Raw genomic sequence first — 53,336 nt, 5'->3', positions numbered from 1 at the left:
ATCCCACTTCATGCTGCTGTCCTGTGCAATGACGGCAGGGCCGTCGGAGCTGGGCAGTGTGGAAGGACGGGGCGTAACCGATCGATGGCGCCGGCCCCGGTTGCGCGCAAAGACGACGTAAAGTCCGCGCGCGCTATCATGGCCCACTGTTCAACGGAGCACCTGCGTGGACGCGATCCTGACCCCTGTATCGATCGGCGAGCTGATCGACAAGATCACCATCCTGGAAATCAAGGCCGAACGCATCTCGGATGCGGACAAACTGGCCAACATACGCACCGAACTGGACGGCTTGCTGCCGTTGTTCGCCGCGCAACGCAGCAGTCAGCCGGCGCTGGATGCCCTGAAGCAGCAGCTGAAGGCCATCAACGAGCGCATGTGGGATATCCAGGACCAGCTACGCGACAAAGAAGCGGCGCAGGTGTTCGACGACGCCTTCGTGCAGCTCGCGCGCGGTGTCTATGGCACCAACGGCGAACGTGTGCAGGTGAAGAACGAGATCAACCGGGTCGCCGGTTCGGCGCTGGTGGAAGAAAAACAGTACCAGGGCGAGTAACGCGCAGGCCGTGTGCTGGAACGGAAAAGGCCCGGCAATTGCCGGGCCTTTTCGTCATACGCGGGGCGTGCACGTGGCACGCGCGCAGGGTCTTACCAGCTGAAGCGCGGGCCGACCGACCATTCCTTGTCGCCATCACGGTTCATCTTGATGTCGCCGTTGATGCCCCAGTTCTGGTTGAGCTTGACCTGGGCACCCAGGCGACCGTACCACTGGCCTTCCGGATTGACGCCCTTCTTCTTGTCGTAATCTTCGTAGCCGCCCATCGCGTAGACCTCGGCATGCTCACCGAACGCGGTACGGATACCGGCTTCAGTGCTCCAGCCATTGAAGTCCAGGTTCGAACCCTTCAGGTTGCGGTTGTTGTAAGCCGCACGTGCCACGAAGTCGGTCGACGGCGCGATTTCGACGTTGTAGCCGACGCCCAGGCGCCACTGGTCCAGGTCGGTCTTGGTTGCGTCCAGTTCCTGCTGGCTGTACTCACCGAACACATGCATGTTCGGCAGCACGCCGTAGGAACCCTTCACGCCCCAACCATCGGCCTTCAGCGCATCGGCCTGGGTCTTCACGTAATCAGCTTCGGCGTAGTTGTACGACAGGTTCTCAGCGGCCGAAGCAGCGAACGGCAGGGCAGTGGCCAGAGCCAGGGCAATCAGCGAAGTCTTCATGGGGGTACAACCTCTTGTCTTTCTGGTTTTGTTGCAGCAGCGCCAGAGCGCCGTCGCATCGGGTATGTAAAGTTTCCGTTTTTTGACCTAACCCCATCCTGAAAGCAGAAATGTGATTTTGGGGCTGTATTCAGCTGTTTTCAGGCATACGCGCGCGCCTTTCATTTCCAAGCGTGCAGAGGGCGTTCACGGCAGACGCCCGCCGCGCGGCGTAAACAGACGGGAAAGCGCATCCATCGCGGCTGCAGCGTGTCGATTTCCGTCGCCTGGGTTCGTCATACCCATGAAGGCACTGCGTCCGCAGGCCAGCAGGAGCAACGCCATGAGCTACATCGACGGGTTCGTTCTCGCCGTACCTACGGCGAACAAGCAGGCTTTCATCGACCACGCGCGTACGGGCGACTCGGTGGTCATGGAGTTCGGTGCGACACGGGTGGTCGAATGCTGGGGCGATGACGTCCAGCGCGGCAAGCTGACCGATTTCTTCGGTGCCGTACAGGCCAAGGACGACGAAACCGTCGTGTTTTCCTGGATCGAGTGGCCGGACAAGGCCACGCGCGATGCCGGCATGAAGAAGATGATGGACGACCCGCGCATGGATCCGGCAACCAACCCCATGCCCTTCGACGGCAAGCGGATGATCTATGGCGGCTTCGTGCCGGTGGTCGAGTTGCCGTAAGAGAGGGTGGCCGTTTTCAGGGTGCGCGTGGATCCGGCTCGTCGCTGGCGGGCGCACCCATCGCCATGCCTGCCCCCATGCCCCCCATGGCGCCCATGCCGGCGCCCCCCGCGCCACCGCCGCCCTTGCCGGCACCACCGCGTTCGCCGCCATCGCCGCGGCCCTTGCCTGCCCCACCGCCACTGCTGGCGGGGCGGGTCGGGCCCTGCAGTGGAATGGCCAGGCCGGCCGGGATGGGCGCAAGATCCAGCGCCTCACGGACGAAGTCGCGCAGTGACAGCACCAGCTCGTGGGTATGCACCGGTCGCCCCTGCGCAAGTTCGGTCGCCGCGTGGGCCGCCAGCCGCACCTGCTCGTCGGTGCCCAGCAGCAGGATGTCCGACAGGGCGGCTTCGACGGCATCGCGGATGCGACGCGCCCGATCCGATCCGGGTTCCATCACACCGTCCACATGCGCGCGCTCGCGCAGTTGCCGCAGGTGGGCAGGGCTGACGTCCAGGTCGCCGGTGAACGATCCGCCCAACGTCTTGTAGGCGGCCATCAGCGTGCGCAGGCGTTCGTTGATCTGCCGGTTCTCGCGCTCGCGGCGTGCCTGCAGGGTCTGCATCACCAACAGGCGGATGCCTACGCCGAGCAGGGTGATGATTGCCAGCCCACCCAGGGTGGACAGCACGGCTTGCCAGGAACTGAAATCGAGACCGCGCATCGGGCCATGCCTCGCAAAGGGAGGTGCCCATGATGCCCTGCACGCTGTGTGCAACGGCATCATCGTCCGCTCCCCTGCCCACCGACGGGCGGCAGGGGATACGGCCACGCGCTTACTTGGCGCGCTTGGTCGCGCCCTTGCGTGCGGCAACCTTCTTCGCCGGCGCCTTGCGCGCTACGGCTTTCTTCGCCGGTGCGGCCTTGCGGGCAACGGTCTTCTTGGCGACAGCCGTCTTCTTGCCCACTGCCTTCTTCACCGGTGCGGCTTTGCGCGCGACGGTCTTCTTGGCAACAGCGCTCTTCTTGGCGACGGTCTTGCGGGCAACGGCGGACTTCTTGCCGACAGCCTTCTTGGCAGCAACGGTCTTCTTGCCAACGGTCTTGCGGGCAACCGCTACCTTCCTGGTCGCCGTCTTCTTGGCGACAGCGGTCTTCTTGCCGACAGCCTTCTTGGCAACAGCCGTCTTCTTGCCCACTGCCTTCTTGGCGACAGACTTCTTGGCGACAGCCTTCTTGGCCACGGCGACCTTCTTGCCGATGGTCTTCTTGGCAACAGCGGCCTTCCTGGTTGCGGTCTTCTTGGCCACGGCAACCTTCTTGCCGACGGTCTTCTTGGCAACAGCGGCCTTCCTGGTCGCGGTCTTCTTGGCCACGGCGACCTTCTTGCCGACGGTCTTCTTGGCAACAGCGGCCTTCTTGGTCGCGGTCTTCTTGGCTACGGCCACCTTCTTGGTCGCGGTCTTCTTCACTGCAGCTGCTTTCTTGGTCACGGCCTTGGTGGCGGCGGCCTTCTTCTTGGCGACCGTCTTGGTCAGCGCAGCGGCTTCAGCCTGGGCGTTCTTCTTGGCCGTTTCCAGCTTCTGGCGCGCCTTGGAGAGTGACTTGCCGACCGACTTGGCTGCATCGTCTGCCTTCTTTGCCACGGCCTTTTCGACCTTGGCGACCGACTTCTTCGCCGCGGCGACGCGGGTGGTTGCCGCCTTGCGAACACGCTTGGCCGTCGTCTTGACCGCAGCCACGGCGTCCTCGGCAGTGTGGGCGATGGTCTCGCCAACGTTGCTTGCAGCTTCTTTCACGTTCTCGACGGTTTCGCTCAGCGTCGTCGTCACACCATTACCGTTGCTCATGATTTGCCCTCCTGGGGGGCTGGAATGTCAAAACGGAGGCGATGCTATACCGGCAGCCTGCATCGTGGAACGGGAAACTGCGCACGTGCAAGCAACCGTTGGGGCCCTACGTGCCGCAGATGCACCGCATGCGCGATCACCAACATCGATAAAACAGCGCTTTTATGCTGGTTTCCAGCAAATACCGTGGTACCGGAGGCAACAGAGCGGACCTGCCTGCAGCGCACCCGGCGTGACATGCGAAGCGCGCATCGACATCGGTGTTTGCGCGGAATTGCGCAACTTTGCCAGCAGCAAGCGACCACTTTCATGGCATGTTTAGTCCTTGCGGGAGACACTGCGGCAGCCCCTCCCGGGCAACGCAGCCACCCAACTGCATGGTGTGCATCGCCAGGTCTCGACGCTGCCGCCGCGATCACGCAAGCTCGCTCCATCCACTACCTGTTCCTGCACGGACCACGATTCCCATGCGACCGATTCCGACCCTGCTTACGCTCGCGCTGGCCGCTGCCTTCGGCGGCTTCGTTGCCACCGGCATCAACGCACACCTGGATAACCGCGCCGAAGCCGCGCCTGCGCCGGTGAGCATCCCGACGACGACCGCGCTGCCGGCTTCGGTCGCAGGCCAGCCCGTACCCTCGCTGGCGCCGATGCTGGAGAAAGTCACCCCTGCCGTGGTCAGCGTCAACACCAAGCAGGTCGTGCGGGTGCGCAATCCCTTCTTCGACGATCCGTTCTTCCGCCGCCTGTTCCCCGACGTCCCGCAGGAGCGGATCAACGAGTCGCTGGGCTCGGGCGTGATCATCGACGCGGCCGAGGGATTGGTGCTGACCAACCACCATGTCATCGACAACGCCGACGATGTGCAGGTCACGCTGTCCGATGGGCGCACCGTAAAGGCCGAGTTCCTGGGCTCCGACGCCGACACCGACATCGCGCTGATCCGGATTCCCGCCGATGGGCTCACCGCCATCAGCCTCGGCAACAGTGACCAGCTGCGCGTGGGCGACTTCGTGGTGGCGATCGGCAATCCCTTCGGCTTCACCCAGACGGTGACCTCGGGCATCGTGTCGGCCGTCGGCCGCAGCGGCATCCGTGGGCTCGGTTACCAGAATTTCATCCAGACCGATGCATCGATCAACCCGGGCAACTCCGGTGGTGCACTGGTCAACCTGCAGGGGCAGTTGGTGGGCATCAACACCGCCAGCTTCAATCCGCAGGGCAGCATGGCTGGCAACATCGGCCTCGGCCTGGCCATCCCCTCCAACCTGGCACGCAACGTCGTCGACCAGCTGGTCAAACATGGCGTGGTGGTGCGTGGCACGCTGGGTATCGAAAGCCAGAATCTGACGCCTCAGTTGGCGCAGGGGCTGGGCTTGTCCGAGTCGCGTGGTGCGCTGGTCAGCCGCGTGCTGGCTGGATCGGCCGCCGCGGCGGCAGGGGTGCGCGCCGGTGATGTCGTGCTCAGCGCCAACGGACAGCGGGTGGACAGCGCACAGGCGCTTCACAACATCGAAGGGCTGGCGGCGGTGGGCAGCACCATGGCCCTTGAACTGCGCCGCGATGGCAAACCCCTGCAGTTGAAGGCGACGTTGAAGGAACAGGCGCGCGCCATCGCCGGCGACACCCTCGATCCGCGCCTGGGCGGCGCCACGTTCATCGACCTGCCCGAGTCACTGCGGCAGTCGGGCATCAGCGGGGTGCTGGTCAACGAGGTCACGCGTGGCAGCCGGGCTGCCGCTTCCGGCTTGGCCAAGGGCGACATCGTCACCGAGGCCAGCGCCGGTGAGTTCGCCGACCTGGCGAGCTGGAAAGCCAACTTCCAGCAGCGCCCGCCGCAGCTGGTGCTGCGCATCGTGCGCGGCAATGCCCGTGGGCAGTTGGTCATGCGCTGACGGCATGCCCTACCGTAACGCCCCCTATACCCGGGCGGTGGTATCCATGTCGTCCGTGGCCATTCCGCTTCCCGGATGGCGGCTGCCAATCCCACAGAACAGGAGTTTTTCATGAGCCCCACCAATACCGAAAACCTGAAAGACCAGCTGGGCGAAGCGTCCACCCACCTGAAGTCGGCTGCCAATGCGGCAGGCGGCGCGATCAAGGGTGCCGCTGGCGCGGCAGGTGACGAACTGCGTATCGGCAAGGCCAACGTCAAGGCCGAGCTGTCCGACACCGCCCTGTCCGGTCTTGCTGCTGCCGAGTTCGGCGGTGCCGCCGCCAAGGAACAGGTCGATGCGCTGATGGACAAGGGCAAGGACCTGGTCGACAGCGCTGCCGAGCTGATCCGTGAGCGTCCGCTGGCTTCGTTCGGCGTGGCCTTCGCGGCTGGCTGGCTGATCGCCAAGTTCGCCAACAGCGGTAGCGACAAGTAAGCCGCGGCGTGAGCGAAAGCGAAGACAGCGCACGCGGTCCAGATCCAGCGGCCACCCCGCCGCTGGATGAAAGCATCCGCGAGGTCACCCGTGCCAGCCGCGCAACGGCCGACGCAGCGAAGCATTCGCTGCGTTCGCTGCGGCGCCTGGCATCGGCGGACTTCGCGCTTGCGCGCAGCGCATTCGGTCGGGCGCTGGCCTGGGCCGGCGTGGCCATCGTGTTCGGTGCGTCGGCTTGGCTGTTCCTGGCGGCCACCTTCATTGCCCTGCTGCAGAGCTGGGGCATGTCATGGCTGCATGCACTGCTGATGACGTCGGTGCTCAGCCTGGTCATCACTGGGCTCGCCGCATGGCGGGTGTCTTACTTCTTCCACCATACCGGCATGCATTCCACGCGTCGGCAGCTGTCCAAGCTGGGTCTGTTCGACGAACCCAGCGAAGAAGATCCGGATGCGGGCGTCAAGATTCCGGAGGGCAAGCCATGAAGTTCAGCACCCTGCGCAGCCGCGTGAAGCGCTGCGAACAGGTCGTCGCCGTGCGGTTGGTGGACACCCAGGACAACTGGGGCGTGCTCAGCCAGGTGTGGCGCAGTGGCTGGTCGCCGTTGCGCATCATCGTGGCCGGCGTGGCCAGTGGTTTCGTCGCCGGCAAGCTGGAGATACCCGGCAAGGTGAGCGGCGCACGCTGGCTGCAGATGGTCGGCTCGGTCTCCAATCTCGTGGCCAGCGGCCAGGCCGCCTTCGCTTCGGCGATGGCCGCCCATGCCGCCGGCACCGCTGACGATGCCGCCGAACAGGCCGATGCGGCCGCGGAGAAAGTAGACGATGCCGTCAACCCGACGGCAACGGCGGCGGCGGCCGGTGCGGCAGCGGGTGCTGCAGCCGCCGCACGGAACGCGCCACGAACGGGAACTACCGGCGTCTCGCAGGAGCGTGATGCGGGCACCGGTCCGCGTCCCGCAGAGGCCGCCACGGAATTGTCCGAACGTTGACATGGTCACCCCGCCGCGTTGATCGCGGCGGGCGGATAATGACGTACTTTCCCCTGCCGGTGCGTCGATGAGCGAGTCCCTTACCACCGGTCCGGCGCAGACAGCGCCCACCCCTCCTTCCCCCCGTCCGCGTGCCCCGGTCGCCCTCGTGGTGCTGGCGACGCTGGCGGTGGCGTTCACCCTGTGGGCGGCGCAGGCGATCGTGCTGCCGATCCTGCTGGCGATGTTCTTTGCCCTGGTCGGCAATCCGATCCTGCGGCTGCTGCAGCGCATCTGGGTGCCGCGTCCACTGGGCGCGATCCTGGTGATCGTGCTCGGCCTGGGCGCCACCACGGCGCTGGCCGTGCAGTTGGTGGTACCGACGATGGAATGGGCCCAAGAGGCGCCGCAGCAGCTGCGCAAGATCGGACGCCAGGTGCAGAACCTGACCAAGCCGGTGCAGCAGGCCAACCAGGCGGCGGAGAATTTCGCCCGCGTTGCTGCCGGCGAAGGCACCCGACGCGTACAGGTGGTGCGCACCCAGCTCGATGACCCGTATAAAGCCATCACCCAGGCACCGCGCCTGCTCGCCTCGGTGCTGGCGGTGGTGCTGCTGACCCTGTTTTTCATGATCTACGGGCAGAACCTGCAGCGCCACGCGATCGCCCTGTTCCCCAGCCGCCAGCAACAGCGCTTCACCACCGATATCCTGCGCGCCATCGAACGCGAGGTCTCCCGCTACGTGCTCACCATCTCGGTGATCAACAGCCTGGTCGGCCTGCTGTTCGCCGGCGTGCTGATGCTGTTGGGCCTGGACATGCAGGATGCCCTGCTGTGGGGCACCGCGGCGGCGCTGCTCAACTTCGCCCCTTACGTGGGGCCGCTGATCGGTGTCGCGCTGATGCTGCTGGTCGGCTTTGTCGAGTTCCCCGACCCGCTGGAGGCCGTACTGCCGGCGGCGGCGTATCTGGCCCTGCATACCCTGGAAGGGCAGATGGTCACGCCGATCGTGCTGGGCCGGCGGATGAAGATTTCCCCGCTGGTGCTGATCCTTGCGCTGATGATCTTCGGCTGGTTGTGGGGCTTCGTCGGCCTGTTGCTGGCGGTTCCGCTGCTGGTGTGCGTGAAGCTGGTGCTGGCGCGGCTGGATGGCATGCAGGGGTGGTCACGGCTGCTGGAATGAAAGCCAGTTGCGACGGGCGTAGAATGGTCGGGTGAACTTTCCCATCCAAGCCATCACCCTCGATCTCGACGACACCCTGTGGCCCTTTGCTCCTATCGGCGCACGCATCGACACCGTGCTGCACGACTGGATGCAGGAACACAGCCCGGCCACCGCGGCGATGTTCCCGCTGGCGGCCATGCGTGAGCTGCGCGAGCGTGCGTACGTCGACAACCCCCACCTGCACCATGACCTCAGCGCGCTGCGGCGCCTGACGCTGCAGCAGGCGCTGCAGGCCAGCGGCGCCGACCTCGCGCTGGTCGAGCCGGCGTACGAAGCGTTCCATGCCGCGCGCAACCAGGTGGAGTACTACCCGGATGCGCTGGAGGCGCTGCAGCGGATCGCCGCGAAAGTGCCCGTGGCCGCGCTGAGCAATGGCAATGCGGACCTGGAGCGCATCGGCGTATCGCACCTGTTCGCCTTCCAGCTGGGCGCGCGCGAGCACGGCGCCGCCAAGCCGGTGGCCAGCATCTTCCACGCCGCCTGCGCGCGGCTGGGCGTGGCGCCGGAGCACGTGCTGCATGTCGGCGACCACATCGACATGGACGTAGCCGGTGCCATCTCCGCGGGCCTGCGTGGCTGCTGGATCAACCGCGAGGCCGCTTCCTGGAACCACCCTTCGCTGCAGCCTGACCTGCAGTTCGACACCCTTACCGGGCTGGCCGACTGGCTTGATGCCAACGTCGCCGCCACCGCCACCAGGAGTTCCTGACCCATGAGCGATATCGTCGGTTTCGTTGCCGCGTCCGAGCACGCGCTGCCCCTGCATGTGCTGGACCGCGCCGGTTTCAAGGACTGGAACGCTGGCCAACCGCCGGCCATGCAGGCATGGCTGCAGGCGCAGGGCTTCAACGGCAGCGCGCACAGCGTCGCCCTGCTGCCTGGTGAGCAGGGCATCGCCGGCGCGGTGATCGGCATCGGTGACGCCGCCGATGCATACAGCTACGCCCATGCGCCGCACGCGTTGCCAGAGGGCAGCGTGTGGCAGCTGGCCAGCTCACTGGATGCCGCACAGCACGAGCTGCTGCAGCTGGGCTGGGGCCTGGGCAGCTACCGGTTCGATCGCTACCGCAAGCGCAACCGCGCACCGGCCCAGCTGCTGGCCAGTCCGTCGGCGGAAGTCGTTGCCCTGGTGCACGCCAGCCTGCGGGTCCGCGATTGGGTCAACACCCCTACCGAAGACATGGGACCGCAGCAGCTGGAAGACGCGGCGCGCACCATGGCGCAGGCGCACGGCGCGCAGGTCGAAGCGATCACCGGCGATGCGCTGCTGCAGCAGAACTTCCCGGCCATCCATGCGGTGGGCCGTGCATCGCATCGCGCCCCGCGGCTGATCGTGCTGCGCTGGGGCAAGGAAAGCGATCCGTCGCTGGTGCTGGTCGGCAAGGGCGTGTGCTTCGATACCGGCGGGCTGGACATCAAGCCGGCCGATGGCATGCGCAACATGAAGAAGGACATGGGCGGGGCCGCGCACGCGTTGGCGCTGGCCGGGCTGGTGATGGCGCAGGCGCTTCCTGTCCGCTTGACCCTGCTGGTGCCAGCGGTGGAGAACGCGATCGGGCCCGATGCCTTCCGTCCTGGGGAAGTGATCGCCACCCGCAAGGGGCTGAGCGTGGAAATCGACAACACCGACGCAGAAGGCCGGGTGATCCTGGGCGACGCGCTGACGTACGCGAGCGAGCAGCAGCCGGACCTGGTGCTGGACTTCGCCACCCTGACCGGCGCGGCGCGCATCGCGCTGGGCCCGGACCTGCCCGCACTCTTCAGCAATGACGATGCCGTGGCCCAGCAGTGGCTGCAGGCGGGCGAACAGACGCGCGATCCGGTCTGGCGCATGCCGTTGTGGCGGCCGTACCTGCGTTACCTGCACAGCGGCATTGCGGACCTGGCGAACGCCGGCTCGCGGATGGGCGGCGCCGTCACCGCCGCGCTGTACCTCGAGCGCTTCCTGGCCGAGGGCCAGCGCTGGGCCCATCTGGACGTGTACGCCTGGAACGACGGCGAACGCCCCGGCCGCCCGGCCGGCGGCGAAGCCCTCGCCCTGCGCTCGGCGTGGGCCATGCTGAAGACCCGCTACGCCTGAACCCCGAAAAGGGGACGGAGGGAATTAAGTCGCGATTGGCCCGTTCAGACCGATTGCGACTTAATCCCCTCCGTCCCTTTTCTGTTTACGATGGCGCTACCCCCGCAAGTCTCTTGCCAGGCAGGAACCGCCAATGCCCTTGTTCCGCTTTACCCGCCATGGCGGGACACCGCGTGGCCCGCGAGCGCATTCGCCGCTGCCCTGGATCGCGTTGATCGCGATGATCCTGGGCATCGTGGCGCTGGCCTTCGCCTGGCTGGCCGGCTGGATCGGTCGCGATCGGCCTACCGCGCAGAAGCTCACCGACACCATCGAGGCCACCGGCGCCGCGCACCCCGGCTTCCGCCGCGCGCACAGCAAAGGCGTCTGCGTCAGCGGCTGGTTTACCGGTTCGCCCGAGGGGGCCGCCTTGTCCAAGGCCGAGGTTTTCGCGCAGCCGCGCGTCCCGGTGCTGGGCCGGCTGTCGATCGGCGGCGGTGACCCGCATGGCGCCGATGCGCAGGCCCGCGTGCGCAGCATCGCGCTGCAACTCATCAGCCAGAATGGCCAGGAGTGGCGGATGGCGATGAACAGCTTCCCGTTCTTCGCGGTACCTACGCCGGAGGCCTTCCTCGAACAGACCCGCGCACAGCTACCCGACCCGGCAACGGGCAAGCCCGACCCGGCAAAGATGGCCGCCGTGCTGGCGAAGTACCCCAGCGCACGCGCGTTCCAGCAATGGGCAAAGACCGCACCCTGGTCGAACAGTTGGGCCAACACCACGTTCAACAGCGTCAACAGCTTCTGGTTCACTGCTGCGGACGGCACACGACAGGCCGTGCGCTGGAGCTGGCAGCCGCAAGCGCCGGTCGTCGAACTGGACGAGCAGGCCCGGCGCACGGCGGGACTGGACTATCTGGCGGACGAGTTCCAGCAGCGTCTCGCGCAGGGGCCTGTGCGTTGGAACCTGATCGTCACGCTGGCCGATGCCGGTGACGCGATCGAGGATCCGTCCACGCCGTGGCCGAGCGAGCGCCGCCACGTGCAGGCGGGCGTACTGACCCTGGACCACCTGCAGCCGCAGGCCGGCGGCGCCTGCAACGACCTCAACTTCGATCCGTTGATCCTGCCTGCAGGTATCGAGGGCAGCGATGACGCCATTCTGGCGACACGCTCCGCGGTGTACTCCCATTCGTTCAACCGCCGCGAGCGCGAGAGTGCGCGGGGCCAGGCCGGCAATGATGCAGGGGTCGCACGATGAACACGCCTGACAAGAGCACCGGTCATTTCAATCTGCTGGCACGGGTGCTGCACTGGACGATGGCGCTGATGATCCTCGCGATGCTGTTCATCGGCGTGACCATGGTGGCCTCGCTGCACCTGCGTCCAATGCTGGTCGATATCCATCGTCCACTGGGCATCGCGATCGGCCTGCTGGTGCTGCTGCGTCTGTACAACCGCCTGCGTCACCGTCCACCGCCGCTACCGGCAGACCTGCCATGGTGGCAGGCCCTGGCCGCCAAGACCTCGCACTGGCTGCTGTACACGCTGATGCTGGCGATGCCCTTGATCGGCTGGTCGATGCTGTCTGCCGGTGGCTATCCCGTCGTGCTGTGGAGCGGGATGAACCTGCCCGCGATCGCGCCCCACTCCCCGGCGGTCTACACCGCACTACGCAGCGCACACAGCCTGCTCGCCTACGTATTGTTCGCCACGGTGCTGCTGCACATCGGCGCCGCGCTGTACCACGCCTGGATCCGCCGCGACGGCGTGTTCCCGTCCATGGCCCGCGGCCCCAGGAAGTAAAAAAAGGGGACGGAGGGGATTAAGTCGCATCTGGCACTGTTGGGCCAGATGCGACTTAATCCCCTCCGTCCCCTTTTTTCAGAGCCAGCCTTTCTGGCGGGCGAGGCGGTAGGCTTCGATGCGGTTGGCGACGCCCAGCTTGCCGATGCACTCGGACAGGTAGTTGCGTACGGTGCCGTGTGAAAGGCCGAGGTCGGTGGCGATTTCGCCGGCGGTCTTACCCTCGCCGGCCAGGCGCAGCACGCGGCGCTCGCGGTCGGTCAATGGGTCGGCCTGCGACCAGGCGTCCAGGGCGAGCTGCGGGTCGATCGCACGGGCGCCCTGCTGTACGCGCCGCAGCGCGTCGGCGAGATGGTCAGCCGGTGCGTCCTTCAGCAGGTAGCCGAGCACGCCGGCATCCAACGCACGGCGCAGGAAACCCGTACGCGCGAAGGTGGTGACGATCACAACCTTGATCGGCAGCTGTTGCCGTGCGATGCGCTGGGCAAGCTCCAGTCCGGTCAGTCCGGGCATTTCGATGTCGGTGACCAGGATGTCCGGCTGCACCTGCTGCAGCATGCGCCATGCAGCTTCGCCGTCCGCTGCACTGCCCAGCACCTCGATATCCGGCTCAAGGCCGAGCAGCGCCGACAAGGCACCGCGCACCATGGCCTGGTCTTCGGCCAATACGATCCGGATCATGATGCTTCCCTGGATGACGTGGGATGAAAGGGGGCAGGCACACGGTCCGTTCCCTTGGGCGTTACCGGCATCGGCACGCTGGCCGCGATGCAGGTGCCGCCCTGCGGCGTTGTACTGATCTGCATCGTGCCCTGCAGTGCCACGATGCGTTCACGCATTCCGGCGAGACCATTGCCTTCGCGCGTCACTCCACCGCGGCCATTGTCACAGACCTGCATACGCAGGGTGTTGCCCACACGCTCGAAGTCGACCTGCGCCGTGCCGGCACGCGCGTGGCGGGCGATGTTGGTGACCGCTTCGCGCAACACCAGGGCCAGCGCCCGCTCGGTTTCCAGCGGCATGGGCGGCGGCGGCTGGTACGCCAGGTGCACCTGCTGGCATTCCAGCAGCAGACGTGCCGATGCCAGCTCACCGGCAAGGTCGCTGGAGCGGAATCCGGTGACGGCGCTGCGCACCTCTGCAAGCGCCTGCCGCGCAATATCTTCCGCTTCGCCCATCTCCAGCCTGGCACGTGCGTCGCCACGATCGTACAGCTTGCGCGACAGCTCCAGCTTCAATGTGATCAGCGACAGGGTGTGGCCGAGCAGATCGTGCAGGTCGCGCCCGATGCGCTCACGTTCGGCGGTGGCGGCAAGGCGCCGTACTTCGTCCTGCGAAAGCTGCAGTTGCGCGTCGCGGTCCCTGTTGAGCGACTCGGTGTTGGAGATGAGCCCGATCACCACCGACATGAAGGGAATCCAGACCAGGTTCTGCCATGCCCACCCCGAGAGATACGCCGTGCTGACATACACCGCATTGAGCAGCAGCAACTGCAGAACATAGCGCCAGGTACTGCCGCTGCGGCAGACGCGCAGCATCACGCAACCGAACACGAAGTAGCTGATGCCCGAGGGATACCACGGCACCAGCACCAGGCTCAACGCCACCATCGCCAAGGCGTAGCGGGGCGCGTGGTGGCGCGGCGACAGCATCGTGCGCGCATAGAGGAACAGGAACGTCGGGTAGCTGATCAGCGTCAGCACCCCCCAGCGCGCGGTGTAGCCGCCACCGAACAGCGGCGTCAGGAACACCCACGACGTCCATAACAGGTGGATGTAATCACTCCAGGCGGACTGTCCCCGCCGGCGATGATCGGCTGCAGCGGAATCCGGCGCAGGGCGCACGAGGGGGGAAAGCCACTTCAATGGCACGGGGGATTCCAGCAGGGGACGGTCGCGGCCGATCATGCCATGTCAGCCGATGCGGCGCAGGCGGCGAGAGGCAAGCAGTGCACAGCACACCGTCACCGCGACCAGCACCAGTACGTGCACGGTCGCGCTGCCGCTGGTCGGCTCGCCCATCACCGGTAACGCAAGCTGCGCCGCATGCCACGTCGGCCATAACGGCGCAAAGGTGCTGAACACCGTGGGCAGCGCGGACAACGGCACCCACAGACCTGACAGCAGGGCCATCGGCAGGTAGACCAGGTTGACCACGGCAGGGGCGGCATCGGCACCGACCCAGGTCCCGATCAACAGGCCGATCGCACCCAGTGGCAAGGCAACCAGCGCCGCCACGCCCAGCAGTCCGCAGACCTGCCCTGGGGCCAGCTGCACCCCTCCCAGCAGGCGCGCGGCAAGAATCAGCAATACCGCAACCATCAGCGCGAAGATCACCGCCATCAGCAGGCGCGCCAGCAGCGGCGCCAACGGCGGCACCGGCAAGGCGCGTTTCAGGGTCAACAGGCCACCGGCGCGATCAAGAGCAAACTGCACGCCGAAACCGAACAGCGCCGGTCCCATCGCACCGAACACACAGTAGGTCGCCAGCAGGTAACGCGCCGCGTGGCCGCGGCCCAGCAACACCCCGAACATCAGATAGAACAGCACCGGGAACAGCAGGCACGGCAACACGAAGGCCGGCGTGCGCCACGTACGGCGCAGCTCTGCCTTGAGCTCGGCGACATAGGGCGCCAACGCGCGCGTGGCAGGACGACGCGCCGCAGCGGTGGACGTCCGGGACGTGGCGTTCATGCGGCCTCCTGGGTCATTTCGACGAAGGCTTCGGCAAGCCCGCCGCCACGGACCTCCAGTTCCTGCAACTGCGGGTCGTCGGCCAGCAGACGCGCGACCACCGCTTCGGCCGGTTCGGCCAGCAGCTGCAGGTACGCACCGTCGCGCTGCACCTCGCGCACGCCAGGCCAGTGCCGCACGACGTCTACCTGCAGGGCGCTGCGGCAACGGATGCGGCGCGGTGCCAACTGTGGACGAAACGAGGCGATCGGCCCATCGGCAAGGACCCGTCCCTGCTCCAGCACGATCACCCGATCCGCCAGGGCTTCGGCTTCCTCCAGATAGTGGGTGGTCAAGACGACGCCACAGCCGTCACTGACCAGGCGGCGGATCGCTTTCCACATCACCTGTCGGGAATCGACGTCCAGCCCGGTCGTCGGCTCGTCCAGGAACAGCAGGTGCGGCCGGCCGCAGACCGCGATGGCGAACTGCACGCGCCGCTGTTGACCGCCGGACAGCTGGCCGTAGCGGCGATGCTGCAGGGATTCGATACCGGCCGTTGCCAGCGCCTCCTGCAGCGGCAGGGGATCCGGATAGCTGGCACGGAACTGATCGACCAGTTCGCCGACCTGCAGTTTCTCCGGCAGCGCCGTGCTCTGCAGCATCACCCCCACCTGCGCGCGCTGGCGCCGCGACTGTGGGTCTCCGCCCATCAGCACCGCGGTGCCGGCGTCGGCATGGCGCAGGCCGAGCAGCACGGCAATGGCGGTGCTTTTTCCCGCCCCGTTGCGACCCAGCAGCGCAAGCACCTCGCCGCCGTGCACCTGCAGGCTGATGCCACGCAGCGCCGGGGCAGCGCGGTAGGTCACCTTTACGGTGTCCAGTGAAGCGAGCGGTGTAACGGAGGGCGTGTGCATGCGGGGCATCCTGGCGGGCGGGCGGTGGTCTGCATGGATCGTGGATCATGCTGGCAGCTTCGCGGTTTCCGCCTGTGGCACGCAGTGCCCGCCGTCAGCCATATCAGGTGACAGCTGTCACTGCACCGGCAACGCAGGAGCGCGCATTCTGTGCTGGCACCGGAGCTCCCGTTTGCCCCTCGGGGACCGGGGGGTCACACTCCGCTCGATCCATCGTCATGGTCCCTATGAACGCCTCCAGTGAACTCCTGAAAGAACTTCGCATCGATCGCAAGACGCCGCCGCCGCCCACGCCGGGTGGCCGCCGCTGGCTGTGGATCGTGATTGCCGTGGTGGTGCTGCTCGGTATCGCCGCGGCGGTGTGGATGCTGCGCCCGCAGGCCGTTGAGGTACAGACGGCACCCGCAGTGGCCTTGGACGGGGCGGGCACTGCCTCATCGGTGCTTGATGCCAGTGGCTACGTGGTCGCACGGCGCATGGCCACGGTATCGGCCAAGATCACCGGCAAAGTCCGCGAGGTGATGATCGAAGAAGGCATGCGCGTCGAGGAAGGCCAGATCATGGCGACGCTGGACCCGATCGATGCGGGCGCCCAGCGCGACCTGTCTGCCTCGCAGGTGCAGGCGGCGCGCAGCCAGGTGGCCGGACTGCAGGCGCAGGTGAAACAGGCGGATGCTGAAGCGGGCCGCCTGCAGTCCCTGGTCGGGCAGCAGCTGGTGTCGCGTTCGCAGTTCGACCAGTCCATCGCCCAGCGCGACAGCCTGCGTGCGCAGCTGGATACCGCACAACGCAACGTGCAGGTGGCGGGCAACCAGCTGGCCATCGCCGACCTCGGCGTTGACAACAACATCGTGCGCGCACCGTTCTCCGGGGTGGTCACCGCCAAGGCGGCGCAGCCGGGTGAGATCGTATCGCCGTTGTCGGCAGGCGGTGGCTTCACCCGTACCGGTATCGGCACCATCGTGGACATGGATTCATTGGAGATCGAAGTCGAGGTCGGCGAGGCCTTCATCGGCCGCGTGCAGCCGAAGATGCCGGTCGAGGCCACGCTCAATGCCTACCCGGACTGGAAGATCCCGGCGGAGGTGATTGCCATCGTTCCCACGGCGGACCGTGGCAAGGCGACGGTCAAGGTACGTGTATCGATCAAGACCCGCGACCCACGCATCGTGCCGGAGATGGGCGTGCGGGTGAGCTTCCTGGAGCAGCCGAAGGCGGACACCCAGGACAGGCCGAAGGGCGTGCGCATCCCGGCCACGGCGGTCGTGCAGCGCGACGGAGGCAGCGTGGTGTTCGTGCTGGCCGATGACCGCGTGCAGCAGCGCACGGTGACCCCGGGGCTGGCACTGAACGCAGACCGACAGATCCTGCAGGGCGTACGCGCTGGCGAGGCGGTGGTCATCGATCCGACGGACGCGTTGCACGACGGCAGCAAGGTAAAGGAACAACCGTAGGTTTTCTGTCTGACGGCCAGCGGCCGTTACAACCGCATCTGGAGAATCGGCATGTCGACCCTGGTTTCATTGCGCAACATCATCAAGACCTACCAGCGCGGACCAGAGCAGGTGAAGGTCCTGCACGGGATCGACCTGGACATCGAGAAGGGCGACTTCGTCGCGCTGATGGGGCCTTCCGGTTCGGGCAAGACCACCCTGCTGAACCTGATCGGGGGACTGGATTCGCCCAGCGACGGCGAGATCACCATCGAAGACGAGCGCATCGACCAGATGAGCGGCGGCCAGCTGTCCACCTGGCGCAGCCACCACGTTGGCTTCGTTTTCCAGTTCTACAACCTGATGCCGATGCTGACCGCGCAGAAGAACGTCGAGCTGCCCTTGTTGTTGACCCACCTCAACGCGGCCCAGCGCAAGCGCAACGCGGAAATCGCCCTGACCCTGGTCGGCCTGGCGGACCGCCGCAGCCACCGCCCCAACGAGCTGTCCGGTGGTCAGCAGCAGCGCGTGGCCATCGCGCGCGCGATCGTGTCCGACCCCACGTTCCTTATCTGCGACGAGCCCACGGGCGACCTTGACCGCCAGTCCGCCGAAGAGATCCTGCAGTTGCTGCAGCAGCTCAACCGCGAGCACGGCAAGACGATCATCATGGTCACCCACGATCCGAAGGCCGCCGAGTACGCGACCCATACCGTGCACCTGGACAAGGGCGAACTTGCCGCCGCACCGCTGGCGCACTGACCGAGGGCACGCTGATGAAATACTTCTCACTGGTCTGGGCGCAGCTGTTCCGCAGCCGCACCCGCACCCTGCTGACCCTGCTGTCGGTGGTAGCGGCCTTCCTGCTGTTCGGCATGCTGGATTCGGTCCGCGTGGCGTTCACTGCGGGCGGCAGCGTGGAAGGCGCCAATCGGCTGATCACTGCCTCGCGGCTGTCCATCACCCAGTCGCTGCCGATCCGCCTGGATGCACAGATCCGGCAGGTCGCCGGCGTACGCGACGTCACCTACGGCATGTGGTTCGGGGGCATCTACCGCGATCCCAAGGATTTCTTTCCCAACTTCTCGGTGGCACCGAACTACTTCGACATCTACCGCGAGCTGGAGGTCGCCCCCGACCAGCTGAAGCGCTGGCAGGACACACGGACCGGCGCCATCGTCGGCGAATCCCTGGCGAAGAAGTTCGGCTGGAAGGTCGGCGACACCATTCCCTTGCAGGCCACCATCTTCCCGCGCGGTGGCAGCAATGACTGGCCGCTGGAGCTGGTCGGCACGTTCCGCTCCAAAGACCGCACCGTGGCCGGCAATGAAGAGCAGCAGCTGGTGATGAACTGGAAATATTTCGATGAGTCCAACGACTACATCAAGAGCCAGGTGAGCTGGTACACCATCACCCTGGACAATCCGGACCACGCCTCGCGCGTCGCCCAGGCCATCGATGCGATCTCGGCCAACTCCGACCATGAGACCAAGACCCAGACCGAATCGGCGTTCCAGCAGGCCTTCGTCAAGCAGTTCGCGGACATCGGCATGATCGTTACGTCGATCATGGGCGCGGTGTTCTTCACCCTGCTGCTGCTGACCGGCAACACCATGGCGCAGGCCGTGCGCGAACGCATACCCGAGCTGGCCACGCTGAAGACACTGGGCTTCCAGGACCGCACCGTACTGACCCTGGTGATGGTGGAAGCCATCCTGCTGGTCGGTCTGGGCGGTGCGATCGGCATGGGTCTGGCTGCGCTCATCCTGCCGGTACTGGCGCCACAGACGCGCGGCCTGTTGCCGCCGCATGTACCCACCGCCACGTGGCTGGTGGGCATCGCCCTGATCATCGTGATCGGCATCGTGGTCGGACTGCTGCCGGCGCTGCGCGCCAAGCGGCTGAAGATCGTCGACGCGCTGGCCGGACGCTGAGGACATGACCATGAAGAACACCCTGAAGAAGTGGCTGCTCAATGCCGCGATGCTGTTCGCGCTCGCGGTCGGCCTGGCGTTCTGGGTCTGGCTGCCCTGGTGGGGCGTGCTGGCCGTCACCGTGCTGCTGGCGCTGTGGCTGCTGCTGGGCCGCAGTGGACGGCTTGCGCTGGCGGCCACCCGCATCGGCATCGCCAGCCTGCCGCAGCGCTGGGGCGCCTCGTCGGTGATCGTGGTCGGCATCGCTGGCGTGGTCGGCGTACTGGTGGCGATGCTGGCAATGGGTGCCGGCTTCCAGGCCACGCTCAACAGTACCGGCGATGACACCACCGCCATCGTGCTGCGTGGCGGCTCGCAGGCAGAGACCAACTCGGTGATCACCCGCACGCAGGTACCGCTGCTGTCGACCCTGCCCGGCGTAGCGCGAGACGACAAGGGACGCGCCCTGTTGTCGCCGGAGCTGTCACAGGTGGTCAACCTGGTATCGAAGTCCGACGGCACCGATGTCAACGCGCAGTTCCGCGGGGTGGGCGACATGGCTTGGGCGGTGCACGACAAGGTGCGCATCATCGAAGGCCGCAAGTTCGCCAGCGGCAAGCGCGAGATGGTAGTCGGCCAAGGTGCGAAGACCCAGTTCCGCGACATGGACGTGGGCAGCACGCTGAACCTGGGCAACCAGACGTGGACAGTGGTGGGCGTGTTCGCCTCCGGCGATGCGCACGATTCGGAGCTGTGGACCGACGTCGATACGCTGGCCACCACCTACCAGCGGAGTGCCCTGCAGTCGGTGACGGTGCGCACCGACGGCAAGGCCGGTTTCGAACAGTTCAAGGCAGCGGTCGCCGGCGATCCCCGGCTGAAGCTCGACGTGGAAACCACCCGGGTCTACTACAGCAAGCAGGGCGGCGGCCTGACCACCCTGATCAACATCCTGGGCAAGGTGATCGGCACGATCATGGCCATCGGTGCGGTGTTCGGCGCGCTGAACACCATGTATGCCGCCGTCGCCACACGCGCCCGCGAGATCGCCACCATGCGAGCGATCGGTTTCCGCGGCCTGCCCGTGGTGACCGCCGTGATGCTGGAAACGATGCTGCTGGCCCTGCTGGGTGGCCTGCTGGGCTGCGCGGTGGCGTGGCTGCTGTTCAACGGCTACAGCGTATCGACGATCGGCAGCAACTTCAGCGCCGTGGTGTTCAAGTTCCACGTCTCGCCGGAGCTGCTGTGGAGCGGCCTGAAATGGGCACTCGGCATCGGCCTGGTCGGCGGCCTGTTCCCCGCCCTGCGCGCCGCCCGCCTGCCGATCACCACCGCCCTGCGCGAGGTCTGAGCAAAAAGGGGACGGAGGGGATTAAGTCGTTTCTGGCTCTCAAGCTGCGGGAAACGACTTGCCCCCCCGTCCCCTTTTTTCATCTGCGTTCGCAGGCGATGTGCCCGTCGGACTTTCTGCAGGTGAAGGTGACCGAGCTACCGGGTGTGACTTCGCCGGTAACCGGAATCCCCGCCCAGTCCAGCCACTCCAGAAAGGCCGGCAACTCTTCTGGATTGGATGAGTAGCGGTTAAAGCTGTATGACTTGAATCCAGATGGCCCGACGACATCATCTGTACTGTCGGGTATCTGATCGAGCCTGCCCTCCGACGCCAGGTACTCCCATCGGCGCGTGCCACGGTCGAAGTAGAAGGTCGCAGTGCCGAGTGGCCTCAGGTAGCCGGGTCTACTGGTGAAGTTCAGACGGGCGAGCAAGGGTTTTGCATCACCACGCTCGAACCAGAAGCGCAGCACGCGCCCCTCTTGCACATCGGCGGAGAGGTAGGCCAGTCCAGGCTGATCAGACAGATGCCGCCGTACGATCTCGCGCCCGGTTTCGCGATCCGGATTAAGCCCACCCAGGTGATGTCCCTAAAGGACGGTCATGCTCCGCCCATGGGAGCTGCCGGGTGCATGGAGATAGGTGTTCGAGAACACATGGATGGTCTCGTCACGGTCGGTGTCATAGGCCGCCAACATGGCTTCGAACTGGGTCCTGATCCACGCCGCTGGTGTGAAGGACACTGCACGCAGTTGGTTGCCCTGCGCCGTTACCGTGAATCCGGTGATGTCCACGCGGGCCGCATCATAGACGTAATGCTCACCCAGCCCCTGCTGGAGGGCGACATGCTCCATCTCTGCCGGGGTGCAGTAGTAGCAGGTGTAGGCGATCGGATCATCTGCCCAGGCCGAGGGGGCGAAAAGCAGGAACAACAATGCAACGCGTCGCATGGTGACTCTCCGTGCAGCCCGCTGGGCAAGAGCCGTCATTGAAAGTGGATATCCGCTGCAGGACTTCCATAAATGCTGCAGATCACAAAGAAACGGGGACGGAGGGGATTAAGTCGTTTTTGGCACCCGAAGAGCCAAAAACGACTTAATCCCCTCCGTCCCCTTTTTTCAGCGGCGGGTTCGGCGCAGGCCGTCGAAGACGAACAGGGCCAGCCCAGCCCAGATGGCGGCGAAGCCGACGGCACGGGCGCTGTCGAACGGTTCGTTGAAGAAGAACACGCCCAGCACCAGGCCCAGGCTGGGCGCGATGAACTGCAGCACGCCCACCGTCGAGAGCGCGATGCGCTTCACGCCGTAAGCGAAACCGATCAGTGGGGCGGCAGTGACCACGCCACCGAAGATCAGCAGCAGGTCGTTGCGCCAGCCCCAGCCGCCGAAGAAACCGCCGCCATGACCGCTTTCGCTCCACAGCGCGAAGCCCAGCGCGGGGAGGAACAGGTACAGGCTTTCCACCGCCAATCCGGCCACCGGATCCACCGAGATCAATTTGCGCAGCAGGCCGTACAGGCCGAACGAGCCGGCCAGACCCAAGGCGATCCACGGCGGTGCGCCGGCCTGCCAGGTCAGCCACGCGACGCCCACCGCGGCGCAGGCCACGGCCAGCCACTGCAGCCGGCGCAGGCGCTCCTTCAGCACCACCACGCCCAGCACTACGCTCACCAAGGGATTGATGAAGTAGCCGAGGCTGGTATCGATCACATGGCCGGCGTTGATCGCCCAGATGTACAGCCCCCAGTTGAAGGCGATGGCGATGCTGCTGATGGCCAGCGTCGCCAGCGCCCGCGGTTGTGCGGCGATGGCCCTGAACCACTGCAGCCGGCTGCTGAGCAGCAGCCACGCCACCACCAGCACCGTGCTCCAGATGATGCGATGGGCGATGATCTGGAACGAGGGCACCTCGCGCAGCAGATGCCAGTACACCGGCACCAGCCCCCACAACACGAAGGTGAACGCGGTAACCGCAAAGCCGCGTCGCTGCTCCTGCTCACTGACCAGTGCCACGCTCACTTGCGCGCCCTCGCCAGCATCAGCACCACCACGCCGACCAGGATCACCGCCATCGCCACCAGGTCGCGCCAGCCGAAATGCTCGCCGTTGAGCAGCACGCCCAACAGCACCGCGATCACCGGATTGACGTAGGCATAGCTGCCGGCCAGCGCCGGGCGCACGTTGTGCAGCAGCCACACGTAGGCGGTGAAGGCGATGATGGAACCGAACACGCACAGGTAGGCGACGGCCAACAGGCCCTCGCGGGGGGGCAGGCTGGTTGGCCGCTCGCCGACGGCCAGCCCGGTGATGAACAACAGCACGCCACCGCAGATCATCTGCCCGGCCGCGGTCATGAACGGCGTGGGCAGGTTCTGCCCGCGCACCCAGACCGAACCGAAGGCCCAACCCACCGGTGCCACCAGCAGCAGGACCAGGCCGGTCGGCGAGGCGGCCAGGCTGCTGCCCGCATTGAGCCAGACCACGCCGAGGAACCCGATGGCGATGCCCAGCCACTCCCCGCGCGTGGCATGCTGGCCGCGAACGGCGGAGAACAACGCCATCCACAGGGGCACCGATGCCACCGCGGTGGCCGCCAGGCCGGACGACACATCCCGCTCGGCCAGCACCACCATGCCGTTGCCCAGCAGCAGCATGGTGAAGCCCATGATGGCCAGGTTGCGCCACTGGGGCAGCGTCGGCCGGGGCACCTTCCAGAACAGCCGCAGCGCCGCATACATCAGGCTGCCCGCCACGATGAAGCGCGCCCCGGACACCGACGTCAGCGGCAGCACGCCGGCCTGCAGCGCCTTGGCAATGCCCAGGTACGTCGAGCCCCACACCACATAGACCAGCAGCAAGGCCAGGGCGACGGCACCACCGCGCGGGGCGGCGGGAGATTCAGGGACGACGGCCATGGGCCACCACGATGCGGGGGAAGGGGGATTCTAGGCCTTTGCCGGCCCCGCGAGCAGTCAGTAACGCGGCATGCTGTTTTCGACTGATGGCCGCAGCCGTCTATCATGGCGCTCCGGCACTGCCCGCGAACCGTTTGCCGGCGCCACACCGAGGAAGGCCTGACGATGCAGGATGAATTCAACGACCCGCTGTGGCGCCAGGTGCTGTCCGGTGCGCAGATGCTGTTCGTGGCCTTCGGTGCGCTGGTGCTGATGCCGCTGATCACTGGCCTGGACCCCAACGTCGCGCTGTTCACCGCCGGACTGGGCACCTTGTTGTTCCAACTGGTGACCGGCCGGCAGGTGCCGGTATTCCTGGCCTCCAGCTTCGCCTTCATCACCCCGATCATTCTTGCCAAGCAGCAGTTCGGGTTGGCCGAAACCATGGGCGGGGTGATGGCGGCCGGCTTCGTGTACACGTTCCTTGGCTTCGCCGTGAAGATCAAAGGCACCGGGTTCATCGATCGCGTGCTGCCCCCCGTCGTGATCGGCCCGGTGATCATCTCGATCGGTCTGGCGATGGCACCGATCGCAGCGAACATGGCGATGGGCAAGGATGCCGACGGCACGGTGCTCATCCCCTACCAGACCGCCATGCTGATCTCGATGCCTGCCTTGCTGACCACGCTGGTGGTGGCGGTGTTCGGGCGCGGCATGTTCCGCCTGCTGCCGATCATGTTCGGCGTACTGGTGGGGTTCGGGCTGTCGTTCGCGTTCGGCGTGGTCGACACCGCGCGTATCGCCGCCGCACCGTGGTTCGCCCTGCCCCACTTCACCGCGCCCGCCTTCAACTGGCAGGCCATCCTGTTCATCGTGCCCGTCGCGCTGGCGCCGGCCATCGAACACATCGGCGGGGTGATCGCGGTGGGCAGCGTGACCGGGCGTGATTACCTGAAGAAGCCGGGCCTGCACCGCACGTTGTTCGGTGATGGCGTGGCGACCACCGCGGCCGGCCTGTTCGGAGGCCCACCCAACACCACCTACGCTGAAGTGACCGGCGCGGTGATGCTGACCAGGAACTACAACCCGAAGATCATGACGTGGGCGGCGATCTTCGCCGTCAGCCTGGCCTTCATCGGCAAGTTCGGCGCGCTGCTGCAGAGCATTCCCGTGCCGGTGATGGGCGGCATCCTGTGCCTGCTGTTCGGCTCCATCGCGGCGGTGGGCATGAACACCCTGATCCGCCACCGGATCGATCTGGGCGAAGCCCGCAACCTGGTGATCGTATCGGTGACGCTGGTGTTCGGCATTGGCGGCGTGCTGGTCGGCACCGGCACGGGCCCGGACGACTTCGGCCTGAAGGGCATCGCGCTGTGCGCGGTGGTGGCGATCGCACTGAACCTGCTGCTGCCCGCGAGCAAGTCACCAACGCCCTGACGTGCACGTGTGGCCGACAGGACGTTGGACAGAAACCGGCACCGCGCACCAACCGGGGTCAGTGCCGTTTCGCATGGCGAACGCGTGCCGACCCCGCTACCTCCTGGATAATCGCCCGCTTCAGCGGCGCGCGGCGTCGCTGGCGTCGCGTGCCTTGCGGAACTCCGATCCTTCTTCCCACGTCGGCCACGTACGGCTGTTGGCGAGTTCCGCGCCCAGGTCGTAAACCAGCAGCGTGTCAGCGGCATGGCCGGCCGGATCCCACGTGGGGGTCCAGGCATCACAGGCCTGGTGGTAGCAGTCGGCGAAGTACTTCTCACGCAGCGCGCGGCCCGCTTCGACACCGCCTTCCCGCTTGTCCAGGCCCGGGCCTACGGTGATCGCCGGCACGCCCAGACGGGCGAACGCGAAGTGGTCGGCACGGTAGAAGAAACCCGCTTCCAGATTCGGATCGGGGCTGTAGGTGCGGCCGCGCGCCTTCGCCACCCGCTCCAGGTCGCCTTCCAGCGACACACGCCCCTTGCCCCATGAGGCGATATCACGCGTTGCCCCGTCCGGACTGAACATCTCGATGTTCAGCACCGCCGCAGTCTTCTCCAGTGGCGCCAGCGGATGCGTGGCGTAGTAACTCGCGCCCAGCAGGCCCTTTTCTTCGGCGGTCAGCGCAACGAAGTACAGGGTGCGCTGCGGCTGCGGGCCCGCTGCGAACACGCGGCCGAGTTCGAGCACGGTCGCCACGCCGGTGGCGTTGTCGATGGCACCGTGGCGTACCCGGTCACCCTTGGCATCCGGCTGGCCGATGCCGAAGGCATCCCAATGGGCGGAGAAGATCACCGCTTCATCGCCGTGCTCTCCACCGGGCAGCTTGGCCACCACGTTGCGGGTGACCACCGCTTCGCGCTTGAGCTTGAAGGCCGCACTCAGCGTGGCATTGTCCAGCACCACCGGCTTGAAATCCGCCTTCTGCGCCTTGCGCTTCTCCGCATCGAAATCGAGGCCGGCATCGGCGAAGATCGCCTCGGCCAGCGAGCGTTGCATCCAGCCGCGCAACGGCGTGTGCTGCGCCATCGCGTCGTCGTTGCTGCGCTGGATGTCGAACAGCGGCGAGGTGCCCGAGCTCTTCACCGTGGCCCAGCCATAGGCCGCCGGTGCGGTCTCGTGCACGATCAGGACGCCGGCCGCACCGCGGCGGGCCGCTTCTTCGAACTTGTAAGTCCAGCGACCGTAGTAAGTAACGGCCTTGCCATCGAACGCGCCCGGGGCATCGGTCTCGAAATCGGCATCGTTGATCAGCATCACCGCGATCTTGCCGCGCAGATCCGTGCCCTTGTAGTCGTCCCAGTTGCGCTCCGGCGCATCGATGCCGTAGCCGACGAACACCAGCGGCGCGTCCTTCAGCTGCACGCTGTCGCGCGGCTGCAGGCTCTGCAGGGTCACATCCTCACCGTTCACCAGGCGACGCGTGCCGCCCTTCAACGACAGCGTCGCGACCGCCGGACCCGCCAGCTGCGCGCGCACCAGCGGCACCGGCTGTACCCAGGTGCCATCAACGCCGCCGGGCTGCAGGCCGTAGCTGCGGAACTGTTCGATCAGGTACTGCACGGTGCGCTCCTCACCCTCGGTGGCAGGCGCACGTCCTTCGAACTCGTCCGATGCGAGCACGCGCACATGGCGGGAGAGCGCCTGCGGATCGATGCCGCCGCCAGGAAGATCATTCGCCGCATGGGCAAGGCCACCGACGAACAGGCAGGACGACAACAACAGCACGCGCATCGGATTCACGGATCACCGGGACAGGAAAACAGGGATGCCCCCGAGTGTACGTGACAGCGCGATGACGCGGAATGATCAGCGGCGGTCGCGGTCCAGCCAGCACGCGAGGCCCTGTGCGTTGAGCTCGATATCCATCGCCAGCACCCGCGCCACGGCCTCCTGGTCCAGCGAACACCCGTGTGCCAACGCACGTTCGAGGTACAGCGCGCGCAGCGCCGCCAGCAGGTGCCGGTGGCGGTCGGGACGCCCATCGCACTGGCGACCGATGGCCACCATCGCATCGATCTGCTCCAGCAGATCATCGCCGCGCGCCGCGACCCCCTCCACGCGGCCGTAGTGGGTGAGATACATGGCAATGGGCTGGCACGCCAGCAGGCGCTGGATGGACGACTTCATCGCATCAGGATCGAACTGCACGGGCGATGAGGTCGGGATGATGAAAGCACCCTGTGCGCTGTCCAGTTCGCGGTAAGACAGTCCGAACGTATCGCCGGTGAACCAGCTGCGACTGCGTTCATCCCACACGCAGTAGTGATGCAGGGCATGCCCCGGCGTGTGCACCAGCAGCAGCGCGCGCCCGCCCACGTCGATGCGGTGACCGTCGCCGGCAATCACTACCCGCTCGGCAGGAATCGCGTCGATGCGGCCGTAGCTGCGTGCGATCTCTTCCTGGCCGTACACGGCGGTAGCGCCGGCGATCAACCGCGCGGGATCGATCATGTGCGGCGCGCCACGCGGATGCAGCACGGCGCGTACGCTCGGCAACTGCTGCATCAGCAGGCCGGCACCGCCGGCGTGGTCCAGGTGGACGTGAGTCAACAGCAGCCAGTCCACCGCATCGGGTGTCAGCCCGGCATCGGCCAGCGCCTGCAGCATCGCCGGTACGGCCAGCGACGTTCCACAATCGACGAAGGCAGCGCGGCCGTTCTCTACGATCAGGTAGGCCGCATCGAACGCGGCGCGCTGGAATCCGGTATCGATGGTATGGATGCTGGGATCGGCGGACATCGGCGCGCACCTGGCAGGGTCAAGGACAGGCCCCCATGGTAGACGTGCAGGCCGCTCGGGTTCGATGCGGCTTTGGTCGGACGGGCAGGCGCCGGCGCCCTACACCGTTGGCGCGCGTCGCCTGCGCAGCAGCAGTGCGGCACTCATCACCGCCAGGAACGCACCGTAGGCATACAACACGGCCAGTACCTGCGGCCAGATCGGTCCCGCATCCGGCTGCGCGCTGCCGATGCGGTATCCCCAGTGCATGGCGAGGACGCTGAGCACGAGAGAAAGCACGAGCGTCGACACATCGATCATGCGACGGCGCGCCGAACGGGCTCCGCGGGGATAGCACCAGAACAGCGTGCCCAGTACCACGAACCAAGGCAGGAACAGCAGCAACGACAGCCAGGCCATGCGGGTGTCCTCGAACGTGGTGTGGCGATGGGGCCAGGTCGACGCGTCGACCCTGACCCGTCTGACCTCAGGCCGCCTCGCGCAGCGCCAACAGCGCGGCCAGGACCTGGTCTACTTCCGCTTCCAGCTTGAACAACTCGCTCTGCAGGGCATCACCCTGCTCGGCCTGCTTCAGCACGGCAATCAGCTGGCCCGCATCACGCGGCGAGTCGAAACCCGTGCTCTGGATCAGCAACGCGCCTTCACCGTCGCTGAGCTTGAAATAGAAGCGACCATCCTTTTCACGGTACTGCTTGAACACAGGCAGCGCGACGCGCACTGACGCCGCGGCCGGCGCCTGCGGTACGTCGGCCAGGTCACGCAGGCCAACGGCGTGGCGCAGCTCTTTCAGCAGCGGCACCGCGTACTGCTCGCGCAACTGCTGGCCACGACGGCGCAGCAGCGCTTCGATCTTCTCCGGCTCAGCCATCAGGGCATCGTAGCGCTCGCGCAGGGGCGACAGCTCGGCGTCGACGCGCTCGAACAACTGCTGCTTCGCATCACCCCAGCTGATGCCTGCTGCGAAGGCGGCGGCGAAGGCCGCCGTCTGTTCCGGCGTAGCGAATGCCTGGAACATCTGGAACAGCGGCGAGCCCTCGGTGTCCTTCGCTTCGCCAGGCGCGCGCGAGTCGGTGAGGATGGAGAACACCAGCCTTTTCAACTCTTCGCGCGGGGCGAACAGCGGGATGGTGTTGTTGTAGCTCTTGCTCATCTTGCGGCCGTCCAGGCCGGCCAGCGTGGCGACCTGTTCGTCGATCACCACCTCGGGCAGCGGGAAGTATTCCTTGCCGTAGACATGGTTGAAGCGCTGGCCAAAATCGCGCGCCATCTCGATGTGCTGGATCTGGTCGCGGCCGACCGGTACCCGGTTCGCCTTGAAGATGAGGATGTCCGCTGCCATCAGCACCGGATACATGAACAGCCCGGCGCTGATACCGGCGTCCTGGTCCAGTCCGTCGGCCTCGTTCTTGTCCATCGCGGCCTTGTAGGCATGGGCACGATTGAGAATGCCCTTGCTGGCAACGACGGTGAGGAACCACATCAGCTCGTTGGTTTCCGGGATGTCACTCTGCCGGTAGAACCAAACCTGTTCCGGGTCCAGCCCGCAGGCCAGCCAACTGGCGGCGATTTCCAGCGTGGAGCGCTGGGTGCGCTCCGGTTCCTGCGCCTTGATCAGGCTGTGCAGATCGGCCAGGAAGAAAAAGCTTTCGATGCCCTGCGCGCGGCTGGCGGCGATGGCCGGGCGGATCGCGCCCACATAGTTGCCAAGGTGCGGGGTGCCGGAGGGGGTAATACCGGTAAGGACTCGGGTGGTCATTGACTGCTCGACGGGAAACCTGCGGTGAACGGCCCCAGTTTACCCTCGAACGGCGCAACCCCGCCGCCCCTGGTGGGGCGTTCTCCCTGTCAACCTGCCACGGAGAACCACGATGAAACGCCTGTTGCTGCCCCTGTTGAGCATTGCCCTGCTGGCCGGCTTCACGCCGGTGGCACCCGAGCGGTCGCGCGTCGAGCGAGGTCCGGTCGAGCTGACCCTGGTGGACCGCGACCGTGATGACGCCCTGCCCCGCTACCGTCATGACGGCCAGTACTGGGTGGCGGGCGAGCGTGGCCACCGCTATGCCGTGCGGCTGCATAACGCCAGCCCGGAACGGGTGCTCGTCGTGCTGTCGGTCGATGGCATCAACGCGGTCAGTGGCGAGTCGGCGACCCCTGACCAGACCGGCTATGTGCTGGCGCCCTGGCAATCGACGGACATCACCGGCTGGCGCAAGTCGAATGACGAAGTGGCCCAGTTCGTCTTCAGCAGTCCCCGCGACAGCTACGCGCAGCGGACCGGGCGCGGCGAGGACCTGGGCGTAGTCGGCATCGCCGTGTTCGGCGAGAAGCGCGCCGTGCGCTGGCTGCCTGGCCCGCCCACGCCGCGCGGGCGGATCGCCAAGCCCGCGTCGCGGGCGGAGGCCGCTGCAGACAGCAGCACGCGCTCCATGGCTGAAATGTCGTCCGCACCGGCCCCGGCGCAACGTCTCGGTACCGCCCACGGCGATCGCGAATTTTCGTCGGTGCGCGACACGTCATTCGAGCGGGCCACGGCGCAGCCCGTGCAGATCAGTCAACTGCGCTATGACAGCGCGCGCAACCTGCGTGCACGCGGCATCGTACTGGAGGATCGAGCTTCGGACGGCGACCGTATCCCACAGGCGTTTCCACAGCGCTTCGTGGCCGACCCACCGCGTCGTTGACGCACGAAAAACAACAACGGGCCGCAAGGGCCCGTTGTTTTCGGATCAGTAACGGCTCAGGCCATTACTTGAAGTCCGGGTAATCCTTGTGCAGCGAATCGCGATACTCGCTGACCTGCTTCTCGGCCTCGTCCTTGGTCACGCCGTAGCGTTCCTGGACCTTGCCGGCGAGGTAGGTCGAGTCGCCTTCGGCAACGTCGAGCTCGTCATTGGTCAGCTCGCCCCACTTGGCCTGCGTCTTGCCCTTCAGCTGCTTCCACTTACCCTTGATGATGTCTTCGTTCATGGTATGGCCTCGTTGCAGAATGGAACGGTGGTGTTACCGCATCTGCAGCTTGCAACACAGCACGTTGAGGAACGGTCAAGCGCGGATGAAACGGGTGCTCACGTACTTGAACCGCAGACATCGCCCTGCAGCGCAGCGCCCAGAACGCAGAAAGGCCCGGGAATCCCGGGCCTTTCCGTTTGATGCGCGAGTGCGATCAGTTCTTGCGGGCGGCGTCTTCCACCTTCTCGCCTGCACCCTGCACATCCTTGCCGGCGCCGGCAACGGTGTTGCAGCCGGCCAGCATGGCGACCGAGAACATGGACAACAGCATCAGGGCAATAGCACGCTTCATGGGTTTCTCCTGGTTGATTGAATTACATCACCGCTCATGCGGTAAAGAGGGGTAAGAAGCCGTCGCTCAGCACTTGCCGTTTTTGCAGTCCTGCGCGGTGTCATGGACAGCATCGCCAGCGCTCTGCATGTCCTTGCCGGCACCGGCAACGGTATTGCAGGCGGTCAGCGAACCTGCGGTGCACAGCGCAAACAACAGTACGGAAATGATTCGCTTCATCGTCTTCTCCTGGTTCAAGTCGCGGCGTCCGGAACGACCGGGCGTGCCGCGTGAGGAGCAATCTGGCGTTATCGGCGTGGAGCGAGTGTGAACGCGGGGGTCGCCTGTTCATCGGCGACCCCCGCGGCAGGCTGGCGCCCCCCTCAGTCGCGCATCAGGGTGGACTTGCCGAACAGGCTTTCCACCAGATCCACGGCCAGTTCGGCCGTGCTGTTGCGGTTGTCCAGCAGCGGGTTCAACTCCACGATGTCCAGCGAACCCATGCGCCCGCTGTCGGCGATCATCTCCATCACCAACTGTGCCTCGCGGTAATTCACCCCGCCCGGCACGGTGGTGCCGACGCCGGGCGCGATGCTGGGGTCGAGGAAGTCGACGTCGAAGCTGACATGCAGGTGGGTGTTCTCATCGATGCCTGCCAGTGCGGCCTCCATCGTGCGCTTCATGCCCGCTTCGTCGATGTAGCGCATGTCATAGACATCCACCCGGTGTTGCTTGATCAGACGCTTTTCTTCCGGGTCCACCGAGCGGATGCCGATCTGCCGGACCTGCGAAGGCAGCAGCGCCGGCGCATCACCGCCGAGCCGGGTCAGTGCGTCCGGGCCCAGGCCGCACAGGCAGGCAACCGGCATGCCGTGCACGTTGCCCGACGGAGTGACGTCGCTGGTGTTGAAATCCGAATGTGCGTCCAGCCATAGCAGGCGCAGGTCCTTGCCCTGTTCGCGGCACCAGCGCGCCACGGCCGTGACCGAGCCCACGCCCAGGCAATGGTCGCCGCCCAGCATGATCGGCATCCGCCCATCGCGCAGCTCGGCCAGCGTGGCCTCCATCAGCAGCCGGTTCCATTCTACGACTTCGTCCAGATGGCGATAGCCGGACACCGGGGGCGTCCAGGGATTGCGCGGACCGTCCAGGTTGCCCAGGTCACGTACCTCGACACCACGTGCCGCAAGCGCCTCGGGCAGCCCGGCGATGCGCAAGGCTTCTGGCCCCAGGCGGGCACCACGATGGCCAGCGCCGATGTCGGTGGGGACGCCGATCAGCGAGACGGGAAGATGGGTCATTGCAACCTCTGTACGGAACAAAGAAGCCAGTCTATCCAGCACGACCGGCGTCCTCTCGCGGCAGTGCAGCAGCCATTACGGCCGCAGGAGCGGAAGGCCACTGCCTTTCACGTTAAAAGGCTGCCCTGTCAAAGACTTGACACGCGGCACGGTTAATCCTGCGTTGCAAAAGTGGTCCGATATACTGTGCTACGGTTCACACTTTCAGCCTTCCAACGGTTGGAAAATGCGTCGCCACTCGGCGGTCCGCGAACGGTTCCAGGGGGAAACCAGTGCAACGCAGTGCCATCAACCAGATCGTCCGCGGTGCGACCGGCGAAAGCCAGCCCGTGCGCCAGCTTTACGATACGACCCGCATCACCGACATCTTCCGCCAGGCACGTGAGCGCGAGGCCGGACTGACGCTGCTGATGCTGTCCACGGCCGATGGGCGTGCGGTGGCCGAAGATTCAGCGCTGGGCGTCGACGGTCGCCGCTTGGCGGCGATGACCAACTCGTTCCTCACGCTGGGCGAAACCGTGTCGCGCGAGCTCTCGCTGAGCGAGGCTGAGTACGCCACGGTGTGCACCCGGCAGGGCAACGTGGTGCTGATCCGGGTAAACGCCGACAAGCCGATGACACTCACCGCCGTTGCCTCCGCGGAGGTCAACCTCGCCGTGCTGCTGTTCCATGCGCGCGAATGCGCTGCCCGCCTCGAGACCGCCCTGCGCACACGCGCAGGCTGACCCCGCTTCCCCTCTTTGCTTTTCCGAAGGCAGGCCACACGGTCTGCCCTGCCACTCTGCACGACCCAAAAAAGGATGACTGTGTCAAAGCTCAATCTGGAAAACCTCAATTCGATCGCCGGCTTCGTCGGTGCCGCCCTTGTCGACAGTGACAGCGGCATGGCGCTGGGAATGATCGGTGGCGGCGACGTCAACCTCGAACTGGCTGCTGCGGGCAACACCGAAGTCGTGCGCGCCAAGCGTCGCGTGGCACAGTCGCTCGGCCTGTCCGACACCCTCGAAGACATCCTGATCAGCCTGAGCAGCCAGTACCACCTGATCCGGCCGCTGGAGAGCAATCCGATGCTGTTCCTGTACGTCGTGCTGGATCGCAGCCGCTCGAACCTGGCGATGGCGCGCCATGAGCTGAAGTCGTTCGAAAAGACCCTGGATTTCAGTTGAGCCCGCACGCCTGCCCTGTCCGGTGCCGCGTGCCGGCACGGACGCGGTGGGCGGCATCTCGGCCTCTTTCTGCATGAACGCACCCATCCGCCATTTCAAGGTCGCCGTGGCCGGCCTCGACCTGTTGCATGCCACGCGCTTGAAGCTGGCGTGTTCGCTGCTGCTTGCCGAACGCATGGACGTCACCCTGCATCCGTGGAACGGCCAGGACGCCGACCTGCTGGTGGTGGGCGGTGATGCGTCTGCTGCCGAGGCCACCCGCGAGGCCGAGGCGCTGGGCGTTGCGCGGCTGACCATCGCGCGCAGCGTACAAGCCGCCACGGCAGGTGCGCTGCCACACGGCGCCAGCGTGCGCGATATCAACCAGCAGCTCGCCGTATTGCTCGCCTCGACCGGAACGGCCGAGGACGATGCTGCGTCACTGGCCGCGTTGCCCGTGTCACTGCTGCAGGCCCTGCAGTCGCCTGCCGAAGGTGGCCTGTTGCTGCTGCAGCGGGGTGCGGTGCGCTTTGCGGTAGACGCGGCGACGCGCAGCGTTGCGCTGCCGCCGGGACTTTCGTTGGCCGAACTGGTGCCGCTGCTGGATGACCAGGCGTGGTCGTCGACCCCGCTGGATGCAGCCACCTTCCAACACCAATACGGCTATCTGCTGCCGCGACGACGTTCGTTCGAAGCGCTGTATTTCAGCATCGCCCGGCATCGACCGAGCCTGCTCGACAGGCCCGCCGCAGGCACCCCGGTGCGATTGCAGCACTGGCCCGATCTGGAACACAGCGACGTACCCGCAGAGTGGTTGCTGCCGATCGCCCAGCTGCACGCGCGCCGCTGGACTTCGTCATCGCTGGCCGCCGCGTGCCGATTGCCGCACGATACCGTGCAATCCATTTTCTCCGCCGCGATCGCCAGCGGCCTTGTCCCGCACCAGGAGAACACCGTGCCCTCACCACCGCGCTCCGCCGGTCTTCGCGATTCACGGTTCCTGGGCTGGGTGGCGCGCCGCTTCGGCCTGGATCTGCAGGGTGGCCGCGCATGAACCTGCCGGCCAACAAACTGGTGTTCGTCGGCGGCATGGGGGCCGGCAAGACCACTGCCGTGCGCGCGATCTCCGATATCGAACCGGTAAGCACCGAAATGCCGCTCAGCGAGGACGCCACGGCAGACAAGGTGGAGACCACCGTCGCGCTGGATTACAGCTCCATCGAACTGGATGACGGCGAGCTGCTGCACCTGTACGGCGTACCCGGCCAGCGCTACCTGGACTTCATGTGGCCGATGGTCTGCGAAGGCGCACTGGGCGTGATCGTGCTCGTCAGCGCGGCATCGCCGGACCCGGTGGGCTCGACGCTGGAGCTGCTGCAGGAGTTCTCCCGCATCGCACCCGACGCCAGCTTGGCCGTGGGCATCACCCGCACCGATGAGCATCCGCAGCTGATGGTGACCGCGGTCCGTGACGCCCTGTTCGCGGCTGGCTTCCGCCTGCCGGTCCTGCGCGTGGATGCGCGCTCGGCCACCCAAGTGACTTTCCTGGTGCGGTCGCTGCTGTCGCATCGGTACGCGGAATCGAGCTGACGCGCGCGGGGAGTGGGTCGCCCTTTCGCCACGCGGAGGGGATGCCCGACTCAGACGTGATCGCTGCAGAGCGAAGCAAGTGAAGGTGGTGCCGCTTATCCGAATCGAACGGATGGCCCTTCGCGTACTCGCGCAGGGCGCCCATGCGGTAGCGGATCAGCTTCGGGCCGACGCGCGTGTACTTCGGGCCGCCGCTGTTGCAGCGGTACCAGGACAAGGTGTTGTACTTGAGGCGCAGGAACGCGGCCGCCTCTTGGACGGTAGCCAGCGCGTCGTCGGGGAGCGCATGCAGCTCCGCCATTTCCTCGGGGGAGAACTTCTTTGGTTCGTAGGGATTGGCCATCGGTGATTCCTCGTCAACCGTTCCCGCAGCGACAACGTGTCGCTGCGAGACATCCGCGGCCTTGCGCCGAAGATAGGACCCTTGCCCCCGTTGTCATCCAGGGAGGGCCTCGGCTGTTCTTGCCACCGAAAGCACTTCTGACCGCCGATGCCGGCGATCCTCGGGCTGATCGCTAGCCCGGTTAAGTCACATAGTATCGAGGCGGTTCTCGCGCCGACACCAACATTGTGTCCGGGGTCCCCGGTGAGCCCGTGCGGCTCGGCGCGGTCCGGATTGCTCGGTATCAAGCCGAGCGGCCCGGGACACGACACAGATCAACTGGTGAGTCTTGTTGCGTGTTTAAACGACCGAGCGTTGTGTCAGACCTACTGTCGGACTGCTGGCCGTGCCTTTTCGTATCAGTTTGTGAAGATTGACGGGTAGCGTCGTCTTAAATCATCCACGTCGATCACGATAGCCGTGGGCAACGGACATGCACCCAAGTCAATCTTTCCAACCAGGTAGTCGGCGAGGAATTTGCCCTTGACGGTGATCGTGGTGCCATCCAAAAGTTCGCGTTTGACCGTTAGCGCATCGGGGTTGGCGATGGTTAAACAATAGGCTTGATAGGCCTTGGGGTCGAATGCAGGATCATCGGCGTCCCATCGCCGTTCGAACTCGGCTTTTAATGCCTTGGACTGATATAAATTGTGTGCCTCTGGGACCAGCGTCAAAAAGCCTTCCACCACTACCGTCTTGTCGCGATATTGCTCAGGCGCAGCATTCAAATCGCTGGGCGATACGGCTCCCCCGCTCGTCGGTGCAGAATGAGCGCAACCTATCATTACCAAGGCGAGGGTCAAGAGGGGAATACGGGTGTTCATTTAGGGGGAGACCTAGGGGTTGTGGAACAACTTTTGTTCGTTGTTCAGATTGCGCTGGATTTGCTTCTCTTGCCCCCCATTCATCGCGCCATGCGGATAAGAGAACTGCAGTTGCCCGCTGTTGATTTCATGCCAACCTACTTGGCCTTGAGACACCGTGGCAGTCGGAATACCAGCTTTTAACGATTGCGTGTCGCCGTAGCCGCCGTTGAGTTTTGGTGCATCCACCATGCCATTGGACTTGTTGGACCCACCGTCAATGTGGCCGTGTATGACGCCCATGGCGTTCTGCGGAATAGTTGCTGCCGCAGTAGCGCCGGCGCTGTTGCTCGTATTTTGGACGCCTTGTGCGGGCTGGGCTACTGGCTTGCCATTTGCGTCGGGAACGAAAAATCCCAAACTTTCGTTTGAGCCGGATTTAACGGTGAATTGAGGCACGGCTGCGTTGCCAGCTGCGCGCAAGTCGGGGGAGGCCAACGTGGTTTGTCCGTTCGACTTGGCGGCATTGTAGGTATCGGCAGTGATGGTGCACTGATTGTTGGCGCACGACTTGGCGCGGCCATCTGGGTCCGTGAATTTGTAGGGATTATTCTCTACATAGTAGTAGCGATTGAAATTCGTACCGGTGCTTGGGTTAGCTTTAACTGGATCCACTGAAACGAAACGCGCCCATGCGTCAAAGGCCAGCAGGCATAACACTGCAGCTAACGTCTTTGAAATGGTCTTGCGCATCACTGTCCCCTTCGCGTCTTCTCACGCTGGATGGATTGTAAGTAGTTGGCTTCTTGTTCGGGCGTCTTCTGTGTCCAGCCGAGGGATTCGGCCTTGGCAAACCACGCCAGATTCTCGCGGGTCAAGCGAGCATATTCCCCGTGCAGCGCCGGAGGAACGTCTGCCGGGTTCGGATACTTGGATGTGAAGCGCTGCTGCGTCTGGAGGTAGTAGGCGTTGGCCTTCCAGATCATGGCAGCCGGGTCCTTGGGATTGGCGGCCAGCGCGAGGTCCGCCACGGCCATGAGCGCATCGGTGTCCTTCTTCGCGCCGTAGTGCTCCAGCAAGGTGCTGGCAATCACACCCACGCCCTCGTGCGGCAGCAGCGGACGCAGGTAGAGCCCATTGTCCAACGCCGCGTCAGAGATTCCCGTCTCGCGCTGGTAGCTGCTGTCGTATTTGAAGCCGCCGGCGGTGGCTTCGATGTTCAACCACATTTGCTGCTCATCGTCGGCGAACTTCACCAACAGGTGGTTGGGTGCCATGGCCAGCGCAACGGTTAACCCCAGTCGTTGGCCCAAGATGACAAAGAGGATGGGCATTGAAACGCAGTTGCCCTTGCGCGTCGTCAAGTAGGTGGCTAGCTGCTTGTTCTTCGGGTTCTTGCCCAGCGGGTCCGACAGGTCGTAGGTGAAAGGCTTGCCCTGGTTCCACTCGCCCGGCACGTAGAGCGTCTTGAGCAAGGCGTCGAGAACCTGGCGCGCCGTCGGGTTGGCGGGCACGTTGCCGCGCACAGCGCGCTCCCATTGGTCGAGTTGCCGGCGCACGGCCGCGGTGTCGGTGGACGGGTCGATGATTCGGTCCACCTCCAGCTTGGCGGCGGCGTAATCGACGCGATTATCGGGGAGTTGAAACTGGGCGCGCAACGGCGAGAGGTCAGAGGCGGCCAACGAAAGCGGCGCCAGGACGAATAACCACGCGCCCCAAGCCCATTCGATCCATCGGCGGCTTGCCCGTCTCCCCATTGCAACCTTCTCCCCCACCTGATGATGATCCTAGGCCCTGTCAACTGCTACTGTCCAGATGCCCCCCTAAACCTACAGACAGGCGCCCGACCAAGCGTGGGCGACGTTGTCCCGCCTCTCGAGGATGACCCTTCCGTCGCCGAACACGAAGCGCCGGGAGCCCATGTACCCGCCGTAACTGTTCTTGGCGTTGACCCTGCCGCAGGCGACCAGGCCGAACTCCTCGGTGTAGTTGGCGCGCACGTCCTTGAACTGCGCGGAGTCCGGGTCCTTCAGTTCGCGCCTGACGGCGCGCTCGGCCGGGACAATGGTCTCGGCGCCGAACCACTTCTCCTGCTGCGCCTTCTTCTCGGCCGCCGACATGGGGCGCTCCGGCTCGGGCTGCGGTGCCGCAGGCTCCTGCGCCTGCTTAGGCAGTGCCGCTGCCGTAGTTGCCGATGCAGCGGCAGGCACGGGCTAGCTGCGTGGCACCAGCTTCGACCCGATCCAAGCCAGGACCGCCAAGACGACTAGAAGAATCCCTATCCGCTTCATGCTCCCCCTAAGCCAGCGCCAGTAAATAGTCTATTTTGGACTAATCCAATACGGACTCTAGTGTGCGGTGACCTGCCTGTCACCGCGCGATGGCCCCATCGACCCACAACCCCGACTACCAGCTACTCCTGACCGTCCTCAAGGCGGCCCGCAAGCGGGCGGGCGTGTCGCAAATCGACTTGGCCGAGCGGCTGGGGAACACGCAGACCTTCGTGTCCAAGTGCGAGCGTGGGGAGCGGCGCATCGACGCCGTGGAGTTGGTGGAATTCGCCGAGGCGCTCGACGTCAAGCCGCTTGAGCTGCTGGGCGAGTACCTGGAACAGCGCGCGGCCAGGCTGCAACCGAAGTCGAGAAAGAGCAGCGCGAAGCGGCGCTGATTACGAGGGATGGTGCCGCTTGTCCGAATCGAACGGACGACCTACTGATTACAAATCAGTTGCTCTACCGACTGAGCTAAAGCGGCGATGTCGTACTTCTCTTGCTCAAACCGTGTCCGGCTTGTCCCGCAGTCTACGCGCTGGCGAGCCTAAAGCCTTGCCGCGCTTAGCCTTCCGGCCGGTCACCACAACAACCGCGTCCGAGTTACAAGACAGTTGCTCTACCAACTGAGCTAAAGCGGCGTAGTACTGACGCGTCCGCGGCGTGGCCGCGAAGCAGGGTGGATTCTACCGCAGACCTGCGCAGTCCAGCGAGCGTTGCTGTGCGGCCCCACTACGCTGGCGCACGCCGGTGGGGGTCTGGCCCTCGGCCAACGCGCCCTGCAGCCACCACGTGGCACTGCCCTCGCCGCCACTCAGGCGGGCCTGGAAGCCGGCGGCCTGCACCGCCGCCAAGCGGCGCTCGGCGCCTTCGCGGTTGCGGTACTGGCCCAGTGCGATGGCGTTCGCGTCAGGGCCTTGGGCGATGATGTAGTAGTCGCTCAGACCGGCCGCGACGATGCGCTGGACCGTCGCCTGTGCGGCCTCGCGGCTGGCGGCGGGCGGCAGCATCACGCGGAAGCGGGTCGTGCTGCCGGGCACGGCCTGCTCCTGCAGGCGCGCCTGGGTGAGGGCGTTGCCCGTCTTGCCCTGCGCGGCCTGGGCGCCGGTCCGGTCAGGGAAAGGTCCCAGCGCGATGCAGCGCTGCGGAGTGGCCGGCGAGGCGGCCGCGGGCGTCACGGCGGCGGCCGGCGTTGCAGCCAGCGTCCCGGATGCCGGTTCCACGGTGGGCGGCGTCTCCGGCGCCGACGGCGTCGCGGGCGGTGGTAACGGGGTCTGCGTGGGCGACGATGCCGATGGGCTCTCGACCGTCGTGTCCTGCAACGGCGGCGCAGCGACACTGCCCTGTTGAGGCTGTCGGGTTTCCGTGTCGTCCAGCAGTTGCAACTGCGCCACGCCAGCGGGTGGCTCGACGTCCGCGACCACCGGCTCGCCACGCAGCATCCACCACAGCGCGACGCTCACGTTGAGCAGGACCAGGAAGACGATCAGGGCACGAGTCAGCATCCGCTGATCCTAGCCTGTCGCCGCAGGCAGGTGCACGGCCCAGCGTGCCAGCCCATCGAGCACCAGCAGCGGCTGGTGGCCCGCATCGTCTGCCAGGTGCGGCAGCAGCGCCGGTGCACCGCCGCCATGCAGCAACAGGTCCACCGGCGCCTGCAGGCGTTGGCGGGCCTGTTCCCGGCTGCGCTCTATCAGCGCGATCGCCGCCCCGTCGCAACCTGATGCCAGCGCATCGTCGGTGTCGTCGGCGAACTCCATGTACTGGCCACCCTGCGGTGGCAGCTGCACCGCACGCGCATGCAGCGCTTCGCGCATGGTGGTCGGCGAGGCCGCGATACGGCCGCCATGGTGCTGTCCCTGCGCATCCAGCAGGTCGATGGTCAGCGCGGTACCAACGCCGGCCACCAGCACATGCCGATGCGTGCGCGCCGCCGCCAGCAGCGCCAGGAAGCGATCGACGCCGAAGCGCGCAGGGTCGGCATAGGCGATGCGTACATCGGCGAACGCGGCCTCCGTGCGTGCCACATGCACGTGGGTGAAGCGCATGCGCAGGATTTCCAGCATGGTCGCGGTCAGGCCGGTTGCTGCCACGCTGGCAACGTACGCCACGCGGCCCTGCGGCAAGGTTCGCAGCGCGTCGCCACGCAGGTCTTCGGCACCGTGCGTCCACGCCTGTACCTCACCGGCACGGTCGCCCAGCAGCGGGGCGTACTTGAAACGGGAATTACCGAGGTCGAACAACCAGTCGCTCATCGCGCCCTCACGCTGACTTCGCCGGCGTGCACGTGGTGCTCGCGGCCATTGATCAGCACGCGCAGCGCGCCGTCATCGGCCAGCCCCAGCGCGCGCCCGTGCTGCCAGTGTCCCCCCTGCTCCACCTGCACCTCACGGCCGGCCAGGCTGTCCAGCGCGGTGTAGCGTGCCAGGAACGGGGCCAGACCCTCCGCTTCGAACTGCTCCAGCGCGGGCAGCAGATGGGACAGCACGGCAGCGGCCACGGTGTTGCGCTGAACCGGCGCACCGTTGAGACGATCCAGGTCGGTCCACGGCTGGTCGATGTGTTCAGCCGCCGCGGCAGGCATGTGCACGTTGATGCCGATGCCGATCACCGCCCGCGCCGGGCCGGCGAACTCGCCGCCCCCTTCCACCAGCAGGCCGCCCAGTTTGTGGCCGTTGACCACCAGATCATTGGGCCACTTCAGCTGCACCTGGGCATGGCCCAAGCCGTGCAACGCCTCGGCGATCGCTACGCCGGCCATCAGGCTGAGGCCGCCCAACTGGGCCAGCCCGCCGGCGAAACCACGCAGCACCGAGAGGTAGATGTGGGCGGCCAGCGGCGAGGCCCACTCGCGCCCGCGACGGCCACGCCCACCGGTCTGGCGCTCAGCCAGCAGCACGCGATTGCCGCGCGGCGGCGCGCTGCAGCGCAGCAATTCACTGTTGGTTGAGCCGGTGCTCCACAGCACCTGCAGGTCATCAACGAGGGCATCCACCGGCGCCGACAGTGCGGCACGGATCTGCGTGGGGTCCAGCAGGTCGACGCGTTGGGACAGCGTGTATCCGCCCCCGGCACGGCCTTCGATCGCCACGCCTGCAGACCTAAGTCCTTGAATCCGCTTCCAGATTGCAGCGCGGGTCTGGCCCAGCTCACGCGCGAGCGCATCGCCGGACAGCGGTCCGGCGGCCAGTTTGGCCAGCAGTTGGCGGTCGTCCACGGCAGGTTCCGTCAAGTAAACGGGGAAAGTATGCGGCAAAGGAATCGAGCCTGCCCGCGGGGGGTTCCAATTGAGGGCGCGAATCGGGCTAGAATCGAGAGCTCACCCGCCCTTGACCACGGATGTCGACGATGCGCTGCTTTGCCCATTGCCTGGTCCTGTTGATGGCCCCCGTACTTGCCAACGCCGCCACGGCGATGGCCAGCGAAGGGCGAGGTGACTGTGTCTATTCCACGCCGGATGCCGAGCGACCGCCGAACGCGCGCAGTGCCGCAGCAGCCGTGCCGACCGCGCCCAAGCCGGTGCCCGCGCAGGCCACGTCCAGCGGTGGCGGCGGTGACGACGACGTGTTGCAGCGCCTGCGTGCGCCGAAGTGGCACAGCTTCCTGCCGGGTATGTTCCGCTGATCGAGGCGTTGTTGCGCTGGCTGCGGCCGGCCCCCCGTCCTGTCCCTGACGCGCTATGGCAGCAGGCCTGCCAGGACGTGCCGTGGCTGCGCGGCCTCAGCGCCGATCAACAGCAGCGGCTGCGCGCGCTGGCCACCCGCTTCCTGCACGAGAAGACCATCAGCCCGGTGGGGGGACTGACCCTGCGCGATGAAGACGTGCTGCTGCTGGCCGCGCTGTGCTGCCTGCCGCTGCTGCAACTGGGCGAGGCCGGGCTGCGCGGATGGTCGCAGCTGATCCTGTATCCGGACGCCTTCCGCGTGCAACGCAGCCACGTCGATGCCGCAGGCGTGCTGCACGAGTGGGATGACGAGTTGATCGGTGAAAGCTGGGACAGTGGACCGTTGATCCTGTCGTGGGCGGATATCCAGGCCGACCTGCAGGCGCCGTTCGATGGCTACTGCGTGGCGGTACACGAGATGGCACACAAGATAGATGCACTGGACGGTGCGATCGATGGCACGCCCCCGCTGCCCCGTGAGTGGCAGCGTCAGTGGGCACACGATTTCCAGCAGGCCTACGATGCGTTCTGCGCGCAGGTGGATGCCGGCGAAGCGACGTTGATCGACCCGTATGCAGCGGAGGCGCCGGAAGAGTTTTTCGCGGTGACCACGGAGTACCATTTTTCCGCGCCGGATGTGCTGGCCGAGGCGCTGCCGGTCGTCGCCGCGCACCTGCGGCGCTTCTATGGTGAGCCGCCGACAGTGCCTGCGCTGGATGATGCCGCACGGTGAATGGCGAGCAGGTAGCGCCGAGCCATGCTCGGCGAGCGCCCCGCGCGGTGCGTGATGTCCGCGCGGTGATGGATTCCGCCGAGCGTGGCTCGGCGCTACCGAAGATGCCGCGAGGTGATCGATCCGCGCGCACGGTGAAGTGGCGAGCCGGTAGCGCCGAGCCGTGCTCGGCGAGCGCACCGCGCGGTGCGTGACACCCGCGCGGTGATGGATCCTGCAGCGGCTGGAACTCCGGCTTACGGGCCGGGCGGCAGCCGCACTTCGAAACGCGCGCCACCCAATTCCGACGAGCGCGTCACCAGCAGTTCGCCGCGGTAATCCTTGATCAGGTCCTGCACGATCGACAGGCCGATGCCATGGCCTTGCACGCGCTCATCGCCGCGCACACCCCGCTGCAGCACCTTGGCGATGTCATCGTGCGCGATGCCCGGGCCATCGTCGTCCACCGCCAGCAGCAGGCCGGGTCGACGCATGTTCGGTGCAGGCAGCGGTTGCGCGGTCAGCAGCACGCGGCGGCTGGCCCACTTGAAGGCGTTTTCCAGCAGGTTGCCCAACAGTTCCTGCAGGTCACCCGGCTCGCCGTGGAAGCGCGAACCCGGATCGATGTCGAACTCGCACAACACGCCCTTGCTGGCGTACACCTTCTCCAGCCCGCGCACGATCTCCTCGGCATTGGACTCGATCGGCAGCGGCGCGGAGAACAGTTTGTGGCCCGACGACGCGGCACGTGCGAGCTGGTAGGACACCAGGTTGTTCATGCGCTGCAGCTGCACATCCAGCTCTTCGCGCAACGCATCGTTGCTGGATCCGCTGTCCATCTGCGTACGCAGCACCGCGATCGGCGTCTTCAGGCTATGCGCCAGATCGGCCAGCGTGTTGCGCTGCCGCTCCAGATTATCGCGCTCGCTCTCGATGAAGGCGTTGATGCTGTCGGTCAGCGGTTCCAGTTCGCGCGGGTGGCGCTCGCTCATGCGCTCGCTCTCGCCGCGCTGCACGCGCGTCAGCTCGGTGATCACTCGACGCATCGGCCGCAGGCTCCATTGCAGGATCACCGTCTGCAGCAGCAGCAGGATCAGGCCGATACCACCGAGGTAGAACCACACACGGCCACGGAACACGCGCAGCTGCGCACCCAGTGCGCTGCTGTCTTCCATCACGTAGATCGTGTACGGAAACTCGGTCGCCGGATCGGCTTCCACGTCCCACACCAGGCCTTGGCCGTAGCGATACACCGATCCCTCGCTGCCGTCGATCTGGATGATCGGCAACGGACCTTCAAAGACTTCCTGACGCGGCGCGAGCAGGCCACCGCCCACCGTAGGCAGCATGGGACCTTCGGCGGACATCGAGGTTACCTTGCCATCGGGCGTCACCACCTGCAGGTACAGGCCACTGCCGGGGACGTCGAAACGCGAATCCGGCGGCTGCTCGCGCAGGTACAACGAGCGGTCGCGGGTGAAATCGCTGCCCGCCGCGTAGGCCGTGGCGTAGTTCTTCAGGCGCTCGCGCAGGTTGGCACGCGCGGTATCGGCAAAGGCCGCATCGAGTGCGTAACCGGCCAGCGCCAGAAAGGCCACCAGGCCCACCGACGCAGCCAGCAGCTGGCGTGCCTGCAGGGATCGCGGCCGCCAGCGTCGGAATAACCACAGACGGCCGGACATCAGATGCTCGCCAGGTGCAGGCTCAGCCTTCGTTACGCGGAATCGCGAAACGGTAGCCGCGGCCGCGTACGGTTTCGATCGGCTTCAGTTCGCCGTCCGGATCCAGCTTCTTGCGCAGGCGGCCGATGAAGACCTCCAGCACGTTGGAGTCGCGGTCGAAGTCCTGCTGGTAGATGTGCTCGGTGAGATCGGCCTTGGAGACCAGTTCACCGGCGTGCATCATCAGGTACTCCAGCACCTTGTACTCGTAGCTGGTGAGATCGACGTTGCTGCCCGCCACGCTGACCGTCTGCGCCGCGAGGTCCAGGGCAACCGGGCCACATTCCAGCGTCGGCTTGCTCCAGCCGGCTGCACGGCGCAGCAGCGCATTGACACGCGCCAGCAGTTCTTCAACGTGGAACGGCTTGACCAGGTAATCGTCAGCGCCCTGCTTGAGGCCCTCGACCTTGTCCTGCCAGCTGGACCGTGCGGTCAGGATCAGCACCGGAAACTTCTTGCCCTCGTCGCGCAGGGCCTTGATCAGTTCCATGCCCGACATCTTGGGCAGGCCCAGATCGATGATGCCCACGTCGAACGGCACTTCGCGGCCCATGTAGAGACCTTCCTCGCCATCCTGCGCCGCGTCGACGGCAAAGCCTTCGCGCTTGAGCCGGGCTGCAAGGGTCTCACGCAGCGGGGCTTCGTCTTCGACCAGAAGGATACGCATGAACTCTCCCTAGTGTGCTGGGGTCGGCCTGTTGGGCCGGTGGAAATCGGGTTTGATGCGACGATGATCCCTGTTCAGGGGTTATCGCCGCGTAGTGAAGACATATCCGATCGGGGCGGGCGGGGTTGTGAACGCTGCTGCACAGGATCGTCCATGTAACGCACGCGACCACGCTCATCCATGTACTTCACGCGGTTGATGTTGCGCCCATCAAAGGGCACCTGCTCCACGCCAAGGATGTGTCCACCGGTAGACCGCTGCACCCGACGCACCGCATCGGACAACGACCGCCGCTCTTCGCTGGGGCCACCGCGCACCATGTCCGCACGCTCGGCCATCTGCATGCGCTGCGGCACGCCCTGCTGCATCTGCGCCGGTGGAGGCGCCTGCGCATGGGACGGCAGCGGCGCCAATGCACCCAGCGCCACGCAGGTGGCAAGGGTGAGCTGGCAGGTGTGGAAACGGAAGAACATCGTTGCGATCCTAGCCGAGGTCGGCAATTCGTTCAAAAAATGTGAAGTCCGCGTCCGGATCAGGGACCCGGGGCTTTACATATCTTTTCCAAATTTCGGCTTTTACCAGTGAATCCGGTCTGAACTTTTCTGAAGATCGGATGTCTATGTTCAGGTAAGTGAACATACTAGCAGGTATGTTGCGCCGGATGTCGCCCTGCAGAAGTCCTCAAGCCGCGACGCGTCCGCCATCCCGCTCGGTGACCGCGAGCGCCTGTTCCACCAACGACCAGTCGGCTCCCTCACGGTGCGCGCCTTCACTGAGGATCTGCCGGAATGCGCGCCCCCCGGGCTGGCCATGGAACAGGCCCAGGATGTGGCGGCTGATGTGCTTGAGCGCGGCGCCCTCCGCCAGCTTCGCTTCGACGTAGGGACGCAGCGCGCGCAGCAGCGCTTGGCGCGTCTGCAGCGGTGCGCCCGTGTGCAGCGACTCCAGCTGATGCAGCAGGTAGGGGTCATGGTAGGCCGCACGGCCCAGCATCACCCCGTCCACCTTGCCCTGCTGCGCCTGTACGGCGTCGATGCTGGCCAGCCCGCCGTTGAGCACCACGGGCAGCTGCGGGCGCTCCTGCTTGAGGCGGTACGCCCAGTCATAACGGAGCGGGGGTACTTCACGGTTTTCTTTGGGCGAAAGGCCCTTCAGCCACGCGTTGCGCGCGTGCACCACCACCATCGGGGCACCCGCCTGCACTTGCCGGTCGACGAATTCCGCGAAGCGCTCGTACTCGCTGTCATCGTCCACACCCAAGCGGCATTTGACCGTCACCGGGATGTCCACGGCCGCCACCATCGCCGCCACGCAGTCGGCCACCAACGCCGGTTCGCGCATCAGGCACGCACCGAAGCGCCCCGCCTGCACGCGATCGGACGGACACCCGCAGTTGAGGTTGACCTCGTCATAGCCCCAGTCCTGCGCGATCCGCGCGGCCTGCGCCAACAGGGCCGGCTCGCTGCCGCCCAGCTGCAGCGCCAGCGGCTGTTCCACCGGATCGAAGCCCAGCAGCCTTTCGCGGTCGCCATGGATCACCGCGTTGGCGTGCACCATTTCCGTGTACAGCCGCGCGCCGGGCGCCAGCAGCCGATGGAACACGCGGCAATGGCGGTCCGTCCAATCCATCATGGGGGCGACGCACAGGCGGATATGTTCAGATTTCAATGTTTTCATGTACTTAAGGTCATAAAGATCGACTGGCGGCCACAGCAATTCGCTTGAGTGAAGCCCTGGGCACCAGGGTGGCCAAACAGCTGACCGCCCCCCGTGTGATCGCGCATTCCCGACAGCAGGTGCGGGGCGCCACATGAACGCCAAGGGGCGCATTATCCCTCGCGCGCGCCTGCAATCATGAACGTCGCCGCGGGATTCCTTTCCGACGGCTCAAACCGGCCAGGCCGATGAAAGGTGTTGAAGTCGACAACCGATTCGTGGCCGAGGCCTGGCGCTTGGTAATTTGCCTTTCGTCATTCTCACGGCGCAGCGTGGAGGCGGGATCACCCGGCTACTGTGGCCTGACCTCGACGCGGCGAACCCTGCGACGATGCTCAGGGATGCCAAGCACTCACGCAGCAAGACCGGCGCTGGCGCAATGAAGGTGTCCGGAGACTGCAGGGTTGGATACACCAGCCTCGTCGCATCGGAGTTTCCGATACGGCTACCAGCAAGCCTGCTGCCGTCTGCGGCACGCTGCCCTACAGCCTTTCTTCAACCAGCCGTCCACCATGCCTCTCGCGGCAGGTCGCCGCGCTCACCCTGAAGAGAGACATCATGAACAATCACCGATTGAAGTCTGTTCTGTCTGGCTTGCTCGTTGCCCTCGTCATGGCCCCCAGCGCCAACGCTGCCGTCACTCCCCTCAGCGTGACATTCAAAGGCAAATTTGGTGATGCTCAACGTCGGGAGGCAGATCGCCTGCTGAAGTTCGGGTGCGACAAGTTGGCTGGCCAGCTGGTGGGTGAGCCCAAGGTCAACGTCATCGATGCCAACACCGTAATCGTCCACCAGAACTGCGAACATTGACAGCGCGCAAGCGCGCGCGGGCTGCCGTACGGCGGCAGCCCGGATGGAAGAATGAAGGGTCGCAGCGGTCAGTGCACGCTGTCCGGTGCGCCCTTACGTCCCACCCGCTCCACCAGCGTCCGGCTGGCCGCGTTGAGGCCAACAATGTCCACCACGGCGCCATGCGCACGCAGCTTTTCGGCAGCGCGCTCCAGTGCACCCACGGCCGTGAGGTCCCACAGGTGCGCGTGCTGCAGGTCGATCTCCACCCGCGGCGCAACGTGATGGTAATCGAAGGCCGCACCGAACTGCCCGGCCGATGCGAAGAACACTTGTCCACGCACCACATACCGTTGCGCGCCTTCGTGGTCATCACGCTGCACGTCCAACATGCCGCCGACCTTGCGCGCGAAGAACAGCGCTGACAGCAGCACGCCGCTGAGTACGCCCTTGGCCAGATCATGCGTCGCCACAGTGACCACCACCGTCAGCAGCATCACCATCGAAGAGCTGCGCGGATGGGTGCGCAGGTCACGCAGCGAGCGCCAGCTGAAGGTGCCGATGCTGACCATGATCATCACCGCCACCAGGGCAGCCATCGGGATCTGCCGCACCAGCTCGCTGCCGTATACCACCAGCATCAGCAGCACGCTGCCGGCGACCAGGCAGCTCAGGCGCCCGCGCCCGCCGCTGGTCACGTTGATCACCGACTGCCCGATCATCGCGCAGCCGGCCATGCCGCCGAAGAAGCCGGTCACCGTGTTCGCCAGGCCCTGCCCGGCACACTCGCGGTTGCGCTCGCTTGGGGTTTCGGTGATGTCCTCGACGATCTGCAGGGTCATCATGGATTCGAGCAGGCCCACCACCGCCAGCGTGGCCGACACCGGCAGCAGGATGCGCAGCGTCTCCCAGTTCAGCGGCACGTCCGGCAGGAAGAAGGATGGCAGGCTGTCGGGCAGCTGGCCCATGTCACCGACCGTGCGTACGTCGATGCCGAATCCGATCACCACGGCGGTGAGCACGCCGATCGCCACCAGCGGCGAGGGCACCACGCGGGTGATGCGTGGCAGCAGGTAGATGATCGCCAGCGCAGCCGCGCAGAGCAGGTAGACCGTCGGCCCACGGCCGACGAGTTCCGGCAGTTGCGCCATGAAGATCAGAATCGCGAGCGCATTGACGAAGCCGGTGATGACCGAGCGCGAGACGAAGCGCATCAGCGAGCCCAGCTTCAGCGCGCCAGCCAGCATCTGCAGTAAGCCGGTGAGGATGGTGGCGGCAAACAGGTACTGCAGGCCGTGGTCCTTGACCAGATCGACCATCACCAGCGCCATCGCACCGGTGGCGGCGGAGATCATGCCCGGGCGGCCGCCTGCGATGGCGGTGATGACCGCGATGGAGAACGAGGCGTACAGGCCGACCTTGGGATCGACCCCGGCAATGAGGGAGAAAGCGATGGCCTCGGGGATCAGCGCGAGCGCGACGACGATGCCGGACAGCACGTCGCCACGGACGTTTCCGAGCCACTGCTGGCGCAGCGGGTAATGGGTCTGCATGGGATTTCCTTGGCGCACGTGGTCACGGCCACGCAGCGCTGCAATGGGTACGCGGGTTCCTGATGCCGGACAGGTCCGGCTGCCATGCGGCAGGGGTCAGGGTGGCGTGGTCACTGCGTACGGGCTTCGCGGAGGGCGGGAAGCGCGCAAGTCTACGGCAGCCACGGCCTGGCGGGTAGCGCCGAGCCCTGCTGCCGCCGTGGTAGCGCCGAGCCGTGCTCGGCGGAAGAACGAAGCTGCCGCGCTGCGCGCTCGCCGAGCGTGGCTCGGCGCTACCGGGGGACCGGCCTAGGGCTGCTGACGCTGCATGCTGCCGCCGTGGTAGCACCGAGCCGTGCTCGGCGGAAGAACGAAGCTGCCGCGCTGCGCGCTCGCCGAGCGTGGCTCGGCGCTACCGGGGGACCGGCCTAGGGCTGCTGACGCTGCATGCTGCTGCCGTGGTAGCGCCGAGCCCTGCTCGGCGGAAGAACGAAGCGTCCGCGCTGCGCGCTCGCCGAGCGTGGCTCGGCGCTACGGGCTGGTCATGGTCCCGGCCTACAATCACGGTATGGCCATCATTCCCCCACGTTTCTTCGATACCCGCACCGAGCAGGGGGTGCTGCGCCTTTCGATCGCCGGCACCCTGGTCATGGCCTCCATGGCGGTAGGCTTCGGGCTGTACGCCAATTCCTCGCTGATCATCTTCGATGGCATCTACGGAATGATCGACGTGGTGATGACGTGGCTGTCGCTGCTGGTCGCCCGGCTGATTGCCCAGTCCACCAATACCGATACCCTGCAGTCGCGCCTGAACCAGCGTTTTTCGATGGGATTCTGGCATCTGGAACCCATCGTGCTGGGCGTCAGTGGCACGCTGATGATTGGTGCGGCGCTGTACGCGTTCGTCAATGCGGTGGATGCGCTGACCTCGGGCGGGCGTCTGATCGCGCTCGGCCCGGCCATCACCTTCGGGGTGATCTCGCTGCTGGCCGAAGGGGCGCTGGCGGCGTTCGTGCTGCGTGCCAACCGGCAGATCGGCTCGGACTTCATCGCCTTGGATGCGAAGAACTGGATCATCGCGGCAAGCATGTCCGCGTGTTATCTGCTGGCCTTCATCGGCGGTGCACTGGTGCGTGGCACGTCGCTGGACTGGATCGGGCCGTACATCGATCCGGGCATCCTGGCAGTGGTCTGCCTGTTCGTCATGGTGGCGCCGCTGGGCACCGTGCGCCAAGCCTTGGCCGGCATCCTGCTGGTGGCGCCCCAGGAGCTGCGGGCGCACGTGGATGCGGTGGCCCGCGATGTGGTCACTCGACATGGATTCATCGATTACCGCAGCTACGTGGCGCAGGTCGGTCGCGGTGAGCAGATCGAACTGTTCTTCGTAGTCCGTGCGGACGATCCGCCGCGTGCGTTGGCCGAATGGGATCGCCTGCGCGATGAGATCGGCGACCTGCTGGGTGAGGAGTCGCCGGATCGCTGGCTGACCATCATGTTCACCACCGACCTGGAATGGGCGGTATGACCGGGTAGGGCCGCGCCGTGCTCGGTGGAATGCTTCACCGCGCGGGGCGCTCGCCGAGCGTGGCTCAGCGCTACCACGGCAATTGCCATACCCAGCGTCACCGCGCGGCCTGTTTCCATTCCCTCGGCGACTGCCCGGTCTGGGCCTTGAACGCGCGCGACAGCGCGGCCTCGCTGCCATACCCGACGTCGCCGGCAATGCGCTTCAGCGGTTGGCCACGGCGCAGGGCCTGCTGCACCAGTCGCGTCCGCCACGCCTGCAGGTACTGCCCGGGCGTACTGCCTACGACATCGCGAAACCCGTCGGCGAAGGCGCTGCGTGACATCCCGGCACGCTCGGCCAGCGTCTGCAGCGACCACTCTTCGGCCGGTCGTTCGTGCATGGCCACCAGTGCATGGCGCAGCCGCGGGTGGCCCATTCCGGCCAGCAGCCCGACCTGGATCTGGCCGTTTTCCATCAGCGTGCGCAGCACCTGGATGATCACCAGTTCGAACAGGCGGTCGAGCATCGCCTGCCGGCCACAGCGCTCGGTGAAGGCTTCTTCGAAGAGCACACCCAGCACCGCGTTGCTACCCAGCAGGTCGGCCAGTGGCAGGCAGATCGGGCTCGGCAACGCGTCGGCCACCGGGCTGCCTTCGCCGGCTTCGAAACGCAGCCCCGCCGTCACCAGCGGCACCTGCAGCCCGTCATCAATGCTGAAATGATGTTCGCGCGGCCGGGCGTACAACAGCACGCTGGGCTGATCGATGCGCAGGCGGGTGCCATCGCTGTCCATCACCTCCACGCCGCCCTGGCTGAGCAGGTGCAGCAGGGGTTGGCTGGCGGCCTGCGCCGGCACCCAGTGGCCGCTGATCTCGCCACCCTGCAGCAGCCGCGCACTGACCGGGAAGCGGTCGAGCAGGGATTCAAGTCGATCGAGCATGGCTGGACGATCCATCAAGTTTTCCGGACTCCATGTTGCCACACGTCCAGCCAAGGCGCGCAAAGTACACCTCACCGGCCAACCGGCCACCCCAACAAGGAACTCCGCCATGTCGATCGAAAAGGTTCTGTACACCGCCCAGGCCACCGCAACCGGCGGCCGCGAAGGCCGCGCTGTGTCCTCCGACAACGTGCTGGACATCCAGCTGTCGACCCCGCGCGAGCTGGGCGGCGCAGGCGGCCCGGGCACCAATCCGGAGCAGCTGTTCGCTGCCGGCTATTCGGCCTGCTTCCTCGGCGCGCTGAAGTTCGTCGCCGGCCAGGCCAAGGTCGCGCTGCCGGCTGACACCACCGTTGCCGGCAAGGTCGGTATCGGCCAGATCCCAACCGGTTTCGGCATCGAGGCCGAGCTGACCATCACCGCCCCGGGCGTGCCGCGCGAGCAGCTGGAAGAGCTGGTGCAGAAAGCCCACATCGTCTGCCCGTACTCCAACGCAACCCAGGGCAACATCGACGTCAAGCTGATCGTGGCCTGACCTGACCCAGGCGCTGGGAGCAAGGCCCTTTCGCATGGCGACAGGGCCTTGCTCCGTCCTGGTTACTTTTCGCTGCTGACCAGCTGCACCACGCTGGAGAAATCCAGCTTGCCGCGGCCTGCCTGGTGGTTCATCGAATACAGGTTGCGCGCCAGCTCGCCGAGCGGGATCGAAGCGCCCACACTCATCGCCGCTTCCACCGCCAGGCCCATGTCCTTGAGCATCAGGTCGCTGCCGAAGCCACCGCTGTAGCCGCGCGAGGCCGGCGCGTTTTCCAGCACCCCCGGCCACGGATTGCACACTTCGGTCGCCCAGCTGCGGCCGGTACTGACCGCCATCATCTGCGACAGCACCTTCGGGTCCAGCCCGTGTGCCACGCCCAGCGCGATGGATTCACCGGTCACCGCCATGATCACGCCCAGCGCCATGTTGTTGCACAGCTTGGCGACCTGGCCGGCGCCGCTGGCCCCCACATGGAAGATGTTCTTGCCCATCGCCTGCAGGTAGGGGCGTGCACGTTCCAGTGCGTCCTCTTCGCCCCCGACGATGAAGGTCAGCGTGCCGGCCGTGGCACCGGCGGTACCGCCGGACACCGGGGCGTCCAGCATCTGCAGGCCTCGCGCCGCTGCGGCTTCGGCGACCTTGCGCGCGGTGGCCGGTGCGATGGTGCTGCAGTCGATCACCAGCGCACCGCCCGGGATGTCGGCCAGCAGGCCGTCATCGCCCAGATAGACGCCTTCGACGTGGCGGCTGGCCGGCAGCATCGAGATCACCACCTCGGCATCGGTCAACGTATCCAATGCGGAGGTGGCAGCCGTTGCGCCGGCATCCACGGCCGCCTGCACGGCGGCGGGCACGAGGTCGAATACGCGCACGACGTGGCCCGCTTTGGCCAGGTTGGCGGCCATCGGACCGCCCATGTTGCCCAGCCCGATGAATGCAATGCGACTCATGCGACGGTCCTTTCAGCAGCGGTGGCGGCAAGGTCAGCCAGCGGGTGCTGGTCGGCCGGCCACGGGGAAATGAAGAAGTCTTCGGCCCACGCCGCGCTGGCGTCGGCCAGCGAAGCCGGGTTCCAGTGCGGGGTGCGGTCCTTGTCGACCAACAACGCGCGGATGCCCTCGGCGAAGTCACCGTGCGCGGCGCAATGCAGGGCCGTCACGTACTCCAGCCGGTACACCGTCGCCAGGTCCGCGCCGGCGGTGCGGCGCTGCAGTTCAAACGCCAGCCGCGCCGA

61 protein-coding genes and 1 tRNA gene (1 of these 62 only partly in view) are annotated in these 53,336 nt (G+C 66.0%); 27 read left to right on the top strand and 35 right to left on the bottom strand.

Going from position 1 to position 53,336, the window contains the following annotated elements; genetic code table 11:
• Positions 1 to 166: 166 nt before the first annotated feature.
• The gene (locus ABRP17_RS09875) at positions 167 to 556 is read left to right on the top strand and encodes a DUF6165 family protein (protein WP_188325809.1); all 390 of its coding nucleotides are present in this window, start codon (positions 167 to 169) and stop codon (positions 554 to 556) included.
• A 92-nt stretch (positions 557 to 648) separates the two neighbouring features.
• Here ABRP17_RS09875 and ABRP17_RS09870 read toward each other — a convergent pair whose 3' ends face one another.
• A complete protein-coding gene (locus tag ABRP17_RS09870) occupies positions 649 to 1,224 on the bottom strand; it encodes an Ax21 family protein (RefSeq protein ID WP_188325808.1) in 576 nt (191 codons plus the stop codon).
• Positions 1,225 to 1,546: 322 nt separating this feature from the next.
• Here ABRP17_RS09870 and ABRP17_RS09865 point away from each other — a divergent pair, with 322 nt between their 5' ends.
• Entirely contained in the window at positions 1,547 to 1,903 is a 357-nt protein-coding gene (locus ABRP17_RS09865; RefSeq protein ID WP_349986457.1) for a DUF1428 domain-containing protein, read from the top strand.
• A gap of 16 nt (positions 1,904 to 1,919) precedes the next feature.
• On the opposite strand, the gene ABRP17_RS09860 is transcribed toward ABRP17_RS09865, so the two are convergent.
• A complete protein-coding gene (locus ABRP17_RS09860; protein WP_349986455.1) occupies positions 1,920 to 2,609 on the bottom strand; it encodes a hypothetical protein in 690 nt (229 codons plus the stop codon).
• Positions 2,610 to 2,721: 112 nt separating this feature from the next.
• Complete coding sequence (locus tag ABRP17_RS09855; RefSeq protein ID WP_349986453.1) at positions 2,722 to 3,735, bottom strand: histone; 1,014 nt, start codon at positions 3,733 to 3,735, stop codon at positions 2,722 to 2,724.
• Between the two features lie 467 nt (positions 3,736 to 4,202).
• On the opposite strand from ABRP17_RS09855, the gene ABRP17_RS09850 reads away from it, so the two are divergent.
• The 9 genes from ABRP17_RS09850 (at position 4,203) to ABRP17_RS09810 (ending at position 12,167) form a co-directional block, all read left to right on the top strand.
• The gene (locus ABRP17_RS09850) at positions 4,203 to 5,630 is read left to right on the top strand and encodes a Do family serine endopeptidase (RefSeq protein ID WP_188325804.1); all 1,428 of its coding nucleotides are present in this window, start codon (positions 4,203 to 4,205) and stop codon (positions 5,628 to 5,630) included.
• Positions 5,631 to 5,741: 111 nt separating this feature from the next.
• Positions 5,742 to 6,107, top strand: a complete 366-nt coding sequence (locus tag ABRP17_RS09845; RefSeq protein WP_192082094.1) for a hypothetical protein — start codon at positions 5,742 to 5,744, stop codon at positions 6,105 to 6,107.
• A gap of 8 nt (positions 6,108 to 6,115) precedes the next feature.
• Positions 6,116 to 6,592 (top strand): phage holin family protein, encoded by a 477-nt coding sequence (locus ABRP17_RS09840; RefSeq protein ID WP_188325802.1) that lies wholly within the window; start codon positions 6,116 to 6,118, stop codon positions 6,590 to 6,592.
• Positions 6,589 to 7,098, top strand: a complete 510-nt coding sequence (locus ABRP17_RS09835) for a protein sip-5 (RefSeq protein WP_349986451.1) — start codon at positions 6,589 to 6,591, stop codon at positions 7,096 to 7,098. Before ABRP17_RS09840 ends, ABRP17_RS09835 begins: the two co-directional genes overlap by 4 nt.
• A gap of 67 nt (positions 7,099 to 7,165) precedes the next feature.
• A complete protein-coding gene (locus ABRP17_RS09830) occupies positions 7,166 to 8,260 on the top strand; it encodes an AI-2E family transporter (protein ID WP_188325800.1) in 1,095 nt (364 codons plus the stop codon).
• A gap of 31 nt (positions 8,261 to 8,291) precedes the next feature.
• On the top strand, positions 8,292 to 9,011 hold the full coding sequence (locus ABRP17_RS09825; RefSeq protein ID WP_188325799.1) for an HAD family hydrolase: 720 nt from the start codon (positions 8,292 to 8,294) through the stop codon (positions 9,009 to 9,011).
• 3 nt (positions 9,012 to 9,014) lie between these two features.
• Positions 9,015 to 10,382 (top strand): M17 family metallopeptidase, encoded by a 1,368-nt coding sequence (locus ABRP17_RS09820; protein ID WP_188325798.1) that lies wholly within the window; start codon positions 9,015 to 9,017, stop codon positions 10,380 to 10,382.
• 133 nt (positions 10,383 to 10,515) lie between these two features.
• Positions 10,516 to 11,622: a catalase family peroxidase gene (locus ABRP17_RS09815; RefSeq protein WP_349986450.1), complete on the top strand. Its 1,107-nt coding sequence runs from the start codon at positions 10,516 to 10,518 to the stop codon at positions 11,620 to 11,622.
• Complete coding sequence (locus ABRP17_RS09810; protein ID WP_349986448.1) at positions 11,619 to 12,167, top strand: cytochrome b; 549 nt, start codon at positions 11,619 to 11,621, stop codon at positions 12,165 to 12,167. Before ABRP17_RS09815 ends, ABRP17_RS09810 begins: the two co-directional genes overlap by 4 nt.
• A gap of 78 nt (positions 12,168 to 12,245) precedes the next feature.
• On the opposite strand, the gene ABRP17_RS09805 is transcribed toward ABRP17_RS09810, so the two are convergent.
• Genes ABRP17_RS09805 through ABRP17_RS09790 form a run of 4 tightly spaced genes read right to left on the bottom strand, consistent with a single transcriptional unit; the run spans position 12,246 to position 15,765 of the window.
• Entirely contained in the window at positions 12,246 to 12,848 is a 603-nt protein-coding gene (locus ABRP17_RS09805; RefSeq protein ID WP_188325795.1) for a response regulator transcription factor, read from the bottom strand.
• Positions 12,845 to 14,074 (bottom strand): sensor histidine kinase, encoded by a 1,230-nt coding sequence (locus ABRP17_RS09800; protein ID WP_349985851.1) that lies wholly within the window; start codon positions 14,072 to 14,074, stop codon positions 12,845 to 12,847. Before ABRP17_RS09800 ends, ABRP17_RS09805 begins: the two co-directional genes overlap by 4 nt.
• A 6-nt stretch (positions 14,075 to 14,080) precedes the next feature.
• Entirely contained in the window at positions 14,081 to 14,860 is a 780-nt protein-coding gene (locus ABRP17_RS09795) for an ABC transporter permease (RefSeq protein WP_188325793.1), read from the bottom strand.
• The gene (locus tag ABRP17_RS09790) at positions 14,857 to 15,765 is read right to left on the bottom strand and encodes an ABC transporter ATP-binding protein (RefSeq protein WP_372486747.1); all 909 of its coding nucleotides are present in this window, start codon (positions 15,763 to 15,765) and stop codon (positions 14,857 to 14,859) included. The genes ABRP17_RS09795 and ABRP17_RS09790 overlap by 4 nt, the downstream gene beginning before the upstream one ends.
• A gap of 218 nt (positions 15,766 to 15,983) precedes the next feature.
• On the opposite strand from ABRP17_RS09790, the gene ABRP17_RS09785 reads away from it, so the two are divergent.
• The 4 genes from ABRP17_RS09785 to ABRP17_RS09770 are packed head-to-tail and all read left to right on the top strand — an operon-like array spanning position 15,984 to position 20,453.
• A complete protein-coding gene (locus ABRP17_RS09785; RefSeq protein ID WP_349985856.1) occupies positions 15,984 to 17,210 on the top strand; it encodes an efflux RND transporter periplasmic adaptor subunit in 1,227 nt (408 codons plus the stop codon).
• A gap of 51 nt (positions 17,211 to 17,261) precedes the next feature.
• Positions 17,262 to 17,951, top strand: a complete 690-nt coding sequence (locus ABRP17_RS09780; RefSeq protein ID WP_188325791.1) for an ABC transporter ATP-binding protein — start codon at positions 17,262 to 17,264, stop codon at positions 17,949 to 17,951.
• Positions 17,952 to 17,965: 14 nt separating this feature from the next.
• On the top strand, positions 17,966 to 19,123 hold the full coding sequence (locus tag ABRP17_RS09775; RefSeq protein WP_188325790.1) for an ABC transporter permease: 1,158 nt from the start codon (positions 17,966 to 17,968) through the stop codon (positions 19,121 to 19,123).
• A 10-nt stretch (positions 19,124 to 19,133) separates the two neighbouring features.
• Complete coding sequence (locus ABRP17_RS09770; RefSeq protein ID WP_349985849.1) at positions 19,134 to 20,453, top strand: ABC transporter permease; 1,320 nt, start codon at positions 19,134 to 19,136, stop codon at positions 20,451 to 20,453.
• 79 nt (positions 20,454 to 20,532) lie between these two features.
• On the opposite strand, the gene ABRP17_RS09765 is transcribed toward ABRP17_RS09770, so the two are convergent.
• From ABRP17_RS09765 to yedA, 4 genes are all read right to left on the bottom strand, one after another.
• Complete coding sequence (locus ABRP17_RS09765; RefSeq protein ID WP_349985847.1) at positions 20,533 to 20,907, bottom strand: hypothetical protein; 375 nt, start codon at positions 20,905 to 20,907, stop codon at positions 20,533 to 20,535.
• A 117-nt stretch (positions 20,908 to 21,024) separates the two neighbouring features.
• Positions 21,025 to 21,384 (bottom strand): hypothetical protein, encoded by a 360-nt coding sequence (locus tag ABRP17_RS09760; RefSeq protein WP_349985846.1) that lies wholly within the window; start codon positions 21,382 to 21,384, stop codon positions 21,025 to 21,027.
• A 168-nt stretch (positions 21,385 to 21,552) separates the two neighbouring features.
• Positions 21,553 to 22,446 (bottom strand): EamA family transporter RarD, encoded by an 894-nt coding sequence (gene rarD / locus ABRP17_RS09755; protein ID WP_372486746.1) that lies wholly within the window; start codon positions 22,444 to 22,446, stop codon positions 21,553 to 21,555.
• Between the two features lie 2 nt (positions 22,447 to 22,448).
• Positions 22,449 to 23,348, bottom strand: a complete 900-nt coding sequence (gene yedA / locus ABRP17_RS09750; RefSeq protein ID WP_349985845.1) for a drug/metabolite exporter YedA — start codon at positions 23,346 to 23,348, stop codon at positions 22,449 to 22,451.
• A 165-nt stretch (positions 23,349 to 23,513) separates the two neighbouring features.
• On the opposite strand from yedA, the gene ABRP17_RS09745 reads away from it, so the two are divergent.
• Positions 23,514 to 24,764 (top strand): uracil-xanthine permease family protein, encoded by a 1,251-nt coding sequence (locus ABRP17_RS09745; protein WP_192082107.1) that lies wholly within the window; start codon positions 23,514 to 23,516, stop codon positions 24,762 to 24,764.
• Between the two features lie 120 nt (positions 24,765 to 24,884).
• Here ABRP17_RS09745 and ABRP17_RS09740 read toward each other — a convergent pair whose 3' ends face one another.
• From ABRP17_RS09740 to ABRP17_RS09725, 4 genes are all read right to left on the bottom strand, one after another.
• Positions 24,885 to 26,537 carry a M28 family metallopeptidase gene (locus ABRP17_RS09740; RefSeq protein WP_349985854.1) on the bottom strand — a complete coding sequence of 551 codons (1,653 nt, stop codon included), beginning with the start codon at positions 26,535 to 26,537 and terminating at the stop codon, positions 24,885 to 24,887.
• Between the two features lie 75 nt (positions 26,538 to 26,612).
• Positions 26,613 to 27,545 carry an MBL fold metallo-hydrolase gene (locus tag ABRP17_RS09735; RefSeq protein ID WP_349985843.1) on the bottom strand — a complete coding sequence of 311 codons (933 nt, stop codon included), beginning with the start codon at positions 27,543 to 27,545 and terminating at the stop codon, positions 26,613 to 26,615.
• Positions 27,546 to 27,644: 99 nt separating this feature from the next.
• Complete coding sequence (locus ABRP17_RS09730) at positions 27,645 to 27,944, bottom strand: hypothetical protein (protein ID WP_188325784.1); 300 nt, start codon at positions 27,942 to 27,944, stop codon at positions 27,645 to 27,647.
• Positions 27,945 to 28,011: 67 nt separating this feature from the next.
• On the bottom strand, positions 28,012 to 29,301 hold the full coding sequence (locus ABRP17_RS09725) for a tryptophan--tRNA ligase (RefSeq protein WP_349985841.1): 1,290 nt from the start codon (positions 29,299 to 29,301) through the stop codon (positions 28,012 to 28,014).
• 112 nt (positions 29,302 to 29,413) lie between these two features.
• On the opposite strand from ABRP17_RS09725, the gene ABRP17_RS09720 reads away from it, so the two are divergent.
• Positions 29,414 to 30,226 carry a hypothetical protein gene (locus tag ABRP17_RS09720; protein WP_349985839.1) on the top strand — a complete coding sequence of 271 codons (813 nt, stop codon included), beginning with the start codon at positions 29,414 to 29,416 and terminating at the stop codon, positions 30,224 to 30,226.
• Positions 30,227 to 30,290: 64 nt separating this feature from the next.
• On the opposite strand, the gene ABRP17_RS09715 is transcribed toward ABRP17_RS09720, so the two are convergent.
• The 4 genes from ABRP17_RS09715 to rocF all read right to left on the bottom strand — a co-directional run bounded on the left by ABRP17_RS09715 (position 30,291) and on the right by rocF (position 32,126).
• On the bottom strand, positions 30,291 to 30,512 hold the full coding sequence (locus ABRP17_RS09715; protein WP_188325781.1) for a CsbD family protein: 222 nt from the start codon (positions 30,510 to 30,512) through the stop codon (positions 30,291 to 30,293).
• A 196-nt stretch (positions 30,513 to 30,708) separates the two neighbouring features.
• Entirely contained in the window at positions 30,709 to 30,846 is a 138-nt protein-coding gene (locus ABRP17_RS09710; RefSeq protein ID WP_188325780.1) for an entericidin A/B family lipoprotein, read from the bottom strand.
• A 66-nt stretch (positions 30,847 to 30,912) separates the two neighbouring features.
• Entirely contained in the window at positions 30,913 to 31,065 is a 153-nt protein-coding gene (locus tag ABRP17_RS09705) for an entericidin A/B family lipoprotein (RefSeq protein ID WP_188325779.1), read from the bottom strand.
• A gap of 143 nt (positions 31,066 to 31,208) precedes the next feature.
• A complete protein-coding gene (rocF, locus tag ABRP17_RS09700) occupies positions 31,209 to 32,126 on the bottom strand; it encodes an arginase (protein WP_349985837.1) in 918 nt (305 codons plus the stop codon).
• A 272-nt stretch (positions 32,127 to 32,398) separates the two neighbouring features.
• On the opposite strand from rocF, the gene ABRP17_RS09695 reads away from it, so the two are divergent.
• The 4 genes from ABRP17_RS09695 to ABRP17_RS09680 all read left to right on the top strand — a co-directional run bounded on the left by ABRP17_RS09695 (position 32,399) and on the right by ABRP17_RS09680 (position 34,861).
• Positions 32,399 to 32,851, top strand: coding sequence for a roadblock/LC7 domain-containing protein (locus tag ABRP17_RS09695; RefSeq protein WP_349985836.1), 453 nt, complete (start codon positions 32,399 to 32,401; stop codon positions 32,849 to 32,851).
• Positions 32,852 to 32,932: 81 nt separating this feature from the next.
• Positions 32,933 to 33,292, top strand: coding sequence for a roadblock/LC7 domain-containing protein (locus ABRP17_RS09690; protein WP_188327162.1), 360 nt, complete (start codon positions 32,933 to 32,935; stop codon positions 33,290 to 33,292).
• A gap of 73 nt (positions 33,293 to 33,365) precedes the next feature.
• Positions 33,366 to 34,325: a hypothetical protein gene (locus ABRP17_RS09685; protein ID WP_188325776.1), complete on the top strand. Its 960-nt coding sequence runs from the start codon at positions 33,366 to 33,368 to the stop codon at positions 34,323 to 34,325.
• Entirely contained in the window at positions 34,322 to 34,861 is a 540-nt protein-coding gene (locus ABRP17_RS09680; protein WP_188325775.1) for an ATP/GTP-binding protein, read from the top strand. Before ABRP17_RS09685 ends, ABRP17_RS09680 begins: the two co-directional genes overlap by 4 nt.
• 741 nt (positions 34,862 to 35,602) lie before the next feature.
• Here ABRP17_RS09680 and ABRP17_RS09675 read toward each other — a convergent pair.
• Genes ABRP17_RS09675 through ABRP17_RS09660 form a run of 4 tightly spaced genes read right to left on the bottom strand, consistent with a single transcriptional unit; the run spans position 35,603 to position 38,166 of the window.
• On the bottom strand, positions 35,603 to 36,067 hold the full coding sequence (locus ABRP17_RS09675) for a hypothetical protein (protein ID WP_349985834.1): 465 nt from the start codon (positions 36,065 to 36,067) through the stop codon (positions 35,603 to 35,605).
• A 12-nt stretch (positions 36,068 to 36,079) separates the two neighbouring features.
• The gene (locus ABRP17_RS09670; protein WP_349985833.1) at positions 36,080 to 36,799 is read right to left on the bottom strand and encodes a hypothetical protein; all 720 of its coding nucleotides are present in this window, start codon (positions 36,797 to 36,799) and stop codon (positions 36,080 to 36,082) included.
• Positions 36,799 to 37,821 (bottom strand): transglutaminase family protein, encoded by a 1,023-nt coding sequence (locus ABRP17_RS09665; RefSeq protein ID WP_349985832.1) that lies wholly within the window; start codon positions 37,819 to 37,821, stop codon positions 36,799 to 36,801. The genes ABRP17_RS09670 and ABRP17_RS09665 overlap by 1 nt, the downstream gene beginning before the upstream one ends.
• Before the next feature lie 54 nt (positions 37,822 to 37,875).
• Positions 37,876 to 38,166, bottom strand: a complete 291-nt coding sequence (locus tag ABRP17_RS09660) for a hypothetical protein (protein ID WP_349985831.1) — start codon at positions 38,164 to 38,166, stop codon at positions 37,876 to 37,878.
• Between the two features lie 260 nt (positions 38,167 to 38,426).
• Between ABRP17_RS09660 and ABRP17_RS09655 the strand changes: the two genes are divergently transcribed.
• Positions 38,427 to 38,714 carry a helix-turn-helix transcriptional regulator gene (locus tag ABRP17_RS09655; protein ID WP_349985830.1) on the top strand — a complete coding sequence of 96 codons (288 nt, stop codon included), beginning with the start codon at positions 38,427 to 38,429 and terminating at the stop codon, positions 38,712 to 38,714.
• Positions 38,715 to 38,724: 10 nt separating this feature from the next.
• Here ABRP17_RS09655 and ABRP17_RS09650 read toward each other — a convergent pair.
• From ABRP17_RS09650 to birA, 4 genes are all read right to left on the bottom strand, one after another.
• Positions 38,725 to 38,800: transfer RNA gene (locus ABRP17_RS09650), tRNA-Thr, on the bottom strand.
• A 202-nt stretch (positions 38,801 to 39,002) separates the two neighbouring features.
• A complete protein-coding gene (locus tag ABRP17_RS09645) occupies positions 39,003 to 39,821 on the bottom strand; it encodes an SPOR domain-containing protein (RefSeq protein ID WP_349985828.1) in 819 nt (272 codons plus the stop codon).
• Between the two features lie 9 nt (positions 39,822 to 39,830).
• Positions 39,831 to 40,571 (bottom strand): type III pantothenate kinase, encoded by a 741-nt coding sequence (locus ABRP17_RS09640; protein WP_349985827.1) that lies wholly within the window; start codon positions 40,569 to 40,571, stop codon positions 39,831 to 39,833.
• On the bottom strand, positions 40,568 to 41,533 hold the full coding sequence (gene birA / locus ABRP17_RS09635; RefSeq protein WP_349985825.1) for a bifunctional biotin--[acetyl-CoA-carboxylase] ligase/biotin operon repressor BirA: 966 nt from the start codon (positions 41,531 to 41,533) through the stop codon (positions 40,568 to 40,570). The genes ABRP17_RS09640 and birA overlap by 4 nt, the downstream gene beginning before the upstream one ends.
• A 131-nt stretch (positions 41,534 to 41,664) precedes the next feature.
• Between birA and ABRP17_RS09630 the strand changes: the two genes are divergently transcribed.
• Together ABRP17_RS09630 and ABRP17_RS09625 are read left to right on the top strand one after the other, a co-directional pair.
• Complete coding sequence (locus ABRP17_RS09630) at positions 41,665 to 41,940, top strand: hypothetical protein (protein WP_188325771.1); 276 nt, start codon at positions 41,665 to 41,667, stop codon at positions 41,938 to 41,940.
• Positions 41,907 to 42,713: a M90 family metallopeptidase gene (locus tag ABRP17_RS09625; protein WP_349985824.1), complete on the top strand. Its 807-nt coding sequence runs from the start codon at positions 41,907 to 41,909 to the stop codon at positions 42,711 to 42,713. The genes ABRP17_RS09630 and ABRP17_RS09625 overlap by 34 nt, the downstream gene beginning before the upstream one ends.
• Before the next feature lie 236 nt (positions 42,714 to 42,949).
• Here the strand turns inward: ABRP17_RS09625 and ABRP17_RS09620 are convergent, their stop codons facing one another.
• From ABRP17_RS09620 to dusA, 4 genes are all read right to left on the bottom strand, one after another.
• Positions 42,950 to 44,374: a sensor histidine kinase gene (locus tag ABRP17_RS09620; protein WP_188325770.1), complete on the bottom strand. Its 1,425-nt coding sequence runs from the start codon at positions 44,372 to 44,374 to the stop codon at positions 42,950 to 42,952.
• Between the two features lie 22 nt (positions 44,375 to 44,396).
• Complete coding sequence (locus ABRP17_RS09615) at positions 44,397 to 45,080, bottom strand: response regulator transcription factor (RefSeq protein ID WP_004136763.1); 684 nt, start codon at positions 45,078 to 45,080, stop codon at positions 44,397 to 44,399.
• 74 nt (positions 45,081 to 45,154) lie between these two features.
• A complete protein-coding gene (locus tag ABRP17_RS09610) occupies positions 45,155 to 45,553 on the bottom strand; it encodes a hypothetical protein (protein ID WP_188325769.1) in 399 nt (132 codons plus the stop codon).
• Between the two features lie 208 nt (positions 45,554 to 45,761).
• Positions 45,762 to 46,757: a tRNA dihydrouridine(20/20a) synthase DusA gene (gene dusA, locus ABRP17_RS09605; protein ID WP_192082121.1), complete on the bottom strand. Its 996-nt coding sequence runs from the start codon at positions 46,755 to 46,757 to the stop codon at positions 45,762 to 45,764.
• 597 nt (positions 46,758 to 47,354) lie between these two features.
• Here dusA and ABRP17_RS09600 point away from each other — a divergent pair.
• Positions 47,355 to 47,606 (top strand): hypothetical protein, encoded by a 252-nt coding sequence (locus ABRP17_RS09600; RefSeq protein ID WP_349985817.1) that lies wholly within the window; start codon positions 47,355 to 47,357, stop codon positions 47,604 to 47,606.
• 68 nt (positions 47,607 to 47,674) lie between these two features.
• On the opposite strand, the gene ABRP17_RS09595 is transcribed toward ABRP17_RS09600, so the two are convergent.
• Positions 47,675 to 49,138 carry a SulP family inorganic anion transporter gene (locus tag ABRP17_RS09595; RefSeq protein WP_349985815.1) on the bottom strand — a complete coding sequence of 488 codons (1,464 nt, stop codon included), beginning with the start codon at positions 49,136 to 49,138 and terminating at the stop codon, positions 47,675 to 47,677.
• Between the two features lie 523 nt (positions 49,139 to 49,661).
• On the opposite strand from ABRP17_RS09595, the gene ABRP17_RS09590 reads away from it, so the two are divergent.
• Positions 49,662 to 50,642 (top strand): cation diffusion facilitator family transporter, encoded by a 981-nt coding sequence (locus tag ABRP17_RS09590; RefSeq protein WP_188325764.1) that lies wholly within the window; start codon positions 49,662 to 49,664, stop codon positions 50,640 to 50,642.
• A gap of 97 nt (positions 50,643 to 50,739) precedes the next feature.
• On the opposite strand, the gene ABRP17_RS09585 is transcribed toward ABRP17_RS09590, so the two are convergent.
• Positions 50,740 to 51,564 (bottom strand): AraC family transcriptional regulator, encoded by an 825-nt coding sequence (locus ABRP17_RS09585; protein WP_349985814.1) that lies wholly within the window; start codon positions 51,562 to 51,564, stop codon positions 50,740 to 50,742.
• 109 nt (positions 51,565 to 51,673) lie between these two features.
• Here ABRP17_RS09585 and ABRP17_RS09580 point away from each other — a divergent pair, with 109 nt between their 5' ends.
• Positions 51,674 to 52,099: an organic hydroperoxide resistance protein gene (locus tag ABRP17_RS09580; RefSeq protein ID WP_349985812.1), complete on the top strand. Its 426-nt coding sequence runs from the start codon at positions 51,674 to 51,676 to the stop codon at positions 52,097 to 52,099.
• Positions 52,100 to 52,161: 62 nt separating this feature from the next.
• Here ABRP17_RS09580 and mmsB read toward each other — a convergent pair whose 3' ends face one another.
• A complete protein-coding gene (mmsB, locus tag ABRP17_RS09575; RefSeq protein ID WP_349985810.1) occupies positions 52,162 to 53,052 on the bottom strand; it encodes a 3-hydroxyisobutyrate dehydrogenase in 891 nt (296 codons plus the stop codon).
• Positions 53,049 to 53,336: the final stretch of an enoyl-CoA hydratase/isomerase family protein gene (locus ABRP17_RS09570; protein ID WP_349985809.1), read on the bottom strand. It continues 894 nt past the right edge of the window; only the last 288 of its 1,182 coding nucleotides appear in the window; the start codon falls outside the window, past its right edge; it ends in the stop codon at positions 53,049 to 53,051. Before ABRP17_RS09570 ends, mmsB begins: the two co-directional genes overlap by 4 nt.

Source organism: Stenotrophomonas sp. WHRI 8082 (genome assembly GCF_040223995.2).
GTDB lineage: Bacteria > Pseudomonadota > Gammaproteobacteria > Xanthomonadales > Xanthomonadaceae > Stenotrophomonas.
Note: the sequence above shows the minus strand (reverse complement) of the source record. Positions and strands in the feature narration are given on the sequence as shown.

Excerpts from the sequence above, each read along its gene's own strand:
- ABRP17_RS09770 (WP_349985849.1), top strand. The coding sequence starts at position 19,134 with ATGAAGAACACCCTGAAGAAGTGGCTGCTCAATGCCGCGATGCTGTTC.
- ABRP17_RS09660 (WP_349985831.1), bottom strand. The coding sequence starts at position 38,166 with ATGTCGGCGGCCGAGAAGAAGGCGCAGCAGGAGAAGTGGTTCGGCGCC.
- ABRP17_RS09640 (WP_349985827.1), bottom strand. The coding sequence starts at position 40,571 with ATGAGCGACTGGTTGTTCGACCTCGGTAATTCCCGTTTCAAGTACGCC.
- ABRP17_RS09620 (WP_188325770.1), bottom strand. The coding sequence starts at position 44,374 with ATGTCCGGCCGTCTGTGGTTATTCCGACGCTGGCGGCCGCGATCCCTG.
- ABRP17_RS09675 (WP_349985834.1), bottom strand. The coding sequence starts at position 36,067 with ATGAACACCCGTATTCCCCTCTTGACCCTCGCCTTGGTAATGATAGGT.
- ABRP17_RS09855 (WP_349986453.1), bottom strand. The coding sequence starts at position 3,735 with ATGAGCAACGGTAATGGTGTGACGACGACGCTGAGCGAAACCGTCGAG.
- ABRP17_RS09595 (WP_349985815.1), bottom strand. The coding sequence starts at position 49,138 with ATGCAGACCCATTACCCGCTGCGCCAGCAGTGGCTCGGAAACGTCCGT.
- ABRP17_RS09600 (WP_349985817.1), top strand. The coding sequence starts at position 47,355 with ATGAACAATCACCGATTGAAGTCTGTTCTGTCTGGCTTGCTCGTTGCC.
- ABRP17_RS09725 (WP_349985841.1), bottom strand. The coding sequence starts at position 29,301 with ATGACCACCCGAGTCCTTACCGGTATTACCCCCTCCGGCACCCCGCAC.
- ABRP17_RS09835 (WP_349986451.1), top strand. The coding sequence starts at position 6,589 with ATGAAGTTCAGCACCCTGCGCAGCCGCGTGAAGCGCTGCGAACAGGTC.
- ABRP17_RS09775 (WP_188325790.1), top strand. The coding sequence starts at position 17,966 with ATGAAATACTTCTCACTGGTCTGGGCGCAGCTGTTCCGCAGCCGCACC.
- ABRP17_RS09610 (WP_188325769.1), bottom strand. The coding sequence starts at position 45,553 with ATGTTCTTCCGTTTCCACACCTGCCAGCTCACCCTTGCCACCTGCGTG.
- dusA (WP_192082121.1), bottom strand. The coding sequence starts at position 46,757 with ATGAAAACATTGAAATCTGAACATATCCGCCTGTGCGTCGCCCCCATG.
- ABRP17_RS09740 (WP_349985854.1), bottom strand. The coding sequence starts at position 26,537 with ATGCGCGTGCTGTTGTTGTCGTCCTGCCTGTTCGTCGGTGGCCTTGCC.
- ABRP17_RS09585 (WP_349985814.1), bottom strand. The coding sequence starts at position 51,564 with ATGCTCGATCGACTTGAATCCCTGCTCGACCGCTTCCCGGTCAGTGCG.
- ABRP17_RS09715 (WP_188325781.1), bottom strand. The coding sequence starts at position 30,512 with ATGAACGAAGACATCATCAAGGGTAAGTGGAAGCAGCTGAAGGGCAAG.
- ABRP17_RS09615 (WP_004136763.1), bottom strand. The coding sequence starts at position 45,080 with ATGCGTATCCTTCTGGTCGAAGACGAAGCCCCGCTGCGTGAGACCCTT.
- ABRP17_RS09720 (WP_349985839.1), top strand. The coding sequence starts at position 29,414 with ATGAAACGCCTGTTGCTGCCCCTGTTGAGCATTGCCCTGCTGGCCGGC.
- mmsB (WP_349985810.1), bottom strand. The coding sequence starts at position 53,052 with ATGAGTCGCATTGCATTCATCGGGCTGGGCAACATGGGCGGTCCGATG.
- ABRP17_RS09760 (WP_349985846.1), bottom strand. The coding sequence starts at position 21,384 with ATGCGACGCGTTGCATTGTTGTTCCTGCTTTTCGCCCCCTCGGCCTGG.
- ABRP17_RS09735 (WP_349985843.1), bottom strand. The coding sequence starts at position 27,545 with ATGTCCGCCGATCCCAGCATCCATACCATCGATACCGGATTCCAGCGC.
- ABRP17_RS09790 (WP_372486747.1), bottom strand. The coding sequence starts at position 15,765 with ATGCCCCGCATGCACACGCCCTCCGTTACACCGCTCGCTTCACTGGAC.
- ABRP17_RS09655 (WP_349985830.1), top strand. The coding sequence starts at position 38,427 with ATGGCCCCATCGACCCACAACCCCGACTACCAGCTACTCCTGACCGTC.
- ABRP17_RS09630 (WP_188325771.1), top strand. The coding sequence starts at position 41,665 with ATGCGCTGCTTTGCCCATTGCCTGGTCCTGTTGATGGCCCCCGTACTT.
- ABRP17_RS09800 (WP_349985851.1), bottom strand. The coding sequence starts at position 14,074 with ATGATCGGCCGCGACCGTCCCCTGCTGGAATCCCCCGTGCCATTGAAG.
- ABRP17_RS09670 (WP_349985833.1), bottom strand. The coding sequence starts at position 36,799 with ATGCGCAAGACCATTTCAAAGACGTTAGCTGCAGTGTTATGCCTGCTG.
- ABRP17_RS09815 (WP_349986450.1), top strand. The coding sequence starts at position 10,516 with ATGCCCTTGTTCCGCTTTACCCGCCATGGCGGGACACCGCGTGGCCCG.
- ABRP17_RS09680 (WP_188325775.1), top strand. The coding sequence starts at position 34,322 with ATGAACCTGCCGGCCAACAAACTGGTGTTCGTCGGCGGCATGGGGGCC.
- ABRP17_RS09845 (WP_192082094.1), top strand. The coding sequence starts at position 5,742 with ATGAGCCCCACCAATACCGAAAACCTGAAAGACCAGCTGGGCGAAGCG.
- rocF (WP_349985837.1), bottom strand. The coding sequence starts at position 32,126 with ATGACCCATCTTCCCGTCTCGCTGATCGGCGTCCCCACCGACATCGGC.
- ABRP17_RS09710 (WP_188325780.1), bottom strand. The coding sequence starts at position 30,846 with ATGAAGCGTGCTATTGCCCTGATGCTGTTGTCCATGTTCTCGGTCGCC.
- ABRP17_RS09870 (WP_188325808.1), bottom strand. The coding sequence starts at position 1,224 with ATGAAGACTTCGCTGATTGCCCTGGCTCTGGCCACTGCCCTGCCGTTC.
- ABRP17_RS09830 (WP_188325800.1), top strand. The coding sequence starts at position 7,166 with ATGAGCGAGTCCCTTACCACCGGTCCGGCGCAGACAGCGCCCACCCCT.
- ABRP17_RS09850 (WP_188325804.1), top strand. The coding sequence starts at position 4,203 with ATGCGACCGATTCCGACCCTGCTTACGCTCGCGCTGGCCGCTGCCTTC.
- ABRP17_RS09705 (WP_188325779.1), bottom strand. The coding sequence starts at position 31,065 with ATGAAGCGAATCATTTCCGTACTGTTGTTTGCGCTGTGCACCGCAGGT.
- ABRP17_RS09745 (WP_192082107.1), top strand. The coding sequence starts at position 23,514 with ATGCAGGATGAATTCAACGACCCGCTGTGGCGCCAGGTGCTGTCCGGT.
- ABRP17_RS09580 (WP_349985812.1), top strand. The coding sequence starts at position 51,674 with ATGTCGATCGAAAAGGTTCTGTACACCGCCCAGGCCACCGCAACCGGC.
- ABRP17_RS09785 (WP_349985856.1), top strand. The coding sequence starts at position 15,984 with ATGAACGCCTCCAGTGAACTCCTGAAAGAACTTCGCATCGATCGCAAG.
- ABRP17_RS09795 (WP_188325793.1), bottom strand. The coding sequence starts at position 14,860 with ATGAACGCCACGTCCCGGACGTCCACCGCTGCGGCGCGTCGTCCTGCC.
- ABRP17_RS09730 (WP_188325784.1), bottom strand. The coding sequence starts at position 27,944 with ATGGCCTGGCTGTCGTTGCTGCTGTTCCTGCCTTGGTTCGTGGTACTG.
- ABRP17_RS09865 (WP_349986457.1), top strand. The coding sequence starts at position 1,547 with ATGAGCTACATCGACGGGTTCGTTCTCGCCGTACCTACGGCGAACAAG.
- ABRP17_RS09805 (WP_188325795.1), bottom strand. The coding sequence starts at position 12,848 with ATGATCCGGATCGTATTGGCCGAAGACCAGGCCATGGTGCGCGGTGCC.
- yedA (WP_349985845.1), bottom strand. The coding sequence starts at position 23,348 with ATGGCCGTCGTCCCTGAATCTCCCGCCGCCCCGCGCGGTGGTGCCGTC.
- ABRP17_RS09685 (WP_188325776.1), top strand. The coding sequence starts at position 33,366 with ATGAACGCACCCATCCGCCATTTCAAGGTCGCCGTGGCCGGCCTCGAC.
- ABRP17_RS09810 (WP_349986448.1), top strand. The coding sequence starts at position 11,619 with ATGAACACGCCTGACAAGAGCACCGGTCATTTCAATCTGCTGGCACGG.
- ABRP17_RS09860 (WP_349986455.1), bottom strand. The coding sequence starts at position 2,609 with ATGCGCGGTCTCGATTTCAGTTCCTGGCAAGCCGTGCTGTCCACCCTG.
- ABRP17_RS09590 (WP_188325764.1), top strand. The coding sequence starts at position 49,662 with ATGGTCCCGGCCTACAATCACGGTATGGCCATCATTCCCCCACGTTTC.
- ABRP17_RS09820 (WP_188325798.1), top strand. The coding sequence starts at position 9,015 with ATGAGCGATATCGTCGGTTTCGTTGCCGCGTCCGAGCACGCGCTGCCC.
- ABRP17_RS09780 (WP_188325791.1), top strand. The coding sequence starts at position 17,262 with ATGTCGACCCTGGTTTCATTGCGCAACATCATCAAGACCTACCAGCGC.
- ABRP17_RS09645 (WP_349985828.1), bottom strand. The coding sequence starts at position 39,821 with ATGCTGACTCGTGCCCTGATCGTCTTCCTGGTCCTGCTCAACGTGAGC.